General features: G+C 63.3%; 54 protein-coding genes and 2 tRNA genes (2 of these 56 only partly in view). 26 read left to right on the top strand and 30 right to left on the bottom strand.

Going from position 1 to position 55002, the window contains the following annotated elements; translation table 11 throughout:
* Positions 1–722, top strand: partial view of an aminopeptidase gene (locus JOH52_RS04870; RefSeq protein ID WP_013845013.1) — the 3' portion only. Its footprint begins 535 nt before the window's first position; only the last 722 of its 1257 coding nucleotides appear in the window; its start codon lies beyond the left edge, outside the window; it ends in the stop codon at positions 720–722.
* A gap of 238 nt (positions 723–960) precedes the next feature.
* On the opposite strand, the gene JOH52_RS04875 is transcribed toward JOH52_RS04870, so the two are convergent.
* The gene (locus tag JOH52_RS04875) at positions 961–1833 is read right to left on the bottom strand and encodes an EamA family transporter (RefSeq protein WP_010968486.1); all 873 of its coding nucleotides are present in this window, start codon (positions 1831–1833) and stop codon (positions 961–963) included.
* 113 nt (positions 1834–1946) lie between these two features.
* On the opposite strand from JOH52_RS04875, the gene JOH52_RS04880 reads away from it, so the two are divergent.
* Entirely contained in the window at positions 1947–2441 is a 495-nt protein-coding gene (locus tag JOH52_RS04880) for a MarR family winged helix-turn-helix transcriptional regulator (protein ID WP_010968485.1), read from the top strand.
* A gap of 8 nt (positions 2442–2449) precedes the next feature.
* On the opposite strand, the gene JOH52_RS04885 is transcribed toward JOH52_RS04880, so the two are convergent.
* The 3 genes from JOH52_RS04885 to JOH52_RS04895 form a co-directional block, all read right to left on the bottom strand.
* Positions 2450–3040 (bottom strand): NAD(P)H-dependent oxidoreductase, encoded by a 591-nt coding sequence (locus tag JOH52_RS04885; protein WP_010968484.1) that lies wholly within the window; start codon positions 3038–3040, stop codon positions 2450–2452.
* Positions 3040–4620, bottom strand: coding sequence for an exodeoxyribonuclease VII large subunit (gene xseA / locus JOH52_RS04890; RefSeq protein WP_010968483.1), 1581 nt, complete (start codon positions 4618–4620; stop codon positions 3040–3042). The genes JOH52_RS04885 and xseA overlap by 1 nt, the downstream gene beginning before the upstream one ends.
* Positions 4621–4738: 118 nt before the next feature.
* Positions 4739–5530 carry a helix-turn-helix domain-containing protein gene (locus JOH52_RS04895; protein WP_014527032.1) on the bottom strand — a complete coding sequence of 264 codons (792 nt, stop codon included), beginning with the start codon at positions 5528–5530 and terminating at the stop codon, positions 4739–4741.
* Between the two features lie 128 nt (positions 5531–5658).
* Between JOH52_RS04895 and JOH52_RS04900 the strand changes: the two genes are divergently transcribed.
* A complete protein-coding gene (locus JOH52_RS04900; protein ID WP_010968481.1) occupies positions 5659–6069 on the top strand; it encodes a hypothetical protein in 411 nt (136 codons plus the stop codon).
* A gap of 48 nt (positions 6070–6117) precedes the next feature.
* Here JOH52_RS04900 and JOH52_RS04905 read toward each other — a convergent pair whose 3' ends face one another.
* Positions 6118–7104, bottom strand: a complete 987-nt coding sequence (locus tag JOH52_RS04905; RefSeq protein WP_004435452.1) for a Gfo/Idh/MocA family protein — start codon at positions 7102–7104, stop codon at positions 6118–6120.
* Positions 7105–7319: 215 nt separating this feature from the next.
* Here JOH52_RS04905 and JOH52_RS04910 point away from each other — a divergent pair, with 215 nt between their 5' ends.
* Positions 7320–8270: an aldo/keto reductase gene (locus JOH52_RS04910; RefSeq protein WP_013845011.1), complete on the top strand. Its 951-nt coding sequence runs from the start codon at positions 7320–7322 to the stop codon at positions 8268–8270.
* 86 nt (positions 8271–8356) lie between these two features.
* On the opposite strand, the gene JOH52_RS04915 is transcribed toward JOH52_RS04910, so the two are convergent.
* Both JOH52_RS04915 and JOH52_RS04920 read right to left on the bottom strand, forming a co-directional pair.
* Positions 8357–9031 carry a hypothetical protein gene (locus JOH52_RS04915; protein ID WP_010968479.1) on the bottom strand — a complete coding sequence of 225 codons (675 nt, stop codon included), beginning with the start codon at positions 9029–9031 and terminating at the stop codon, positions 8357–8359.
* A 140-nt stretch (positions 9032–9171) separates the two neighbouring features.
* Positions 9172–9942 (bottom strand): SDR family oxidoreductase, encoded by a 771-nt coding sequence (locus tag JOH52_RS04920; protein ID WP_010968478.1) that lies wholly within the window; start codon positions 9940–9942, stop codon positions 9172–9174.
* 220 nt (positions 9943–10162) lie between these two features.
* On the opposite strand from JOH52_RS04920, the gene JOH52_RS04925 reads away from it, so the two are divergent.
* Entirely contained in the window at positions 10163–10654 is a 492-nt protein-coding gene (locus tag JOH52_RS04925; protein ID WP_004435461.1) for a YciE/YciF ferroxidase family protein, read from the top strand.
* Positions 10655–10687: 33 nt separating this feature from the next.
* Here JOH52_RS04925 and JOH52_RS04930 read toward each other — a convergent pair whose 3' ends face one another.
* Positions 10688–11578, bottom strand: coding sequence for a LysR family transcriptional regulator (locus JOH52_RS04930; RefSeq protein ID WP_010968477.1), 891 nt, complete (start codon positions 11576–11578; stop codon positions 10688–10690).
* A 180-nt stretch (positions 11579–11758) separates the two neighbouring features.
* On the opposite strand from JOH52_RS04930, the gene JOH52_RS04935 reads away from it, so the two are divergent.
* Positions 11759–12739, top strand: a complete 981-nt coding sequence (locus JOH52_RS04935; protein ID WP_013845010.1) for an aldo/keto reductase — start codon at positions 11759–11761, stop codon at positions 12737–12739.
* A gap of 165 nt (positions 12740–12904) precedes the next feature.
* Positions 12905–13264 carry a nuclear transport factor 2 family protein gene (locus tag JOH52_RS04940; protein ID WP_004435473.1) on the top strand — a complete coding sequence of 120 codons (360 nt, stop codon included), beginning with the start codon at positions 12905–12907 and terminating at the stop codon, positions 13262–13264.
* Positions 13265–13585: 321 nt separating this feature from the next.
* Here JOH52_RS04940 and pheT read toward each other — a convergent pair whose 3' ends face one another.
* The 5 genes from pheT to infC all read right to left on the bottom strand — a co-directional run bounded on the left by pheT (position 13586) and on the right by infC (position 18695).
* Entirely contained in the window at positions 13586–16012 is a 2427-nt protein-coding gene (gene pheT / locus JOH52_RS04945) for a phenylalanine--tRNA ligase subunit beta (protein WP_013845009.1), read from the bottom strand.
* A gap of 33 nt (positions 16013–16045) precedes the next feature.
* Entirely contained in the window at positions 16046–17128 is a 1083-nt protein-coding gene (pheS, locus tag JOH52_RS04950) for a phenylalanine--tRNA ligase subunit alpha (RefSeq protein WP_004435478.1), read from the bottom strand.
* A gap of 145 nt (positions 17129–17273) precedes the next feature.
* Positions 17274–17678 (bottom strand): 50S ribosomal protein L20, encoded by a 405-nt coding sequence (gene rplT, locus JOH52_RS04955; RefSeq protein ID WP_004435481.1) that lies wholly within the window; start codon positions 17676–17678, stop codon positions 17274–17276.
* Positions 17679–17714: 36 nt separating this feature from the next.
* Positions 17715–17918, bottom strand: a complete 204-nt coding sequence (gene rpmI / locus JOH52_RS04960; protein WP_004435490.1) for a 50S ribosomal protein L35 — start codon at positions 17916–17918, stop codon at positions 17715–17717.
* A 240-nt stretch (positions 17919–18158) separates the two neighbouring features.
* Positions 18159–18695, bottom strand: a complete 537-nt coding sequence (gene infC / locus JOH52_RS04965; protein WP_014527030.1) for a translation initiation factor IF-3 — start codon at positions 18693–18695, stop codon at positions 18159–18161.
* Positions 18696–18911: 216 nt separating this feature from the next.
* On the opposite strand from infC, the gene JOH52_RS04970 reads away from it, so the two are divergent.
* Together JOH52_RS04970 and JOH52_RS04975 are read left to right on the top strand one after the other, a co-directional pair.
* Entirely contained in the window at positions 18912–19754 is an 843-nt protein-coding gene (locus tag JOH52_RS04970) for an alpha/beta hydrolase (RefSeq protein ID WP_010968473.1), read from the top strand.
* A 283-nt stretch (positions 19755–20037) separates the two neighbouring features.
* Positions 20038–20658, top strand: coding sequence for a transglutaminase-like cysteine peptidase (locus tag JOH52_RS04975; protein ID WP_010968472.1), 621 nt, complete (start codon positions 20038–20040; stop codon positions 20656–20658).
* A gap of 231 nt (positions 20659–20889) precedes the next feature.
* Here JOH52_RS04975 and mbfA read toward each other — a convergent pair whose 3' ends face one another.
* From mbfA to efp, 3 genes are all read right to left on the bottom strand, one after another.
* Positions 20890–21873 (bottom strand): iron exporter MbfA, encoded by a 984-nt coding sequence (gene mbfA / locus JOH52_RS04980; RefSeq protein WP_010968471.1) that lies wholly within the window; start codon positions 21871–21873, stop codon positions 20890–20892.
* 274 nt (positions 21874–22147) lie between these two features.
* Complete coding sequence (cfa1, locus tag JOH52_RS04985) at positions 22148–23389, bottom strand: cyclopropane-fatty-acyl-phospholipid synthase (RefSeq protein ID WP_010968470.1); 1242 nt, start codon at positions 23387–23389, stop codon at positions 22148–22150.
* A 212-nt stretch (positions 23390–23601) separates the two neighbouring features.
* Positions 23602–24171, bottom strand: coding sequence for an elongation factor P (gene efp, locus JOH52_RS04990; RefSeq protein WP_010968469.1), 570 nt, complete (start codon positions 24169–24171; stop codon positions 23602–23604).
* Between the two features lie 161 nt (positions 24172–24332).
* Between efp and epmA the strand changes: the two genes are divergently transcribed.
* Both epmA and JOH52_RS05000 read left to right on the top strand, forming a co-directional pair.
* Complete coding sequence (gene epmA / locus JOH52_RS04995) at positions 24333–25385, top strand: EF-P lysine aminoacylase EpmA (RefSeq protein WP_010968468.1); 1053 nt, start codon at positions 24333–24335, stop codon at positions 25383–25385.
* Positions 25382–26434 carry a lysine-2,3-aminomutase-like protein gene (locus tag JOH52_RS05000; RefSeq protein ID WP_010968467.1) on the top strand — a complete coding sequence of 351 codons (1053 nt, stop codon included), beginning with the start codon at positions 25382–25384 and terminating at the stop codon, positions 26432–26434. Before epmA ends, JOH52_RS05000 begins: the two co-directional genes overlap by 4 nt.
* 317 nt (positions 26435–26751) lie before the next feature.
* Here JOH52_RS05000 and JOH52_RS05005 read toward each other — a convergent pair whose 3' ends face one another.
* Complete coding sequence (locus tag JOH52_RS05005) at positions 26752–27417, bottom strand: YiaD family glycine zipper/OmpA-like lipoprotein (protein WP_004435511.1); 666 nt, start codon at positions 27415–27417, stop codon at positions 26752–26754.
* A 260-nt stretch (positions 27418–27677) separates the two neighbouring features.
* On the opposite strand from JOH52_RS05005, the gene JOH52_RS05010 reads away from it, so the two are divergent.
* Entirely contained in the window at positions 27678–28316 is a 639-nt protein-coding gene (locus JOH52_RS05010) for an exopolysaccharide biosynthesis protein (protein ID WP_014530016.1), read from the top strand.
* Positions 28317–28351: 35 nt separating this feature from the next.
* Here the strand turns inward: JOH52_RS05010 and JOH52_RS05015 are convergent, their stop codons facing one another.
* Complete coding sequence (locus JOH52_RS05015; RefSeq protein WP_010968466.1) at positions 28352–28879, bottom strand: GNAT family N-acetyltransferase; 528 nt, start codon at positions 28877–28879, stop codon at positions 28352–28354.
* A gap of 1 nt (position 28880) precedes the next feature.
* Positions 28881–29459: a helix-turn-helix domain-containing protein gene (locus JOH52_RS05020; RefSeq protein WP_013845005.1), complete on the bottom strand. Its 579-nt coding sequence runs from the start codon at positions 29457–29459 to the stop codon at positions 28881–28883.
* Positions 29460–29649: 190 nt separating this feature from the next.
* On the opposite strand from JOH52_RS05020, the gene JOH52_RS05025 reads away from it, so the two are divergent.
* From JOH52_RS05025 to rnk, 4 genes are all read left to right on the top strand, one after another.
* Positions 29650–30915 (top strand): MFS transporter, encoded by a 1266-nt coding sequence (locus tag JOH52_RS05025; protein WP_004435524.1) that lies wholly within the window; start codon positions 29650–29652, stop codon positions 30913–30915.
* A 58-nt stretch (positions 30916–30973) separates the two neighbouring features.
* A complete protein-coding gene (lepA, locus tag JOH52_RS05030) occupies positions 30974–32800 on the top strand; it encodes a translation elongation factor 4 (RefSeq protein ID WP_010968464.1) in 1827 nt (608 codons plus the stop codon).
* A gap of 53 nt (positions 32801–32853) precedes the next feature.
* Positions 32854–33087, top strand: coding sequence for a type II toxin-antitoxin system CcdA family antitoxin (locus JOH52_RS05035; protein WP_013845004.1), 234 nt, complete (start codon positions 32854–32856; stop codon positions 33085–33087).
* Between the two features lie 398 nt (positions 33088–33485).
* Positions 33486–33893, top strand: a complete 408-nt coding sequence (rnk, locus tag JOH52_RS05040) for a nucleoside diphosphate kinase regulator (RefSeq protein ID WP_010968462.1) — start codon at positions 33486–33488, stop codon at positions 33891–33893.
* Positions 33894–33986: 93 nt separating this feature from the next.
* On the opposite strand, the gene JOH52_RS05045 is transcribed toward rnk, so the two are convergent.
* Positions 33987–34439, bottom strand: a complete 453-nt coding sequence (locus JOH52_RS05045) for a DoxX family protein (RefSeq protein ID WP_010968461.1) — start codon at positions 34437–34439, stop codon at positions 33987–33989.
* A 202-nt stretch (positions 34440–34641) separates the two neighbouring features.
* On the opposite strand from JOH52_RS05045, the gene JOH52_RS05050 reads away from it, so the two are divergent.
* Positions 34642–34923, top strand: a complete 282-nt coding sequence (locus JOH52_RS05050) for an Rdx family protein (RefSeq protein WP_004435540.1) — start codon at positions 34642–34644, stop codon at positions 34921–34923.
* A 179-nt stretch (positions 34924–35102) separates the two neighbouring features.
* On the opposite strand, the gene JOH52_RS05055 is transcribed toward JOH52_RS05050, so the two are convergent.
* From JOH52_RS05055 to JOH52_RS05065, 3 genes are all read right to left on the bottom strand, one after another.
* A complete protein-coding gene (locus JOH52_RS05055; protein WP_010968460.1) occupies positions 35103–35393 on the bottom strand; it encodes a GIY-YIG nuclease family protein in 291 nt (96 codons plus the stop codon).
* 620 nt (positions 35394–36013) lie between these two features.
* Positions 36014–37186: an IS481-like element ISRm20 family transposase gene (locus JOH52_RS05060; RefSeq protein ID WP_010968459.1), complete on the bottom strand. Its 1173-nt coding sequence runs from the start codon at positions 37184–37186 to the stop codon at positions 36014–36016.
* A 334-nt stretch (positions 37187–37520) separates the two neighbouring features.
* A complete protein-coding gene (locus tag JOH52_RS05065; RefSeq protein WP_010968458.1) occupies positions 37521–38147 on the bottom strand; it encodes a ribonuclease D in 627 nt (208 codons plus the stop codon).
* 207 nt (positions 38148–38354) lie between these two features.
* On the opposite strand from JOH52_RS05065, the gene JOH52_RS05070 reads away from it, so the two are divergent.
* The 3 genes from JOH52_RS05070 (at position 38355) to cya1 (ending at position 41907) form a co-directional block, all read left to right on the top strand.
* Positions 38355–38684 carry a hypothetical protein gene (locus JOH52_RS05070; protein ID WP_010968457.1) on the top strand — a complete coding sequence of 110 codons (330 nt, stop codon included), beginning with the start codon at positions 38355–38357 and terminating at the stop codon, positions 38682–38684.
* A gap of 85 nt (positions 38685–38769) precedes the next feature.
* The gene (locus JOH52_RS05075) at positions 38770–39816 is read left to right on the top strand and encodes a hydroxyacid dehydrogenase (RefSeq protein ID WP_010968456.1); all 1047 of its coding nucleotides are present in this window, start codon (positions 38770–38772) and stop codon (positions 39814–39816) included.
* Between the two features lie 93 nt (positions 39817–39909).
* A complete protein-coding gene (cya1, locus tag JOH52_RS05080; RefSeq protein WP_010968455.1) occupies positions 39910–41907 on the top strand; it encodes an adenylate cyclase Cya1 in 1998 nt (665 codons plus the stop codon).
* A 127-nt stretch (positions 41908–42034) separates the two neighbouring features.
* On the opposite strand, the gene JOH52_RS05085 is transcribed toward cya1, so the two are convergent.
* Positions 42035–42121: transfer RNA gene (locus tag JOH52_RS05085), tRNA-Leu, on the bottom strand.
* A gap of 391 nt (positions 42122–42512) precedes the next feature.
* Between JOH52_RS05085 and JOH52_RS05090 the strand changes: the two genes are divergently transcribed.
* Entirely contained in the window at positions 42513–43040 is a 528-nt protein-coding gene (locus JOH52_RS05090) for a BA14K family protein (protein ID WP_003534404.1), read from the top strand.
* A 63-nt stretch (positions 43041–43103) separates the two neighbouring features.
* Here JOH52_RS05090 and JOH52_RS05095 read toward each other — a convergent pair whose 3' ends face one another.
* Complete coding sequence (locus JOH52_RS05095) at positions 43104–43436, bottom strand: DUF6665 family protein (protein ID WP_003534402.1); 333 nt, start codon at positions 43434–43436, stop codon at positions 43104–43106.
* A gap of 139 nt (positions 43437–43575) precedes the next feature.
* Here JOH52_RS05095 and JOH52_RS05100 point away from each other — a divergent pair, with 139 nt between their 5' ends.
* Positions 43576–45156, top strand: a complete 1581-nt coding sequence (locus JOH52_RS05100; protein ID WP_010968454.1) for a hypothetical protein — start codon at positions 43576–43578, stop codon at positions 45154–45156.
* A gap of 45 nt (positions 45157–45201) precedes the next feature.
* Positions 45202–46416 carry an IS701-like element ISRm31 family transposase gene (locus tag JOH52_RS05105; protein ID WP_080597544.1) on the top strand — a complete coding sequence of 405 codons (1215 nt, stop codon included), beginning with the start codon at positions 45202–45204 and terminating at the stop codon, positions 46414–46416.
* Positions 46417–46987: 571 nt separating this feature from the next.
* Here the strand turns inward: JOH52_RS05105 and rpsA are convergent.
* From rpsA to aroA, 3 genes are all read right to left on the bottom strand, one after another.
* Complete coding sequence (rpsA, locus tag JOH52_RS05110; RefSeq protein ID WP_003534399.1) at positions 46988–48694, bottom strand: 30S ribosomal protein S1; 1707 nt, start codon at positions 48692–48694, stop codon at positions 46988–46990.
* Positions 48695–48857: 163 nt separating this feature from the next.
* A complete protein-coding gene (gene cmk, locus JOH52_RS05115) occupies positions 48858–49496 on the bottom strand; it encodes a (d)CMP kinase (protein WP_010968453.1) in 639 nt (212 codons plus the stop codon).
* Positions 49496–50863, bottom strand: coding sequence for a 3-phosphoshikimate 1-carboxyvinyltransferase (gene aroA / locus JOH52_RS05120; protein WP_010968452.1), 1368 nt, complete (start codon positions 50861–50863; stop codon positions 49496–49498). The genes cmk and aroA overlap by 1 nt, the downstream gene beginning before the upstream one ends.
* 284 nt (positions 50864–51147) lie before the next feature.
* Between aroA and JOH52_RS05125 the strand changes: the two genes are divergently transcribed.
* The 3 genes from JOH52_RS05125 to JOH52_RS05135 all read left to right on the top strand — a co-directional run bounded on the left by JOH52_RS05125 (position 51148) and on the right by JOH52_RS05135 (position 53127).
* Positions 51148–51537: a TIGR02300 family protein gene (locus JOH52_RS05125; RefSeq protein ID WP_003534381.1), complete on the top strand. Its 390-nt coding sequence runs from the start codon at positions 51148–51150 to the stop codon at positions 51535–51537.
* Positions 51538–51782: 245 nt separating this feature from the next.
* Positions 51783–51858 (top strand) — tRNA-Ala (locus tag JOH52_RS05130).
* Between the two features lie 513 nt (positions 51859–52371).
* On the top strand, positions 52372–53127 hold the full coding sequence (locus JOH52_RS05135) for a ParB N-terminal domain-containing protein (protein ID WP_017275418.1): 756 nt from the start codon (positions 52372–52374) through the stop codon (positions 53125–53127).
* A gap of 46 nt (positions 53128–53173) precedes the next feature.
* Here the strand turns inward: JOH52_RS05135 and istB are convergent, their stop codons facing one another.
* Both istB and istA read right to left on the bottom strand, forming a co-directional pair.
* Complete coding sequence (gene istB, locus JOH52_RS05140; protein ID WP_012477343.1) at positions 53174–53911, bottom strand: IS21-like element helper ATPase IstB; 738 nt, start codon at positions 53909–53911, stop codon at positions 53174–53176.
* Positions 53912–53923: 12 nt separating this feature from the next.
* Positions 53924–55002 carry the 3' portion of an IS21 family transposase gene (istA, locus tag JOH52_RS05145; RefSeq protein WP_209566044.1) on the bottom strand. The gene runs 451 nt beyond the window's last position, so only the last 1079 of its 1530 coding nucleotides appear in the window; its start codon lies beyond the right edge, outside the window; it ends in the stop codon at positions 53924–53926.

The following is a 55002-nucleotide window of genomic DNA, read 5'->3' on the forward strand; positions in this document are numbered from 1 at the left end:
CAAATGCCATCTTCGCCGCCTCGCGCGTCGACGTCGGCGATCCGATCGCCGCCTGGAAAGAGCACAATGCCAATCTGCACCGCCGTTCGGCCTGGCTGGACGAGGAGCGCTTCGCCGCGCTGCATTTCACCGGCCCCGGCACCGACCTCACCGTCGGGCTGGCGGACGGCCACGAATGGCATGGCGGCGCCTCGGTCGCCAAGAACGGCATCACCTGCAATCCGAACATCCCGACGGAAGAGGTCTTCACTACGCCGCATGCGCTGCGCGTCGAAGGCCATGTGTCGAGCACGAAGCCGCTCTCCCATCAGGGCACGCTGATCGACAATATCCAGGTGCGCTTCGAAGCCGGCCGCATCGTCGAGGCCAGGGCGTCACGCGGCGAGGAGGTGCTGAACAAGGTGCTCGACACCGACGAGGGCGCCCGAAGGCTGGGCGAAGTGGCGCTGGTGCCCCATTCCTCTCCGATCTCGGCCAGCGGCGTCCTCTTCTACAACACCCTCTTCGACGAGAACGCCTCCTGCCACATCGCGCTCGGCCAGTGCTATTCGAAGTGCTTCCTCGACGGGGCGAGCCTCAGCCAGGAGCAGATCCGCGCCCAGGGCGGCAATTCGAGCCTGATCCATATCGACTGGATGATCGGCTCGGGCGAGGTGGACATCGACGGGGTTCGTGCGGACGGCGCCCGTGTGCCCGTCATGCGCAAAGGCGAGTGGGCCTGACACTACGGGGCCGATGAGCCCCTCAACCGCCTGCCGGCACCTTCTCCCCGCAGGCGGGGAGAAGGGACAAGCGGCCCCAACTGAACCCCGCACTCACCGCCCGCCCGAGGGAGCGAACGGGCGCGGCATATCCCTTCTTGCTTCCTTGTGTTCGTTACGCCGGCTTGTTGCCGCCAAGCGTGGAGACGGTTCCCGCCAGAGGAGTATATGTCCCTACTAGCTCGCTCGGGGGAGAGGGTTAGGGGGCGGCTGCCGCGCGGCGAGCGGTCTGTGCGTACTGGCTCATCCACACGCTTGCGAAGACGGTTGCGATCCCAAGCACCTGCACTGCCGTCAGCTGCTGATCGAGCACGCCCCAGCCGATGAGAATCGCGACGACGGGGCTCAAGAAGCCGAGCGGCGAAACCTGGGAGGGTTCGAGCCGCGACAGCCCCCGGAACCAGAGAAGGTAGGTGAAGGCGGTGCCGATCAGGCCGAGATAGGTAAAGCCCATAATGTTTGCGGCAGTGAGCGGCGGCAAAGAGGGTTCCAGCAGGAAGGTGACCGGCACCAGAAGCAGCCCGCCGGCCGCCAATTGCCAGGCGGTGAAGGTGAGCGGCGAGACCGGCGGCGTCCAGTGTCGGCTCAGCACGGTGCCGAAAGCCATGGAGACGGCGCCTGCCAAGCCGGCCGCGACGCCCACCGGATCCAGCGCCGCTTTTGGCGTCAGCACCAGGAGCGCGACCCCCGCCATGCCGGCAATGCCGGCAACGACGCTCAACGCCCGGGCCGGCGAGCCGAGAACGATGCGCGACAGGACGATCACGATCAGCGGCTGAATGGCTCCGACGGTTGCGGCTACACCGCCGGGCAGCCGGTAGGCGGATACGAAAAGCATCGTTTGAAAGAACGAGAAGTTGAGCGCGCCGAGCACGAAACTGCGCGCCAACCACACACCCGTCGGCATCTGCCGGACGACAAGCAGCAGCAGCAGTCCTGCCGGAAGCGCCCTCAGCATTGCGACCGTGACCGGGTAACCGGCCGGCAGGAATTCCGTTGTGACCAGATAGGTACTGCCCCATATGGCCGGCGCTATGGCCGTGAGCAGAATTTCGGTGCTGCGCGTACCCATCTCTTCACCTCAAGAATCTTTAGATCAAGATAACTCTACTCCAATGTATCTTGACGTCAAGATACATGGAGGCTACGACTTCGGGAAGGTCGAAACGTTCACTCAGGCCGCTGATGCAGACGGATATGGATCACGTTGACAAAATCCTGGCGCAGTGGCGCAGAGAGCGGCCGGAGCTCGATGCGACAGCCATGGGTCTGCTCGGTCGACTGTCGCGGCTCCGGGCTCATCTCGCTCGTGAGGTGGAAAGCACCCTTGCCGATCACGGCTTGAACTCGGCGAGTTTCGACGTGCTCGCAACGCTGCGGCGCTCCGGTCCGCCCTTCCGGCTCTCGCCGGGCGATCTGCTGGGAACGACGATGGTCACCTCCGGCACGATGACCAACCGCATCGACCAGCTCGAGAAAGCCGGGCTGGTCGAACGCCTGGACAATCCGGAAGACCGGCGCGGTGTCCTCATCGCTCTGACACCGGAGGGTCTCAAGCGCGTGGACGCGGCGGTCACTGCCCATGTCGCCAACCAGCAGCGCCTCGTTGCGGGCCTCGAACCCGATGAACGGGAGGCTCTGGACGCGCTGCTCAGGAAATTCCTCGCGGTCTTCGAATAGGTCGCCGGTCAGATCCGGCTCACCAGAGCCCTCACACGCTCGATATGACGCTTCCGCTTCGCCTCCGTCACCCGATCCATGTCGTGCAGAGTGACCATGCGGAAGTCGAGCCCCTTGCCGCAGAAGGCGGCGATGCCGCGCTTCAGCAGCCGCCGCACCGGATTTCCCATGTAGAGATGCACGACCCACCAGGGGGACCCGGTACTGGTCAGCGCCCAGAATAGCCTGATGTTGCGGAGGCGGGGAACGATACGGCCGCCTGCCGCATCATGGTCGAAAGCGACCCCGGGCGCGAAGACGCGATCGAAGAAGCCCTTGAGGATCGCCGGGAAATTGAACCACCATTGCGGAAAGACGAGCACGAGTCCGTCCGCAGCCCTCAGCCGCTCGATCCAGGGGGAGACCCCGGAGGCGTCGTAATCTTTATCGAAATAACTGCCCCGCTCGGCCACGGTCAGCCGCGGATCGAAGCCTTCGCGATAAAGGTCGAGCAGATCGACCGTATGGCCCCTGGCCTCGAGCGTTTCCCGGGCAATGCGGGCGACACTCGCAGCGAAGCTCTCCTCGAGCGGATGGGCGAGCACCATCAGGATATGCATCAGAAGAGGCTGCCCTGCTTCGTCGGCTCGCCGGAGCGTGCAGGCCGCTTCTTCGGCGACTGCGGCGCAGTGCCGTCCTCGCCGGCGACCGCCGCGATGCGGCCATCGGCGAATTCCAGCGAAAGCGCCATCCCGGGATGCACGGCAGCCGCCTGTTTAACCGGCTCGCCCGCGGCATCGCGCACCAGCGCGAAGCCGCGCTGCAGGACGCTGTGATAGGAGAGCGACTGCAGCACGCGGTCCTGTGCTGCAAGCGCGCTTTTCATCCTGCGCAGATCGGCGGCGATCGCCGCATCCCCACGCCTGCCCAGGCTGGAAACGCGATCCGATGCGCGATGAATCTGGCCGATCAGCCGCGACGGCAGAACGCGGAGCGAGGCATCGGCAGACGAAATGCGCTGAGCGCCACGTTGAACCTTACGCTCGACGATGCGCTCGGCCCGGTTGACGGCATCCAAGACGCGCTGACGGCGATCGACGATCCTTGCCGTCAGGAGCTCCGGCCGGAGATGGGCCGCATTGCGTTCGAAGCTTCGCCGCTTGTTGGCGGTGTTCATCTGCAGGCCGCGGCCGAGTCCGGCGGCCGCCTCGTCGAAGCGACGCCGAGGCAAGGCGAGCAATTGGTCGAGCGAGGGTAGCGCCCGCGCAAGCGAGCGCAGCGTCTGGCGGCGATTGTCCATCTGCCGCGCCGCGGCGCCCTTGAGCCGGGCTGCGAGACTGGCGAGCTGGGCCTCGAGATCGGCCTTCACCGGCACCGCCATTTCGGCCGCACCGGTCGGCGTCGGCGCCCGCTGGTCGGCCGCATGGTCGATCAGCGTCCAGTCCGTCTCGTGACCGACGGCCGAGATCAGAGGGATGGCGGAAGCCGCCGCGGCGCGCACCATCGCCTCGTCGTTGAAGCACCAGAGATCCTCGAGGCTGCCGCCGCCGCGCGCGACGATCAGCACGTCGGGCCGGGGAATGGAGCCGCCCGGCTGCAGCGCGTTGAAACCCTCGATCGCCGCCACGATCTCCTCGCAGGCGCCGTCGCCCTGCACGCGCACCGGCCAGACGATGACATGGACCGGGAAACGGTCGGCAATGCGGTGCAGGATGTCGCGGATCACAGCTCCGGTCGGCGAGGTCACGACGCCGACGACCCTCGGCATGAAAGGCAGCGGCCGCTTGCGGCCCGCATCGAAAAGGCCCTCCGCCGCAAGCTTGCGCTTGCGTTCCTCGATAAGCGCCATCAGCGCCCCGGCACCGGCCGGCTCAAGCGAGTCGATGACGATCTGATATTTGGACGAGCCGGGGAAGGTCGTGACCCTGCCGGTCGCGATGACCTCCATCCCCTCCTCCGGCCGGAACTTCAGCCGCGCGAAGGTGGTCTTCCAGACGACCGCATCGATGCGGGCGCGATCGTCCTTCAGGGCGAAATAAGCGTGTCCCGAGGAATGCGGGCCGCGGTAGCCGGAAATCTCGCCCCGCACCCGGACATGCTCGAAGGCCTGCTCGACCGTGCGCTTGATCGAGCCGGACAATTCCGACACCGAATATTCGGCGACGTTGGAGGGAGATTCGGAATCAAAGAACGAAGTCATGCGTCACTTGTAGCCGACACCGCGGCGAAGATCAGCAGTGAGGCGTAGCTATCTGCGGATTTTCTGCATCGTTTCACTGTTTCATCGAACCAGCGAAACGATCTTCCGGACGGAAAACCTATTGGACGTCGCGCCCGCCCTGCCCGAAGAAGCGCCGGGTCGCGTCGTCGGCCGGAAAGAAGGATTCGATCAGAACGCCCTCAACAAGCGCGTCCTGAGTCGAGCCGAAGGTCGAGAGCGTCGTGATGAAGCTAAGCGCCGCGTCACCGAGGCGCAGCTCGATGGGCAGCACCGGCAAGCGGTCTGTCGCCGGGAAGTTCTCGATCGCCACCGCCACCGCCGGGTCGGCAACCAGCCTGTTCAGCCTGCGCTGCAAGGGGCTGCGCGGCCCCTGCAGCCACGCCTCCATGCGAACCCGCTGAACGAGATCGGCTGCGGCGGCTTCCCAATTGACCACGAGGCTGCGGACGCTCTCTGCACCGAGAAAGCCGTCGAGGAAGTTCTCCCCCGGCTTGAACGGAACGCCCGTGGCGTCGACGAGCGCCTGGAAAGCCGGATTGGTCAGCAGCACCGTATACTGGTGGTCGAAAACGAGGCCCGGATAGGGATCGTGCCGGTCGAGCATCAGCCGGATGGCATGGGCGACGGCCTGAGGCATTGCATCGAGGCCCGTTGCCGGCCGCGCCGCAACGCGCGGCCGGTAGCCCGCCGCGGTGAAAAGCGTGCCCTGTTCGCGCGCGGGGACGTCGAGAACCGAGGCGAGCCGCAGGATCATTCCCTCGGACGGCTTGGAGCGGCCCGTCTCCAGAAACGATAGATGGCGCGCGGAAATGCCCGCCGCCATCGCGAGATCGAGTTGGCTCATGCGGCGATGTCCTCGCCATTCCTTCAGGCGGCTGCCGAATTCCATTGATATCTTCCCTGTTGCGGGGGGGCAGCCTCGCCCGAACGCGGCACAAAATCCATTACCTCGGAGGTAATTGGTTTGATGACCGCTCTGGTCCAGCATCTGCCCATCGACAACCGATGGAGACAGACATGTTCGATCTTGCCACCCGCTCTCTTCTCAACAAGACGTTTCTCGCCGACGGCATCTTTTCGCTGATCGCCGGCTCGGCTCTCCTCGCGGCAGCGCAGCCGCTGGCGGCGGTCGTCAGCCCCGCCCTATCGCCTGCGGTGATCATGGCGCTCGGCGCCGGGCTCCTCGTCTGGGGCGCCTTCCACCTCGCCACGGCCAGAAAAGGAGGGCCGAGCGCCCTCGCAACACGGATCAGCATCACCGGAGACATCCTGTGGCAGGTCGGAAGCCTCGCCATTCTTGCGTCTGCCTATTCCGCCTTGACGGTCGCTGGAATGGCGCTGATCGTCGTTGCCATGGTCGGTGTCGCCGACTTCCTCTTCTTCAAGATGCGGGGCGCGTCTCAGGCGCGGCTGCTCCAGGCCGCATGAATGGATAGGCCCGGCGCAACGTGCGCCGGGCCTATCCTTTAGCCGGCTTCAGACGGGCTCCCAGCCGTCTTTTTCGCTGGCGCGATAGATCGCGTCGATGAACATCTGGTTCAGGCGCGAGTTTTCCAGTGTCACCACGTCCTCCGCTTCACCTTTCGCAGCACGTGCGAAGGCCTCGGCCTCGAGCTTGTACTGACGCGCATCCTGGAAGCGGAAGAGCTGCGACTGGCCGTGGTTCTGGTTGGTCAGTTCCACCTCTTCCCGGCCGTAGCGATCGGCATTGAAGGGCGACTTCACCTCGATGTAGCCCTTGTCGCCGTGGAAGACCATGACCTGGCGGGCGGCGAGCTGTGTCGAGATATAGAAGCTCAGTTCGAAATCTCCGAAGTCGGCACGAACGCTCGAATAGACGTCGGTGCCGAATTCCGGATCGCGCTCGGTATTGGCCTGCACGCGCAGCGGCTCCTTGCCGGTCGAAAACCGGGTCGTGATTGCCGGATAGACGCCGATATCCGGCAGACCTCCGCCGCCGAGCGACGGGACGTTGCGCATGTTGCCGGGATCGCGGTTGTAATAGGTGAAGGCGCCCTGGACATGCCTGAGGCGCCCGATGGCACCTTCCGCGATGAGCGAGCGCACCTTCCGCCAGACGGGGCTGTAGGTCACCATATAGGCTTCCGAGATCAGCACCTTGTTGCGCTCGCGCGCCGCGATCACGGCGTCGATCTCTTCGGCCTTCAGCGCCAGCGGCTTCTCGCAAAGTACATGCTTGCCGGCATCCGCCGCCTTGATCGCCCATTCGACATGTTGCGACGTCGGCAGCGGGATATAGACGGCGTCGACCGTGTCGGAGGCGAGCATCTCCTCATAGGAGCCGAAAGCATGCGGCACGGAGAAACGGTCGGCCATGGCCCTCGCCTTGGCGAGATCGCGGCTCGCGATCGCCGTGACAACGCAGTTCTCGGCGTCCTGGATCGCGGGTACGACGAGCTCGCGGCCGATCTTGGCCGTCGACAAAATTCCGAAACGCAGCATGAGGCAGACTCCTTTTCGTGCGCGGCGCGAAGGACGCGCGACACTCCCCTGGGCACAAGCTGCGCGAGACTATCCCCGAGGTACGTACCTAGCAAGCCGTGGCGAGGTCAGAAAAACCACGAATGCAGGTGTCATTCGATGGCGAGCTGGCCTATGTTTTTGCCGCAATCCTCCCAATCGCAGCTTGTTTTCATCCAACCACATGGAGCGAAACCATGGAAATGCGCAGACTTGGCCGTACCGGCCTCTCGATTGCCCCGCTCGTCTTCGGCGGCAACGTCTTCGGCTGGACCGCGGATGAGAAAACATCGTTCTCGCTTCTCGACGCCTTTTTCGATGCGGGTTTCAATGCCGTCGACACCGCCGACGTCTATTCCTCCTGGGCGCCGGGCAACAGAGGCGGTGAATCGGAAGCGATCATCGGTAAATGGCTGAAACAATCCGGACGCTCGCGCGATAGCGCCGTCATCGTCACCAAGGTCGGTTCGGAACTCGGACCGGACCGCAAGGGCCTCTCGCGGCGCTGGATCATGCAGGCAGTCGAGGATTCACTGAGACGCCTGCAGACCGACTATATCGACCTCTATCTCTCCCACTGGCCGGACCCCGACATACCCTATGACGAGACGCTTGCCGCCTACGATACGCTTCTCTCCCAGGGCAAGCTGCGGGCGATCGGCGCATCGAATCTCGACGCGCAGCAGATGCGCGATGCTCTCGACGTTGCGGCGGCGAAGGATCTGCCCCGCTACGACGTGCTGCAGCCCGAATACAATCTCTACGACCGCGCTTCCTATGACGGTCCGCTGCGCAATCTCTGCATCGCCGAGGAGATCGGCGTCATCACCTATTTCAGCCTTGCGAGAGGCTTTCTTTCCGGCAAGTACCGCTCGCACAAGGACCTGGAGGGCTCCGCCCGCGGCGGCGGCGTCGAAAAATATCTCGACGGACGCGGCATGCGCATCCTCGGCGTCTTGGATGAAATCGCCGAGGAGACCGGCGCGAAACAGGCGGAGATCGCGCTCGCCTGGATCATCGCCCGCGAGGGCGTCACCGCACCCATCGCCAGCGCCACCAATCCCGACCAGCTGGCAAGCCTGGTGAGATCGGCGGAACTGGACTTGCCGGAAGAGGCGATAAGGCGCCTGAACGAGGTGAGCGAATAGAGGGACGTTCTCGATTTCCCGAAGAGGAAGGCCCCTCTCCATAGGCCCCGCAGGTGGGAGGGCTAGGCCGGCGGACCGGGCGGCATCTAAGCCCCTCCCCCTTGTGGGATCCTTGTGGGGAGGGGTTGGGGAGAGGCGAGTGCCCCGAACGCAATCGTCGGAAAGCCTTCGTAAAGATGCGCATGGCTGCCTTCGTGGTTGGCCATGCCGGGCTTGGTCAGCAGCCCGCGCGGCTCGGCATAGCTGCTGATTCTGCGCCGCGGCCTCTCGTGCCACTGGATGTTGAAGGCCCAGAGCTTGGGAAAGAAGCAGAGCGAGGCGTAGGGAAGGTGGTCGTGAATCCACCACGCCAGGCTTTGCCAGCCGCCTTCGTGACGCTCCCGGTCCCAGACCCAGGGAATGGCGATGCAGGCGGTGGCCCCCATGCAGCCCTCCGCATCGCGCATGTCCCAGATATGGTCGGCTGCCGTTGCCGCATTGGTCGAGCAGTTGAGCCTGTTGGCGTTGCCGAAGGCGTTCACCGCGCGGTTTCGGTAGGCAGAGCGGATGTGCAGCCGACCGAAGGTCGCCTCGAGCGGCTCCAGAAGTTCCTCGCAAAGTTTCCGTCCGGCCTCGATCGCCAGTTCCGGATCGTCGGGGATATTCGGGATCCGGTAGAACTCCGCGATTTCGGAGTGAAGAAAATCGCGCAGGAAAAAGTTCTTCGAGAGGCGTACGCGCCCGAGGTCTTCGAGCGATTTCATCGACCCGGGTTTCTTCATGCTTCCCCCGCTTCGGAGCACTTCCAGGAAAAGTATGTAACGGTTTTCCGTCCGGAAGTGCGTTAGATCAAACGGTTAGAGCATTTCAGTGTTTCCCTGAAACAGTGAAATGCTCTAGCTCCTGTGCTCACGCTCTGCGCTCACGCCTTCGTCACCGAAGCGCCGCCGTCGGCCAGCAGCGCAGCGCCGGTCACGAAGCTAGCACCGTCCGAGGCGAGATAAAGCGCCGCTTCGGCGATTTCCTCGGGTCGCGCGATGCGTTTCAATGCATGCAGCCCTTCCACGAAACCGCGCGTCTCGGGCGCCGCTCCCGGCAGGTTCGCGAAATTGGCAGGCGTGTCGGTGCCGCCGGGCAGCAGCGCGTTCACGCGAATGCCGCGCGCGCCGAGTTCGACCGCCAGCGCCTGCACCAGTCCGATCAGCCCCGCCTTGCTCGCCGCATAGGGGGCGACCCCGGCAAAGCCGGCCGTGTGGCCGACGAAGCTCGAAGTGAAGGTGAGCGAACCGCCGCCCAGTGCCGCAATTGCCGGAACCTGATATTTCGCCGCCAGGAAGGCGCTCGTCAGATTGGTATCGAGCGTCTCGCGCCAGCCTTCTACGCTAAGCGACGAGATCTCTCCCATCGCACCGAGCGCCCCGGCATTGTTGAAGGCGGTATCGAGGCCGCCGAAGCGGCGCACCGCCAGTTCGACCAGCGCCTCATGCAGGGCTTCGTCGCCCACGTCGCCGGCAAGCGCTGCCGCCTCACCGCCCCCTCCGGCGATCTCGTCGGTAAGCTCCGCAAGTGCATTCCCGTTGCGGGCGGTAACGACGACCTTTGCCCCCTCGCGTGCAAAGAGCAGCGCCGCGGCGCGGCCGATACCTGAGCTTGCGCCGGTGACGATCGCGATTTTACCTTCCAGTCTCGACATGGTTCTTCTCCGTCCGATTGCGTTTACGGCGGGACCATTGCCGATGCGCCACGCTGCAACCACCCGATTTCCGCCTGAGGTGAAACGGACACCTATCGCGCAAGCGGCGGAATTGACCCGCGCCTCACGCGCTTTTTGCAGTCGCGAGGAACAAATCTTCGCCCTTTGCTGTTGATTGCGGGTCGAAGGCAACACGAAGCAGACGAGGAAGGAAACGGAAATGGCCAAAGAAAAGACGCTGGACGACCTCTTCCACGATACGCTCAAGGACATCTATTATGCCGAGCGGAAAATCCTGAAGGCTTTGCCGAAGATGGCACGCGCCGCCCAGGCCCCTGAGCTCAAGGCCGCGTTCGAGAAGCACAAGGAGCAGACCGAGACCCATGTGGAGCGGCTGCAGCAGGTATTCGAAATGATCGGCAAGCGCGCGCAGGGCAAGACCTGCGAGGCGATCGAGGGCATCGTCGCCGAGGGCGAGGAGATCATGGACGAATTCAAGGGCACCGCCGCGCTCGATGCGGGCCTCATCTCCGCCGCGCAAGCGGTCGAGCATTATGAAATCTCCCGCTACGGCACCCTGAAGACCTGGGCAAAGACCATCGGTCTCAAGGATGCAGTATCGCTGCTCGACGCGACTTTGAAGGAAGAAGTCGTCACCGACGAGGACCTGACGAAACTCGCGATGGCCCAAGTGAACAAGAAGGCCGCGTAAGCTGCCACGACGGCCGGCGCTCCCCGCCGGCCGTCAGCCGCTGTGCCGGAAGAAATCGATGAAGGCCCGGAGCGCCGGACGCATCAGCCGGCGGGTCGGATAATAGAGGAAAGGCCCCGCATAGGGCGCGCACCAGTCCTCGAGCACCCGGACCAACTTGCCCTCAGCCACATATCCGCTGACGCGCGGCTCGAAGAGATAGGCGAGCCCCGCACCGCCGGTGGCGGCCTCGATGATCGGCCGGTCCTCGCCCAGAATGAGCGGGCCGTTCACCGAAACGGTCAGTTCCTCCCCCTCTTTCTCGAACTCCCAGCGATATATGGTGCCGTTGGAGAAGCGGCGGCGGATGCAGCGATGGCCCGCCAGATCGCGCGGGTGCCGCGGCCGCTGGAAGCGCTCGAAATAGGAAGGTGCGGCGACGACCGCGCTTTTCAGTTCCGGCCCGACCTTCACCGCCACCATGTCGGCCTCCAGGCTTTCGCCGAGCCTTATGCCTGCGTCGTATCCCTCCTCTACGATATTGGTGAAGCCGTCTTCATTGGCGATTTCGAGGACGGTGTCCGGATAGCGCCCGAGAAAGTCGCCAAGGCGCGGCGCCAGAATGAGGTCGGCGGCAAAACGAGGGGCGGTAATGCGCAGTTTCCCGGCGGGGCGATCGCGCGCCTCCGCCGCCCGCTGCAGCGCCTCGGCAATGTCGTCGAGCGCCGGACGCAGCCGCTCCAGCAGGCGCTTTCCCTCCTCCGTGGCGGCGACGCTGCGCGTCGTGCGCGCGAGGAGACGAACGCCGAGGCTCGCTTCCAGACTGCCCACGGCGTGGCTGACGGCCGATGGCGCGATGCCGAGTTCCTTCGCCGCGCCGCGGAAGCTGCCATGGGCGGCGACGGCGGAAAGGACGGCCAGTTGGGAGAGCTGTGTGCGGTTCATTGATCGAAATAATAGAACAGCCCGTGAGAATTGACAGAGATTTTCAACCGGCCGTGAGGCACCTATCTTCGCCTTGTCGTTGGGCCCGTGGCGAAAGCTTCGGCCCGACAGGCTACTCCATCTTCTTCGCTAACGCCGCAGGCGACCCTAAGCCGCGCGTTCAGCCCGAAAGGAAATCCAATGAAGACCCGCAAGCTCGGTAACGAACTCACCGTTTCGGCCGTCGGCCTCGGCTGCATGGGCATGAGCTTCGCCTATGGCGAAGCCGACGAGAGCCAGTCGATCCGCACGCTCCACCGCGCCATCGAACTCGGCGTCGACTTCTTCGATACGGCGGAAGTTTATGGGCCTTATGAAAACGAGAAGCTCCTCGGTAAGGCGCTGAAGGGCCGGCGAGACCGGGTGGTGATCGCCACCAAGTTCGGTTTCCGCATCGACCCGGGCAAGCCCGCCGCCGAGGCGATCAAAGGCGTCGACGGCCGGCCGGAAAATGCGAAAACCGTCGCCGAGGCCTCCCTCAAGCGACTCGGGACGGACGTCATCGACCTCTATTACCAGCACCGCGTCGATCCCGCCGTGCCGATCGAGGAAACCGTCGGCGCGATGGCGGAACTGGTGAAGGAGGGCAAGGTGCGCGCAATCGGGCTTTCCGAGGCAAGCGCCGCCACCATCCGCCGCGCCCATGCCGTGCATCCGATCGCAGCGATACAGAGCGAGTATTCGCTCTGGTCGCGCGACCCGGAACAGGAGGTGCTCGACACCTGCCGCGAACTCGGCATCGGCTTCGTGCCCTACAGTCCGCTCGGGCGCGGCATGCTGACAGGCACCATCCGCAAGGTCGAAGACCTCGCTGCCGACGATTTTCGCCGGTCGCTGCCGCGCTTCCAAGAGGAGAACTTCGAGGCCAACGCCGCGCTGGTCGCGACGCTCGAAAGGCTCGCCATGGAGAGAGGCGTTACAGCCGCCCAGCTCGCGCTCGCCTGGGTCGTCAACCAGGGCGAGGACATCGTTCCTATCCCCGGCGCGCGCAGGATCGAGCACCTCGAACAGAACGTCGCCGCCGCCGGGATCGTCCTCACCGGCAGCGAACGCGCCGAACTCGGCGAAGCGCTCTCGCCAACGCTGGTCGCCGGCAATCGCTACACCGATGCATCGCGCTGACGAACAGGTGAACCGATGAACCGGTGGCTCTAACGGTTGGATGGGGCATCGCAATTTCGTTGCGATGTCCTACCTATGAGGGTGTCCGCCTTCATCGGGATTGGAACGGCCTGGGGGCGGATAGTCACCACAGGCGTCTACCGTTCCGGAAAGGAGGGATCATCCATGTCCGAAGAGCAGGCCATCAGCGCGGTTGTCCATCTTTATGTCGACGGCATGGCCTTCGCCAATGAGGGAGCGTTGCGCAAGGCTTTCCATCCGAGCGCATCGATCGTCGGCAATTCAGGCGATGCCGTCGAGTGGCTGACACGCGACGCCTTCATCGCCTCCATCGTCAGGGAAGGCGCGGCGCCGCCGGATGCGCAGCCGCTCATGGAAGTGGAGATGGTCCACATCACCGGCGACGTCGCCAGCGTGAAGGTGATCGATGAATTCGCCGGCGCGCGCTATTCGGACTATCTGTCGCTCTTGAAGGTCGACGGGCGGTGGCTGATCGTCAACAAGGTCTGGCACCGGCACGGCTAGAGCTGGATGAGGAAAAGTGTGCGCGGTGAACTCCGCCCCTCATCCGCCTGCCGGCACCTTCTCCCCGCAAGCGGGGCGAAGGGACTCGCGGGACCCTCCTGCTCCTCCATCGGCTACCGGATAGCTGCTGGCGCGCCGCTTGCCCCTTCTCCCCGTCAGAACGGGGAGAAGGTCGCGGCAGCGGGATGAGGGGCCGCACACGACGTAAACCGCACGCCGCGTCTGTCGAAGGGAACTCCGTCACCCTGCCGGCACCTTCTTCCCGCAAGCGGGGCGAAGGGAAATCGTGGCAGCCTTGGCACCATCACCATTGCCCATCCATCAGGCGCGCAGCACGCCGCCTGTGCTCTTCGCCACATTGGCGACGATCCGGGCGGTCAGGGCCTCGAAGTCCTCGTCCGTCAGCGTGCGCTCGACCGGCTGGATCGTTACCTCGATCGCTACCGACTTCCTGCCCTCGCCGAGAGATGCGCCTTCGAAGACGTCGAAGACGTTGACTGCCGTTATCAGTTTCCGGTCGGCGCCGGAGGCGGCCCTGACGATCGCGGCGGCCTCGACCCCCTTGTCTACGACGAAGGCGAAGTCGCGTTTGACTGCCTGGAACGGCGAAAGCTCCAGCGCCGGCTTGGTGCGGGTCGCCTTCTTCTTCGGCTCCGGCATGGCATCGATATAGATCTCGAAGCCTGCAAGCGGTCCGGAGACATCGAGCGCGTCGAGGGTCTTCGGGTGGAACTCCCCGAAAGCGCCGAGGACGATCTTCGGACCGAGCTTGATCGTCCCCGAGCGGCCGGGATGATACCAGGCCGGGCCGCCGGCTTCGAACTGGACATTGGCCATCGGTACGCCACAGGCCTCGAGCACGGCGATGGCATCGGCCTTCGCGTCGAAGACATCGACCGGCTTGCCGCCGCCCTTTACGGCGTTCGACCAAAGGCGGCCGGTGCCGTTGAGCGACGCTGTGCCGCGGCGCACGCCGCCGGCGACACGCCGCTGCGCCTCGGGCGTATCACCCTCATAGGTGCCGGAAACCTCGAAAATGGCGACATCGCCATAGCCCTTGTCGGCATTGCGCTGCGCCGCGGCCAGAAGACCCGGCAGAAGCGACGGACGCATGTCGGACATGTCGGCGGCGATCGGATTGGCGAGCTTGAGTTCCGGCTGGCCGCCACCGAAGAGCTTCGCATGCCCTTCCGGGATGAAGGACCAGGTGACGGCTTCGAGCATGCCGCGGGTTGCAAGCGCGCGCCTGGCCTGGCGCGTGCGGATCTGCAGGGTCGTCAGGATCTTGCCGTTGACGGCATTGTGGCTTGCAAGCGGCGCGGCGACGATGTTGTCGACGCCATGGATGCGCATGACCTCCTCTACGAGGTCCGCCTTGCCGTCGATGTCCGGCCGCCAGGAGGGAACGGTTACCGTCAGGCGTTCGCCGGAGCCCTCGACGCCGAAGCCGAGCTTCCTGAGGATGGAAACGCTCTCCTCGGAGGAGACCTCGAGGCCGGTCAGGCGCCTGACCTCCGAGACCGGGAAATCGACGGACCTGGGCTCGTGGCCGTCATAGCCGACGACGTCCATCTTGGCCGCGGTGCCGCCGCAGAGCTCCAGCACCAGCTCGGTCGCCCGTTCGAGGCCGGGCGCCATGTATTCCGGATCGACGCCGCGCTCGAAGCGGTAGCGCGCATCGGTGATGATGCCAAGCGTGCGGCCGGTCTTGGCGATATTCATCGGATCCCAGAGCGCCGATTCGATCAGCACGTCGGTGGTGTTCTCGTCACAGCCGGAATGCTCGCCGCCCATGATGCCGCCGATCGACTCGACGCCTTCTTCGTCGGCGATCACCACATTGGCCGGCGACAGCGTATATTCGCGCGTGTCGAGCGCCAGTACCTTTTCGCCTTCCCTCGCACGGCGGACCGTCAGGTTGCCCGCGACCTTCGCTGCGTCGAAGACGTGCAGCGGCCGGCCCTGGTCGAAGGTCAGATAGTTGGTGATATCGACCAGCGCGTTGATCGGGCGGAGGCCGATGGCCGTCAGCCGTTGGCGCATCCAGGCGGGGCTCGGGCCATTCTTCACGCCGCGCACGAGGCGAAGCGCGAAGCCGGGGCAGAGATGCCTGTCCTCGCCCAGATCGAGACGGACCTTGACGGGCGTCTCGCCTTCCACGGCGAAGGACGGCGCCGGGCGCGTCTTCAAGGTGCCGAGGCCGGATGCCGCGAGATCGCGGGCGATGCCGTGGACGCTGGTGCAATCCGGCCGGTTCGGCGTCAGGTTGATCTCGATGACCGGATCGTCGAGGCCGGCATAGTCCGCATAGCTGGTGCCCAGAGGCGCATCCTCGGGCAGGTCGATGATGCCGGTGTGATCGTCGGAGATCTCCAGTTCCTTTTCCGAGCACATCATGCCGCGGCTCTCGACACCGCGGATGTTGCCGACGGAGAGCGTCACGCCGATGCCGGGCACGTAGGTGCCGGGCGCGGCGAAGGCGCCGACGAGGCCCTTGCGCGCGTTCGGCGCGCCGCAGACGACCTGCACCGGCTCGCCGGAGCCGGTATCGACCATCAGCACTCTGAGCTTGTCGGCATTCGGGTGCTGCTCGGCGGAGATCACCCTGGCGATGACGAAGGGCTTGAAGGCCGCCTTGTCGTCGACATCCTCGACTTCCAGCCCGATCATCGTCAGGCGGGCGCAGATTTCCTCGAGCGAGGCGTCGGTTTCCAGATGGTCTTTCAGCCAGGAGAGCGTGAACTTCATGATGTCACCTGTGTCCTTGATTTTCTGCGCGGGTCACGCCGAGAGGCCGCCGAAGAGCGTCGGCATGTCGAGCGGGCGGAAGCCGTAATGGGTCATCCAGCGGACATCGGCATTGAAGAAATCGCGCAGGTCGGGCATGCCGTATTTCAGCATGGCGATGCGGTCGAGGCCCATGCCCCAGGCGAAGCCCTGATATTCGTCCGGATCGAGGCCGCCGGCCCTGAGCACGTTCGGATGCACCATGCCGCAGCCGAGGATCTCCATCCAGTCCTTGCCCTCGCCGAACTTGACGATCGGGCCGGAGCGGTCGCACTGGATGTCGACCTCGAAGGAGGGTTCCGTGAACGGGAAGAAGGACGGGCGGAAGCGCATCGTCACCTGATCGACCTCGAAGAAGGCCTTGCAGAATTCCTCAAGCACCCAGCGCATGTTGGCGACATTCGCCGTCCTGTCGATGACAAGGCCTTCCACCTGGTGGAACATCGGCGAGTGGGTCGCGTCGGAATCCTGGCGATAGGTCTTGCCGGGAATGATGATTCGGATTGGCGGCTGCCCGGCCTCCATCGTGCGTATCTGCACCGGCGAGGTGTGCGTGCGCAGCACCTTGCGCTCACCCTTCTCGTCGGGCGCGAAGAAGAAGGTGTCGTGCATCTCGCGGGCCGGATGCCCTTCGGGGAAGTTCAGCGCGGTGAAGTTGTAGTAGTCGGTCTCGATATCCGGTCCCTCGGCAATCGAGAAACCCATGTCGCCGAAGATCGCGGTGATCTCGTCGACGATCTGGCTGATCGGATGGATGCGGCCGCGCTCGGCCGGCGAGGACCGGACGGGCAGGCTGATGTCCACCGTCTCGCGCGCCAGCCGTTCGGCGATCGCCGCATCCTTGAGCGCCGTCTTGCGGGCGGAGATCGCCTCCGTCACCGTGTTCTTCAGCGCATTGATGCGCGCGCCGCGGGTCTGGCGTTCCTCCGGGCTCATCGAACCGAGCGTCTTCAGCAATTCCGAGATCGATCCCTTCTTGCCGAGCGCGCCGACGCGCACCGCCTCGATCGCGCCCTCGTCGGCGGCAGCGTCGATTTCCGCCAGCAAGGTCCGTTCCAATGTTTCCAGTTCGCTCATTCTGTCCTGCCTCGATGCGGTTCGTGTATCGGTTCGACCCTTCGGCGATAGGATCGCGCCGCGAGCCGAACAAGAAAAACCCGCGCCAGCCCTGCCAGCGCGGGTTTCCCAACAATTTCAGAAACGGTCTTGGGAAAACGCTGGCTTAACGGACAGCGCTTTCAAACTCGTTTGCCGTGCCGGCTTCCTTGAGATAGGCGAGCGCCTTCTTGGAAGCTTCGACCAGGGCGCCGAATGCTGCCGGCTCATGGATCGCCATGTCGGACAGAACCTTGCGGTCGACTTCGATGCCGGCCTTGTTCAGACCGTCGATGAAGCGGCCGTAGGTCAGGCCGAACTCGCGGACGGCAGCGTTGATGCGCTGGATCCAGAGTGCGCGGAAATTGCGCTTGTTGACCTTGCGGTCGCGGTAAGCAAACTGCTTGGAACGATCCACCGCTGCCTTGGCGGCGCGGATGGTGTTCTTGCGGCGGCCGTAGAAGCCCTTGGCGGCCTTGAGCGTCTTCTTGTGCTTGGCGTGGGAGGTTACGCCGCGTTTTACACGTGCCATGTCATGATCTCCTTAAAATCCAAATCGCCAGACGTCTTAAAGACCGTTAGGCAGGTAGTTCTTGACGACCTTCTTGCCATCAGGCTCAGCGAGAACCATGGTTCCGCGCGCGTCGCGAATGAACTTGTTGGACCGCTTGATCATGCCGTGGCGCTTGCCAGCAGCAGCAGCTCTAACCTTGCCGGTTGCGGTGATTTTGAACCGCTTTTTGGCAGACGATTTCGTCTTCATCTTGGGCATTTTGCTACTCCATTGTTCTTGATATGCGAAACAGGCAGACGAAGCCCATTTCCAGCGTTAAGAACGGCCACGGCATGCCCTGCCGGACCGTTCGGACGGGGGCTTATAACCGCACATCCCGGAAAAGGCAAGCGGTCCGGAGGCCGCTCGCGCGTAAGCCTTGCCAAAAAGGAAAGCCGCCCCACGAACTCCTCCCGGGGCGGCTTCACCAAGCGTGTCTGGTCTATCAGGCTCCGCCGATCACTTCGGCGCAAGCACCATCATCATCTGGCGGCCTTCGAGCTTGGGTTCGGCTTCCACCTTGGCGATTTCCTGGGTGTCGTCCTTGACCTGCATCAGAAGTTTCATGCCGAGTTCCTGGTGGGCCATTTCGCGGCCGCGGAACTTCAGCGTCACCTTGACCTTGTCGCCTTCCTCGAAGAAGCGGTTCATGGCCTTCATCTTCACCTCATAATCATGGGTGTCGATGTTGGGGCGCATCTTGATTTCCTTGATCTCGACGATCTTCTGCTTCTTGCGCGCCTCGGCGGCTTTCTTCTGGTTCGCGTATTTCAGCTTGCCGAGGTCGAGGATCTTGCACACCGGCGGATCGGAGTTCGGTGCGATCTCTACGAGGTCGAGACCGGCCTCGTCCGCCATGCGGAGCGCCTGGTCGATCGGAATGCTGCCCAAGTTCTGGCCTTCGGCATCGATAAGCTGAACCCGGGGGACCCGGATTTCCTTGTTTGCGCGCGGTCCTTCCTTGACTGGAGCGTCCGCTTTGAAGGGTCTGCGAATGGTCGTACTCTCCTCGAGCTATTGATAGTAAATATTCGGTCAAACGGTAAGCGCGATCTCAAACAGAAGCGCTTGAAACAGTCACTGACGGCAATGTGTGAATTGCGGCTCCAGAGTCAATAGCATGGCCCGCAATGAAAATCATCCTCTGTCGATACCCGAAAGAATCTGTTTTAGAAGGAAATCCGTCATTACCAGGCCTTCAGGAGTTACTCGATGTCGACGACGCCGGCTGAAACCGAGATCACGCGGATCGAAGTAGGAACGGGCGCTGCGGCGAGAAGCATCGCCATGCGTATCTTCCGCACGGGAAATCCGCCGGATATGAAAGACGGGGATCCGCGGCGTCCGGCGCTGGTCTGGCTCGGCGGCTACCGATCGGACATGACCGGGACGAAGGCGGTGGAGGTCGAGCGGCACGCGCGCGAGGCCGGCACCGACTGCATTCGCTTCGACTATTCCGGCCACGGCGCGTCGGACGGCGACTACAGGGACGGCACGATCTCGCGCTGGGTCGAGGAGAGTCTCGCCGTGATCGATCACGCCGCGACGGGGCGCATGATCCTGATCGGTTCCTCCATGGGCGCCTGGGTCGCGCTGCGCCTTGCCGAGAAGCTCAAAGGCGGCGCCCATCATGGAGAAGGTGGGGTCGGCCGCCTCTGCGGCCTCGTGCTGATCGCCCCGGCCCCGGACTTCACCGCCGAGCTCATCGAGCCCAATCTTACCGAGGCCGAAAGGACCTCGCTCGCCGAACGGGGTTATTTCGAAGAGCCATCGGAATACAGCCCCGAGCCCAATGTCTTCACCCGCGCGCTGATCGAGGATGGCCGCAACAACCTCGTCATGAAAGGGCCGATCGAAACCGGCTGCCCGGTGCATATCCTCCAGGGCATGCGCGATCCGGACGTCCCCTACACGCATGCCCTCAAGCTGATGGAGCACATGCCGGCCGACGACGTCGTCATGACCCTGATCCGCGACGGCGACCACCGGTTGTCCCGCGAGGAGGACATTGCCAAATTGAAACAGGCGATCGACGCCATGCTGACCAAAGCCTGAGCGCTCGGTTAATCCATCCGGCCTAATCAAAGTTCCCTGAGATCGCTTCGCAAGGCACAGCCAAGCCCTTGCGCTGGCGGGCTTCTGCGTCCGCCTGCCGCGAACCTTAACCATAAAACGGACTAGTCCGAATCAGGCGATTGACTCCGACAAGCGGAGTATATTAACTCTTTATTAACGATTAGAGCAGCGCAGGGGAAATTCCTAATAAAGCTGTCGACAACTTTTGATTGCGCGGATCGATCCGGAAGGTACGGATGCGGGCGCGTTGCAGGGGATCTGTATGGCGTCTTGGACCGGGGTTAAGGCAAGTTTCGCAGCGCTGTGTGCGCTTTTCATTTCAACGAACACGGCAATTCCCGCACAGGCGGGAGCTACTCCCTGGATGCAGACCGGCGCGGTGACCTCGCAGCCGATCGGGCATTACGAGTTCTGTCAGAAGTACAGGGGCGAGTGCAACGTCCGTTCGAAGGCTAAGGTGCCGCCGCGTGTCACCGCCGGCGGCTGGGCCGCCATTCGGCAGGTCAACGCCTCCGTCAACCGGCAGATCGCGCCGGTAACCGACATCGAGCTTACCGGCCGGGACGAGGTGTGGTCCTATCCGGGGAGACAGGGCGATTGCGAGGACTTCGCGCTCGAAAAGCGCAGACGCCTCATGCAGAAGGGCTTCTCCGCCGGCAACCTGCTGATGACTGTCGTGCGCAAGCCCGATGGCGAGGGCCATGCGGTGCTGACGGTCCGCACAGCTCAGGGCGACTTCATTCTCGACAATCTCGACGATGGGGTGAGGCTGTGGACGCACACGCCCTACCGCTTCCTCAAGCGCCAGGCGACGAACCACAGCGGCCGTTGGGTCACCATCGACAATAGCGGGGAAGTGCTCGTCGGTTCCGTCGGAAACTGATCCTGCCGAAACAGCTCCTTTCAAAAAGGCCGCATCCTGCGGCCTTTTTTGTTGCGTGTCGGTGAAATCGCTCGGATACCCACAAGCGGACGCTGGCGTAACGCGCACGCCTCCACAAAGCTCCTCATTCCTGTGCTCCTTGGGCTGACAGAACGCTTGCCGCGTCACGGACGTGGCGCTGCCGGATCTCTGTGACAAGCACAGAGAATGAGGGAGGAGCGGTTGCGGTCTCTAAGCATTCCCTATGACGATGCCGGCGGCAAGAACCAGCCCGCCACCGAGCACCACCTGGAAGGCGGCCCTCAGGAAGGGCGTTTCCATGTAGCGGTTCTGAATGAAGGCGATTGCCCACAGTTCGAAGAAGACGATTGCCGCCGCCGTCATTGTCGCGGTCCAGAAATGCGGAATGAGATAGGGCAGAGCGTGGCCGAGACCGCCGAGTGCCGTCATGATGCCCGAGGCAAGCCCGCGCTTGACCGGCGAGCCGCGGCCGGAAAGCTTGCCGTCATCATGCGCCGCCTCGGTGAAACCCATCGAGATGCCCGCGCCGACGGAGGCCGACAGGCCGACGAGAAAGGTCTGCCATGTATCCTGCGTGGCGAAGGCTGCGGCGAAGATCGGCGCGAGCGTCGAAACGGAGCCATCCATCAGGCCCGCGAGGCCCGGCTGCACATAGGTGAGTATGAACTGGCGGCGTGAGGTCTCATCTTCCTCGTGGCGCACGTCGACCGGCGTATGCTTTTCGCCGAGCCGGCGGGCGAGCGATTCATGCGACTTCTCGGCAATCGCCAGATCGCCCAAGAGCTTGCGCGTCGCCGCGTCCCGCGTGCGCGCCGCGGCCTCGACGTAAAACCGGTGCGCCGCCTCCTCCATCGCCTCGGCTTCCGCGCGCGCCTTCTCGATCGGCATCTCGGCGATCAGCCAATCGGGCTTGCGCTCCGGGAAATCACGCACGTGCTCGCGCCTAACGAGCGGGATGCGGTTGCCGAAACGGGCGACATGCAGGTCGATCAAGGCCTGACGGTGATGGCTCTCCTCCTCCGCCATTTCCTCGAAGACCCTTGCGGAATGGGGATATTTTGCGCGCAGAGCGTCGGCATAGGCGAGATAGATGCGTCCATCGTCCTCTTCCGAGGATATGGCGAGTGCAAGGATTTCCTGTTCGCTCAAGGACAGGAACGGGCGTTTGTAACGGGAGAAAAGTCGGGAGAGCATCACGAAGCCTTCTTTAGAATAATTCTAATTAGGCGCCGATTCATGACGCGTCAAGGCGGCGGATCGGCGGCACCGCGTCTTCTTCGACGGTGCCCGAACTATATGATCTGCGTCCGCAACCCCTCCCCAACCCCTCCCCACAAGGGCCACAAGGGGGAGGGGCTTCCCCGCGGCACTCTCCGCGCCAAAACGATGGCGACGCGGTGACGGTAAGGCAAGTTAAGCCCCTCCCCCTTGTGGGGAGGGGTTGGGGAGGGGTAAGCCTGGGGTTGAGTTAAACCGCCAGATCGAGCGCCTTTTCCTTTTCGATATAGGTGCGCTGCAGATCGGTGACGTAGTCGCGAACGATCGGCGCCGCGTCTCGTGAACGCGACAGCTGCATATGGAAGACGAGCTGGCTGCCGGTGCGGAACATCATTTCCGCGCTGATCAGGTAGAACTCCCACATGCGGGCGAAGCGCTCGTCGTACATCGCCACCACCTTGTCGCGATTCTCATCGAAGCGCGCGCCCCAATGGGCGAGCGTCGTCGCATAGTGCACGCGCAGGAATTCGAGATCGGTCACCCACAGGCTGTTGCGTTCGACCACCTCGAAGACCTCCGACAGTGCCGGGGAATAGGCGCCGGGGAAGATATATTTCCGCAGCCAGGCGCTTGCCATGCCGGGCGGGCTCATATGGCCGATCGAATGGAGCACGGCCAGCCCGTCATCCGGCATCAGCGCATTCAGTTTCTTGAAGAACTCGTCGTAGTGATGGACGCCGACATGCTCGAACATGCCGACCGAAACGATCCGGTCGAACGGCCCCTCGACATCGCGATAGTCCTTGAGCTCAAAGCGCACGCGGTCGGCCATTCCGGCCGCACGTGCCCGCTCGGAGGCGAGCGCCTGCTGTTCCCTGGAAAGCGTGACACCCAGAACCTCGACGTCTTCGAGCGCGGCCAGATAGAGGGCGAGATCGCCCCAGCCGCAGCCGATGTCGAGCACCCTCATGCCCGGCTTCAGACAGAGCTTTGCCGCAAGCAGCCGCAGCTTGTTGCGCTGCGCAGCCTCCAGCGTCTCGTCCGGCTCGCGGAAATAGGCGCAGGAATAGAGCATGTTCTCGTCGAGGAACAGCTTGTAGAAATCATTGCCCAGATCGTAATGATGCGCGACGTTCTGCTGCGCCTTGCCCTTGGGATTGGCCTGCTGGCGCTTGCGGAAACGCATTTTCACCGCCCGCAACAGCTTCTGGATCGGATAGGAGCCGAGCGACAGGCGGTTGATCGAAAAGAGCGTCAGGAAGTCCCGCAGCGTCGAGCCTTCCTCGAACTGCATGGTCCCGTCCATATAGGCTTCACCGGCGGCCAGCTCGGCATTGAAGACGAGGCTGCGATAGAGTCGCTTGTCGGTCAGCCGCATCGTCACGCTCGGCCCCGGCTCGCCGGCAAAGACGTGCCTCTTGCCGTCGGCATCGATTACCGTAAGCGTCCCCTTGCGAATGAACGACTTCATCATATGCGATAGTGGAAACATGCAGTGCCGCACCTCTCATCCCGATCCAGAGGGCGGCATCCTAAAGCACATCCAGGAAAAATGTGTAGCGGTTTTCCGTGCGGACGTGCGTCGTTTCAACGTGCTGGAGCGTTTATGAAATGCGGGCCGGATTTGCGGCTACGCACGGGAAACGAAAACGGGGACGGCAGTCAAAGACTGCCGTCCCCGTTTCGACTTCTGCCCGGACCAGATCAGTCCTTGGCGCGCTCGACATAGGAGCCGTCTTCCGTCGCAATGACGACGCGGGTGCCAGCCTGGATGTGCGGCGGCACCAGGGTACGAACCCCGTTCGAAAGCACGGCCGGCTTGTAGGAGGAGGAGGCCGTCTGGCCCTTGACGACCGGCTCGGTCTCGGTGATTTCGAGAGTGACGTGGCGCGGCAGGTCGATGGCGATGGCAATGCCTTCGTGGATCGACAGCATCACGGCCATGCCTTCCTGAAGATAGGCCTTCAGGTCGCCGATGTCTTCGGAGCTCATGACGAGCTGGTCGTAGGTTTCCGGGTTCATGAAGTGGAAGCCTTCGCCATCTTCATAAAGGAAGGTGTGCTCGCGGTCTTCGACGAAGGCGCGCTCGACCTGCTCGGTCGTGCGGTAGCGCTCGGAGACCTTCACGCCGTCGGAGATGCGGCGCATGTCGACCTGCGTGACCGGCGTGCCCTTGCCCGGATGGAAGTTCTGCGCGGTGAGCACGACATAGAGTTTGCCGTCGACGTCGAGAACGTTGCCCTTGCGGACCGAAGAAGCGATGACCTTGACCATTAGTCTTCCTTGTAACAGAGGTATCAGCGACACGAGCGGGCCGGAGATCGGCCCGGAAGGGACGCGAAAATTCAGTTTTCGCGCCGCCACTATCCTAATTTCGCGCAAATAGCCAGCCTGAGCGGGCATTCGCGCGGAAGAAAGCCTGGACCGAACCGACCATGCCGCATGCTTCTCCCTGGTGGACTCCCGACGTCCATGCCGACCGGCGCCCCTTCCTGATCGGGCGCAACCGCATCCAGTCGGCGCTCCGCCGGTTCTTCGACGAACGCGACTTCATCGAGGTCGACACGGCAGCGCTGCAGGTGTCGCCGGGCAACGAGGCGCATCTGCATGCCTTTGCGACCGAGGCGCTTGGGCTCGACGGCTCCGTCCAGCCGCTCTATCTCCACACCTCGCCCGAATTCGCCTGCAAGAAGCTCATCGCCGCCGGCGAGCGGCGCATCGCCTGTTTCGCCCATGTCTACCGCAACCGCGAGCGGGGCCCGCTGCATCATCCGGAATTCACCATGCTCGAATGGTACCGCGCCGAGGAGGGCTACGAGACGCTGATGCACGACTGCGGCGAGATTCTCGCGCTCGCCGCCGAGACAGTCGCCGCTCGGTCCCTCGTCTATCAGGGGCATGAATGCGATCCTTTCGCCGAGCCGGAGCGGCTCTCCGTCGCCGAGGCCTTCGCGCGCTTCGCGGGGCTCGACCTCCTCGCCTCGGTCCAGGAAGACGGCTCCACCGACCGCGAGAGCCTGGCGGCGGCCATGCGGGAGGCGGGCTTGCGTGTCGCCGGAGACGATAGCTGGGCCGATCTCTTCAGCCGTGTGCTCGTCGAAAGGATCGAGCCCAATCTCGGCTTCGGGCGCGCCACGATCCTCGACGAATATCCGGTTGCCGAGGCAGCGCTTGCCCGGCCTGCAGCCGCAGACCCTCGCGTGGCAGAGCGTTTCGAGCTCTATGCCTGCGGCGTCGAACTCGCAAATGCCTTCGGTGAATTGACCGATGCCGCCGAGCAGCGCCGCCGGTTCGAACTGGAAATGGCGGAGAAGGCGCGGGTCTACGGCGAGACCTACCCGATAGACGAGGATTTCCTCGCGGCGCTCGCCGGCATGCCCGAGGCGAGCGGCATCGCACTCGGCTTCGACCGGCTGGTCATGCTGGCAACGGGCGCATCCCGCATCGATCAGGTCCTTTGGGCCCCGGTCGCGGAGGCCACGCCATGACCGCGGAACGCGCCATCAGAACAGCGCGTGAGCTCGCCGACGCCGGTCTGGTCGGTCGAGAGCAGGAAGAGGCGATCTCCCGGGTCGCGTCCCGCTACGCCGTCGCCATCAGCCCGACGATCGCGCGCCTGGTCGACCGGGACGATCCGAACGACCCGATTGCGCGGCAGTTCGTGCCCGACATGGCCGAACTCACGCTCATGCCTGAAGAGCGTGCCGATCCGATCGGCGACGGAGCGCACAGCCCGGTTGCCGGTATCGTCCACCGCTATCCGGACCGGGTGCTCCTGAAGGCGGTTCATGTCTGCCCGGTTTACTGCCGCTTCTGTTTCCGCCGCGAAATGGTCGGCCCCGAGGGTCTCGGCACGCTCACGCCCGCGGAACTCGATGCGGCGCTCGCCTATATCGCCGGGCGCCCGGAAATCTGGGAAGTGATCCTGACCGGCGGCGATCCGCTGGTGCTCTCGCCCCGGCGGCTCGGCGATATCATGGTGCGGCTCGCAGAAATCGACCATGTCAAGGTCGTGCGCTTCCACACGCGCGTGCCGGTGGTCGAGCCGGACCGGGTGGATGCGGGGCTGATCGCCGCTTTGAAGAGCAGCGGCAAGGCGACCTATGTGGCGCTTCATGCCAACCATCCGCGGGAACTCACCGCCGAGGCCCGCGCCGCCGCCGCGCGGCTGATCGATGCGGGCATCGTCATGGTGAGCCAGTCGGTGCTGCTGAAAGGCGTCAATGACGATCCGGACGTGCTCGCCGCACTGATGCGCGCCTTCGTCGAGACACGGATCAAGCCCTATTACCTGCACCATCCGGATCTTGCGCCCGGCACCGGCCATTTCCGGCTGTCCATCGAGGAGGGCCAGGCGCTCGTCGCCTCGCTGCGCGGACGTGTGTCCGGCCTCTGCCAGCCCGCCTACATCCTCGACATTCCCGGGGGCCACGGCAAGGCCGTCGTCAGCGCCGGCGCGATCGAGGCGGAGGGCGGCGGCTGCTACACGGTCACCGACTTCCGCGGAAACAGGCACGACTATCCGCCGAAGGGGTGACGCAGCATCGCCCCTCATCCGGCTGCCGCCACCTTCTCCCCGCAAGCGGGGAGAAGGGACAAGGGGCACCACCTTCGCCTCCTAGACTGAGACCAGATCACGAGGCTTTTAGGTCGGGCCGCCCTATGCGGGCGGAAAACCGCGCACACTTTTCCTCATCCCCTCTAGGTCGATCGAGGGACGGAGACGGCGCCGCGAGTCACCTTCTCCCCGTCAGCGGGGAGAAGGTGGCCGGCAGGCCGGATGAGGGGCATTTCGGAAATTGAAAAGGCCGCCCGGAAAATCCGCGCGGCCTTTCGCCATCACGTTGAAGCCGTTCAGCCCTGTTTGATCGGCGCGATCGAGATTTCGACGCGGCGGTTCTGGGCACGGCCGACCTCGGTGGCGTTCGACGCAATCGGCCGCTCCAGGCCGTAGCCTACTGCCGACATGCGCCGCTGGTCGACGCCGCGGCTGGCGAGATAGTTGGCGACCGAGGCCGCGCGCCGCTCCGAAAGTCCCTGGTTGTAGGAGGCGCTGCCGGTCGAGTCGGTGTGACCGTCGACGTCGATCAGCGTCTTGTTGAACTTGCGCAGCACGATCGCAACCGAGTCGAGCGTCGAGTAGAAGGCCGGAATCACCTGGTCGCGGTCGGTCGCGAAGGTGATGTTCGACGGCATGTTCAGGATGATGCGATCGCCGGCGCGGGTGACCGAAACGCCGGTGCCCTGCAACTGCGCCCGCAGTTCGGATTCCTGCTGATCCATGTAGTTTCCGACCAGGCCGCCGCCGAGAGCGCCGATGCCTGCGCCGACAAGAGCGGCATCACGCCGGCCCGCCGCACTGCCGCCCACCAGAAGACCGGTCGCAGCGCCGAGACCCGCGCCGATCAAAGCGCCTCCGGCCGTGTTCGACATCTTCTGTTCTCCCGTATAGGGATCGGTGGTGGTGCATCCGGAAAGATAGACGGCCACGACAGCCAGGATGGCGCATTTCTTGATCATCGAATCAATTGTCCCCATTGGTGCTCAGGATCGGTTCATACTATCGATTGCGGCAGGAAGATGAAGGGGCCTTCTACTTTCCTCTATCGGGAGTATTGCGGTGCACCATTTCTGCCGGACCTCGCCACATTGCTGACCAGAGGGCCCGCTAACCGGAGGTTCATGCGCCTGGCGCTATGGTCTGCCAGGCCCGGTTCGGCGTAAAGAATGCGAGCCGCGGGCACCGCATGGAGCGCCCGCAAACCGTGAAGGGAAAAATTATGGCGGTCGAGTTCGGCGATTCGCAACGCAGCCTCAGCGACACGCTCACCGGCATGATCGCGTCGATCAGAGGCAACACGATCACGCTGCGCGAGCTGATGATCGAGATCGGCGAGCAGGGCTTCCTCCTTCTCTGCGCGCTGCTGACCCTGCCGTTCCTGATCCCGGTTTCCATTCCGGGCGTCAGCACCGTCTTCGGGGCGGCCATCATTCTCATTTCGCTCGCGATCACCCTCAATCGCATGCCCTGGCTGCCGAAGCGCATCCTCGACCGGGAGATCGCCACGGAAAAGCTCGTGCCTACGCTCCGAAAAGGTGCGGCACTGGTCTCGAAGCTCGACCGCTATGTGCGCCCGCGGCTCAATTTCCTGACCGAAGGCGCCCTGATGAACCGTTTCAACGGCCTGATGATCATGGCCGGCGGCGTGCTTCTCATGTTTCCGCTCGGGCTGATTCCGCTGTCGAACACGCTGCCCGGCATCGCCATCCTGCTCCTGTCGCTCGGCATCATCCAGCGCGACGGGCTGATGGTGGCCGGCGGCTATTTCTTCCTGGTCGCGACCACCGTCTATTTCGCAGTTCTCGGCTATGCCGCTTTCGCCGCCGGCCAGGGCCTCTCGCACTTCTTCGTTTCGTGATCGCGGCGGCACCGGATGAGGCCATCCGAGCCGCCCTATGTGGCAAGGTGCTTGTAGAAGAACGTCGTTGCGCAATAGCGGCCGTCCGGCATCAACGCATAGTCGGGAACGATACCGGCGCGCGTCCAGCCAAATCGCTCGTAGATCGCTTCCGCCGGCTCTCCGGTGGCCGTGTCGAGGACCAGCACTCTTCTGCCGCGCCTGACGGCTTCCGCCTCGGCTGCATCCATCAGGCGACGCGACAGGCCGAGACCGCGGGCGTCGCGGTGGACGAGCAGCTTCCTGACGTCGGCGCGATGCGGCTGGTTCGGCATGGTGCTGACGCCGAGCTGCACGGTGCCGACCATCCGGCCGTCGACTTCGGCCGCGAGGAGCACCGTTTCGCTGCGCCCGACGGCCGCGGCGACGCCCTCCCAGAAGTGAACGGCGTCATTCGGCGAAAACGGTTGCATGAAGCCGACCGAAGCGCCGCCTTCGACGCAATCGGAGAGAATTTCGGCCAGAGCCGGCAGGGCGGCCAGGGTGTCTCCTGCGGTGAGCACGCGGATATCGACGTCGGGCATGTCAGACCTTGTTGCGGCAGAGGATGACGGCGTAATGCGCCGGCTCTTCGTGGGGATTGTGAAAGATGTGGGCCTCTTCAAGCCCCATGAACAGGCAGTCGCCCGGCTCCAGGAGCTGCCGTCCGCTTTCCATCGTCAATTCGAGGCGGCCGGAGAAAAGCCAGAGGTGCTGGGTGATGCCGCGGTCCATGGGCTGTCGCTCGAAGACGACACGAGCACCGGGCGGAAACTCGACCTCGACGATGTCGACCGGCGAACCGACGCCTTCGGGTGAAACCGAACGGCGCAGATAGCCGCTTTCGGGATCGCGCCACAGCCGCTGCTCCGCGTGCCGGGCCAAGGGCGAGGCCTCGCTCCTTTCGGAAGCAAAAAGCGCCGAAAGCGTCGTGCCCAACGCGCTGCAGAGCTTCGCCAGAAGCTGCGCCGTCGGGCTCGCCTCGCCGCGCTCGATGCGCGAAATCATGGCGCGGCTGACGCCGGAGCGGCCGGCCAGGTCGTCAAGCGTCAGGTCCCTCGCCATGCGCAGCTCGCGCAGGCGCATGGCCATGGTCTCTTCGAGAGGGGCAATCGCGTTTTCCATTATCAGAGATTGCATTTCTCGTATAGTGGAGTCAAGACGATCGGAGCGAGAAATAAGTTTTGCGCATGCCGCTTTGACGACAGCCCCGGGCCGCGTCCTGCTTTATCGTCCGGATTCTGCGCCGGTTCTGAAAAACATTCAACTTCAATAATTTAGATCAGCTTCATACGATCGGCAGGAGGACAGGCAGATGCATCGATCTCCTTCGTCGCTGCTGTCGATCGCGAGCATAGTCGCCTCGATGACATCTGTCGCGGTCGGCAACGGCATGATGCTCGCCTATGTGCCCTTCGTGCTGACGCGCTCGGCGGCGCCGGATTGGGTCCCGGGAGCCGCCGTGACGGCGATTGCCTTCGGCGGGCTGATCGGCTGCCTCATGGGCGGCTCGCTCATTCGCCGCGTAGGCCACGCCCGCGCCTTTTCCTGCTCGATGGCGCTGGTCATTCTCGCGGCGCTGATGATCAGCCTCGGCGTCCACCCGCTGCTTTGGGTCGTCGCACGCGGCCTCTACGGCATTGCGGCCAACATGAATTTCATCATCACGCAGAGCTGGCTCAATCATGCCAGCGAGAACCACTGGCGCGGCCGGGCGATGGCGCTCTTCTACATGGCCTATGTCATCGGGCTTGGCGCCGGCGCCTGGCTCTTCGGGCAAATCCCGGTCGAGGGCAATCTCGCCCCGATCGTCACGATCTTCTTCACCGCGGTCGCCATCCTGCCGATCGGCCTCACGCGGCTGCCGACGCCGCCCGCCCCTGCCAGGGTCAGCATCGACATTCCCATGGTCTGGCGGATTTCTCCGGTCGCCTTCATCGGCGTGCTTGCCTCCGGCGGCCTTTCCATGCTGGTGCAAGGCTTTACGCCGATCTATGCCGCCGCCAATTCCGTCAGTCAGAAGGAAGTAGCGGCATTGATGTTCGTCATGCAGTTCGGCCTGCTCTTCATCCAATATCCGATGGGCGCCCTTTCAGACCGCACCGACCGCCGGATCGTCCTCATCGCCACCTGTACGCTCGTCATCGCGGCGGGCATCGCTGCGCTCGCCGTCTCCTTCGACAACCTTCTCCTGCTCATGCTGGTTTTCGCGATGTTCGCGGGGGCGGTCGAGACGGTCTATTCGATCGCCAATGCGCATGCCAACGATCGCACCGATCCGGCAGATTTCGTGCCGCTCGCCAGCACCATGCTGGTCGCCTGGTCGGCGTCGGCGACCCTCGTGCCGATGCTCGTGACCTTGCTGACGCCGGCCTTCGGCCAACGGACCTTCATCTATGCGACGATGACGGTGGCGCTCCTCTACGCCCTTTTCGTGCTCGTTCGCCTCCGCTCGCGCGAACGCGTCCCGCCCGAGCTCTGCGACAGCTTCGAATTCAAAAGCGCCCAGGTGCCGAATGCCGTGGCACTCGCCGAGACGGAAGCGCGAGCGGAACGGCCGGTCAGGCGCCCGGATTTATAGTGCACGAAGCCTTCATTTCCCGCTTTGCGCCGCCTGATCGCGCTGCTATATGCGGCCCATGAACACACCATCTTCCAAGACGCCCCTGTCGCATATCCGCAACTTCTCGATCGTGGCGCATATCGATCACGGCAAATCGACGCTCGCCGACCGGCTGATCCAGTCGACCGGCGGCCTTGCCGAGCGCGAAATGTCCGAGCAGGTCCTGGACAGCATGGATATCGAGCGCGAGCGCGGCATCACCATCAAGGCCCAGACCGTTCGCCTGCACTACAAGGCGAACGACGGCGAAACCTATGTGCTGAACCTCATCGACACGCCCGGCCACGTCGACTTCGCCTACGAGGTCTCGCGCTCGCTTTCGGCCTGCGAAGGCTCGCTGCTCGTCGTCGACGCCAGCCAGGGCGTCGAAGCCCAGACGCTCGCCAATGTCTACCAGGCGATCGACAACAATCACGAGCTCGTCACCGTTCTGAACAAGATCGACCTGCCTGCGGCCGAGCCGGAGCGGATCAAGGAGCAGATCGAGGAAGTGATCGGCATCGACGCCTCCGACGCCGTGCTGATCTCTGCCAAGACCGGTCTCGGCATTCCGGACGTGCTGGAGGCGATCGTCCATAAGCTGCCCGCCCCGAAGAGCGAGGGCGGCGACACCGCGCCCCTGAAGGCGCTGCTCGTCGACAGCTGGTACGACGCTTATCTCGGCGTCATGGTTCTGGTGCGCGTCATCGACGGAACGCTGAAGAAGGGCATGACCATCCGCATGATGGGGACGGATGCGAAGTACCAGGTGGAGCGCGTCGGCGTGCTGACGCCGAAGATGGTTGCCATGGAGGCGCTCGGCCCCGGCGAGATCGGTTTCATCACAGCTTCCATCAAGGAAGTGGCCGACACCCGCGTCGGCGATACGATCACCGAGGACAAGCGGCCGACGGCCAAGGCGCTGCCCGGCTTCAAGCCCGCCCAGCCGGTCGTGTTCTGCGGCCTCTTCCCGGTCGACGCCGCCGACTTCGAGGACTTGCGCTCGGCCATGGGCAAGCTGCGCCTCAACGACGCCTCCTTCTCCTTTGAAATGGAGTCCTCCGCCGCACTCGGCTTCGGCTTCCGCTGCGGCTTCCTCGGCCTTCTGCATCTCGAAATCATCCAGGAACGTCTGGAGCGCGAATTCGATCTCGATCTGATCGCGACGGCACCCTCGGTCGTCTACAAGCTGTTCATGACCGATGGCTCGGAGCGCGAGCTTCACAACCCCGCCGACATGCCGGACGTGGTCAAGATCGCCGAAATCCACGAACCGTGGATCCGCGCGACGATCCTTACGCCCGACGAATATCTCGGCGGCATCCTGAAGCTCTGTCAGGATCGTCGCGGCATCCAGATCGAGCTGACCTATGTCGGCACCCGCGCGATGCTCACCTATGACCTGCCGCTCAACGAAGTCGTGTTCGATTTCTACGACCGGCTGAAGTCGATCTCCAAGGGATACGCCTCCTTCGACTACCAGATCACCGAGCACAAGGAAGGCAACCTCGTGAAGATGTCGATCCTCGTCAACGGCGAGCCGGTGGACGCGCTGTCGATGATGGTGCACCGGATGGCGGCGGAAAAGCGCGGCCGTGAAATGTGCGAGAAGCTGAAGGAACTGATCCCGAAGCACATGTTCAAGATCCCGATCCAGGCCGCCATCGGCGGCAACGTGATCGCCCGCGAAACCATCTCGGCGCTGCGCAAGGACGTGACCGCCAAGTGCTACGGCGGCGACGCCACCCGAAAGCGCAAGCTTCTGGAGAAGCAGAAGGCCGGCAAGAAGCGGATGCGCCAGTTCGGCAAGGTGGAAATCCCGCAGGAAGCCTTCATCGCCGCGCTGAAGATGAGCGACGAGTGATTGCTGGTCCGGTGTCGATGCGCGTACAATATGCGCATCGACCTGGAGCAAACATGTCGCGATCGACTGCAAGACGCCCGGCAAATCTCACCCTCGATGGCGATCTGCTTGCGCAGGCGCGCGATCTCAAGATCAATGTTTCACGCGCCGCCGAAGAGGGAATCGCCCGGGCCAACAGAGCTGAACAGGAAAGACTCTGGCAGATCGAGAACGCCGAGGCGATCGCCGATGCAAATGCCTTTGTCGATAAACGCGGACTGACGCTGGCGAAACGCCGGCAGTTCTAAAGAGCTCGGCACCTTGGTCACCGACTTGTCAGATCAGCGTGACGAAATCGTCGCCGCCACGGACTTTGCGTTTCAAGGCTTCTGATCTTCTTGAGCGATCCGCAATGAATGACCACGGGCGACACGGCGTTTCAAGTGGCGGCGGGCTTGACTTCGCGGGTGAAGTTTCCGACCTTCAGCTCATGCCTGTGCTCGCTATCCATTTCCGCTGTTCTTTCCGGGTCTGCCCCATCGCAGGAACCTGACCCCGGCCCGGATGCGTGCGCTCTCCGGGTAAGGGGGCCTACGTATCGGCGAGCGGATGGCCAAGCCTCCACCCCCGAGCGGCGAGCGTAAATCATCCTCGACATTTCACTTTCGGCGCAAGCACAGCGGTGCGCCCAAGCACAGGTATCATCATGGCGGACAAGACAACCCGCAAGAAGCTTCCCTCGATCGTCATCAATGCCGAAGACCATGCACGTCTGACGGCGATCGCCTCCTCGGCGCTCGACCGTGTCCCGGACGTCGCGGAGGCGCTGCTTTCCGAACTCGACCGCGCGCGAATCGCCGCTCCCGGCAAGCTGCCCAAGGACAGCGTACAGATGGGCTCGACCGTCGCCTTCGACGCCGACAACGGTTTTGCTAAGGAAGTGAGGCTCGTCTATCCGGGGGAGGCTGACATCGAAGCCGGCAAGATTTCCGTGCTGACGCCGATCGGAGCGGCGCTGATCGGCCTTTCCGTCGGACAGTCGATCGACTGGGTCGACAGGGCCGGCAAGGTACACCGTATGACGATCCGCAGCGTGATGCCGCAGGCGGACTGAGCATCGAAGCGGCCGGATCGAACCGGCCGCTTTCAGAGCGCTTTCGGGAAAAGTGTGTCGCCGCCCGGAAGAGCTTTAATTCAAAGCGTGAGATCAGAATTGACGGCCGAGCTTGGCGTCGACGGACTGGCTGTTGGCGCCGCGAATGGCAAAGAAGAGCGTGATCGCCGCCCAGAGGATGGATTTCTCCGCCCCGCCAAGACCCTGCCCCTGGACGATGCCGTGGAAATAGACGGTGACGAGCAGCACGATCGTCGCCGCGAAGGCAGCAGGCCGCGTCAGGAAGCCGATGGCAATGAATATGCCGCCGAAGAACTCGGTCGCCGAAAGCAGGGGCGACCAGAAAACGCCCGGATAGAACCCAAGCCCCTCCACCATGCCGGCCGCGCCGAAGGGGTTGAGAATCTTGCCGTAGCCGTGAGTGACCAGCAGCAGGCCTGCGACGACGCGCAGCAACGTCTCGGCGAAAGTATCGAGCGGCAGATAAATCTTTTCGAGCGCCGGCAGGATCGCGCGCGGTCGATTGTTGGCAGCGGTATCGGTCATGAAATCCCTTTCGCATCCATTGCAAATCAGGGGTTTCTCTTGCCTCTGGCCCTTTGGAAAACAAGGGCCCGGCGTCAAAAACTTGACGGCTGAAGCTGACATTTATGTGAGACACCCGTGAAGGCATCGATCGCGGCGCTTGCGCGACGACGCAGCTCGATGTTTCCTGTGGCGCGAAAGCCAAGTGAACAGGACATGCGAGATGAGCGAAAAGCCACGCGTCACCATCCTCTACTGCACCCAGTGCAACTGGCTGCTGCGCGCCGGATGGATGGCGCAGGAATTGCTGTCGACCTTCGCCGATACGCTCGGGGAAGTGGCGCTCATCCCCGGGACCGGCGGCAATTTCGAGATTCGCGTCGATGGCGCGTTGATCTGGGAACGCAAGCGCGACGGCGGCTTTCCCGGACCTAAGGAGCTGAAACAACGCATTCGCGACGTGATCGAGCCCGAGCGCGATCTCGGCCACACGGACAGGAGCTAGAGTCCCGCCCAAGGCGCAGCTGACGCGCAGCGCGCAAGACTCACCTTCGATCCTCAGGAATCCAGCCAGACCAAGTCCTTGGGCTGGAAAGACTCTTCCGCGCCGCAGACGCGGCGCTGCTGGATCCCTGTGACGAGCACAGGGATGAGGGTAGAGAGGGTGCGGTCCCTCGGCGCGTTTCATAAGCCGTGAAGATGGTGAGAGATGTCTTCCCATTCGGGGTTCAATTCCTCTATCAAATTAAGTTTCCACTTCCTCGGCCATTTCTTCATCGTCTTCTCCCGCGTGATGGCGGAAGTCAGTAGGTCGAACTCCTCGAACCACACCAAGGTCTTCACGCCGTATCTTGACGTGAATCCAGGCGTCAGATCGTTCTGATGCTCGAGGAGGCGGCGAGGCAGGTCACGGGTCACGCCCGTATACAGTGTTCCGTTTCGCTTCGATGCGAGAATGTAGACGTAACCTTTCATTGCGTAACAGGTTGAACATTCCCTCGCGTATTCGCAAGCGAAAGTTGCAGAGGCCGTGCATCCCCGCCTCCCTCATTCCTGTGCCTGTCACAGGAATCCAGCCAGACCAAGTCATTGGGCTGGAAGAACTCTTTCCCGCGCCGCAGACGCGGCGCTGCTGGATCCCTGTGACGAGCACAGGGATGAGGGTGGAGCGGGTGCGGTCCCTCGGAATACTTCTCGTAGGCCGTGCGGAAGGAGATGGCGCGCAGTCCCCAAACGAGGTTGCGGCAGCGCCCGTGCATCCCCGCCTCCCTCATTCCTGTGCTCGTCACAGGAATCCAGCCAGGCCAAGTCATTGGGCTGAAAAGACTCTCCCGCGCCGCAGACGCAGCGCTGCTGGATCCCTGTGACGAGCACAGGGATGAGGGTGGAGAGGGTGCGGTCCCTCGGAATACTTCTCGTAGGCCGTGCGGAAGGAGATGGCGCGCAGTCCCCAAACGAGGTTGCGGCAGCGCCCGTGCATCCCCGCCTCCCTCATTCCTGTGCTCGTCACAGGAATCCAGCCAGGCCAAGTCATTGGGCTGAAAAGACTCTCCCGCGCCGCAGACGCAGCGCTGCTGGATCCCTGTGACGAGTGTTTAGCCCGGGGACATGGCGGACACCTGTTCGGATACATCACTGACGGATTGCTTGTTGGTCAAGTTGATTGTTGCGATGTGATGGGCACCGAAGAAAGCGCCATAGTGGCCGTCGCGGTCGAGCGGGCGGATGGCGAGGCGTTCTCCGCAGAAAGCTTTGGGAACTTTCCATAGCCGGCCTTTGAAGCTGACATAGGCTTTGGTGGCGGAAACCTTGCGCACGATCTCGCCCTCGTCATAGACGGGCTCGGGCAGGCGATCCGGCATGGCGCGCGGACTGGGGTGGTAGCGGCTGGCCGGCACGTCATGATCGAGTGCCCCATGCGGGCGCTCGAAATTGTAAAGCTCGCGCCAGGCATCGAAGGCGCGCTGAACGGCAGCAAGATCCCTGAAACGGTCAAAGGCGAACACCTCGGCCTTGAGTGTGCGATGGAAGCGTTCATTCTTGCCACGGCTCTGCGGATGGTAGGGGCGACTGTGCAGTAGGGCGACGCCGAGCTTCAGAAGCCATACGCCGAGGCCGGTCCAGCCCTCGCCTGACGGATCGCCCCATGGCGCGCCATTATCCACGAACATGGCGTCCGGCAGCCCGTAGCGCCGGAATGTCCGCTCCAGATGGCCGCGTACGGTCGCGCCTCGCTGATCGGCGCAGGCCATGAGACAAGGCACGAAGCGGGAATGGTCATCGATCACCGTCAACGGGTGGCAGAGCGTGGCGTCGGCCAATTGCACCCAGCCCTTGAAATCCATTTGCCAGAGCTGGTTCGGCGCCTCCTTCTCGAAGCGCTGCAACGCCGGCGCGCCGCCCGGCGGTGCTACGATCCGATCATGGCGCTTGAGGATGGCATGAACGGTCGAAACCGCCGGCGGGTGGGTTCCCTGCCGTTCCAGATAGCCCACAATTTTGCGCGCCCCCCATGCCGGATGCGCATCGCGCACCCCAAGCACCTCGGTCTCTACCGCTTCGTTGCAACGCATCGGACTTATATGCGGGCGCCGTGAGCGATCCGCCAACTCGCGGTCGCCGGCTTCCCACCGCGCCAGCCATTTATAACCGATATCCGGGCTGATCCCGAACCGCCGGCACAATTCCCGCCGGTTCACACCCTCCTCAAGCGCAAGTCGCACAAACTCCCGCCGCTCTCCCATCGTCGATACCTCTCGCCACGGCATGGAATACCCCCTTCGAAGCCAAATCCATGCCAGTATGACGTGTCAGCCATCTCCCCGAACACCCGTCAGTTATGTCCCCGGGCTAAACAACGAGCACAGGGATGAGGGTGGAGAGGGTGCGGTCCCTCAGAATACTTCTCATGGGTGCGCGGATGTCGAGGACCCAGTCCCCAAGCGAAGGTGCCGTAACGCCCGTGCCCTGCCTCCCTCATTCCTGTGCTCGTCACAGGAATCCAGCCAGGCCAAGTCATTGGGCTGAAAAGACTCTTCCGCGCCGCAGATGCGGCGCTGCCGGATCCCTGTGACGAGCACATGAGGAAGAGGGCAACATGCCTCAGCTATGCGCGAAGATGTCCGCCTCTTCCCAGCCGAGCAGATCGAGCTTGGCACGCGTGGGGAGAAACGAGAAGCAGGCCTCGGCGAGTTCCATCCGGCCATCGCGCAGGAGCCGCGCCGTCAGCTTGTCGCGCAGCGCATGCAGGTGGAGCACGTCGGAGGCGGCATATTCGAGCTGCGCCGGCGAAAGAATGTCGGCGGCCCAATCGGAAGACTGCTGCTGCTTGGAAATGTCGATGTCGAGCAGTTCCTTGAGATTGTCCTTGAGACCGTGCCGGTCCGTATAGGTGCGGGCGAGGCGCGAGGCGATCTTGGTGCAGAAGACCGGCGACGCGGTGACGCCGAAGGTATGGAACAGCACGGCGATGTCGAAGCGGCCGAAATGGAAGATCTTCTGGCGCGTCGGATCGGCGAGCATCGAGACGAGGTTCGGCGCCTGCTTCTGGCCGGCGGAGATGCGGATCACATCGGCAGTCCCGTCGCCGGACGAGAGCTGCACGACGCAAAGGCGGTCGCGACGCGGGACCAGGCCGAGCGTTTCCGTATCGATCGCGATCGCGCCCGTATAGCGGGCGGCGTCGGTCTCGGAAATGTCGCCCTCGTGGAACCTTATTGTATTCGCCATCGAAAATCCCCAGATCGTTACTTGCATGTTTCCCTGAGAACGGCTCAGGAAGCCTGCTGAGATTCAAGTGCTGCAGCGATCCCGGCCTGTCTGATCAGGCTCGCGGGCGCTGTGGAGCGTAGCTGGCCTATAGCGCATGTTGGCCGGCCGCGATACCTTGTCCTTCGGCGGACGTTCCGTTTGCCGGCACCCCGAGAAAGTTCGTATATGACCTGGTTCCGTTTCGCCTTGGCGCCTTCCGTCATCGCCCTGATATTGACCCTCTCGCCCGGTGCCGGCCTCGCCGGCGAGGCGACATTCGAGCTGGCGCAGGCCTTCCACGACCTGCCGGGCGTGCGGCCGGTGGACCCGCTGCGCGACGATAAGAACATCGTTTGCCAGCAGGTTTTCATCGACCGCTACGGTCCTTTCGAGTCGTCTCACGGCCGCCCGCGTTACGATACGACCTATCGCTGCCGCGAGGGCAGCGGACCGATCTTCCAAAGCGGCGAACTGCCGCCGTCGCTGGAACGGCAGAAGCGCGGCCTCAACTATTGAGGTCGAGCCAAGAAAAAAGCACGCTTGCATTGCACGCTCGGGAAAGACGAAACTACGCCCGGGACGGCACTGACTGGAGGAAACCATGCCCGAAACCGACAGGCCGCGAACCGACAGGCCACTTGTCATCAGCGCGCCCGCGCCGCGTACGCTCGATCTGATCTTCACGCCCGACGCGCTCGAGCGTCTTCACCGGCGCTACCGCGTGATCGAAGCCGATCCGGAGAACATCGCCGGGCTCGGCTCCGCCGTCCTCTCCGAGGCCCGCTATATCGTCGGACAGCCGCCGCTTTCCGCGGACACGCTCGAGCGCATGCCGCGGCTGCGGGCCGTTCTCAACGTCGAAAGCAATCTCATCGACAACATGCCCTACGACGTGGTTTTCCGGCGCGGCATCCACGTGCTCACCACCGGCCAGGTCTTCGCCGAACCGGTGGCGGAGATGGGGCTCGCCATGGCGCTCAACCTCGCCCGCGGCATCGTCGATGCGGATGTGGATTTCCGAGAGGGGCGCGAGCGTTGGGGCGGTGAGGGCAACAAGTCCGCCCGGCTCCTCTCGGGCTCGGAGATCGGCATCATCGGCTTCGGCGATCTCGGCAAGGCGCTCAACCGCGTCCTTTCGGGATTTCGTGCGAAGATCCGCGTCCATGATCCCTGGCTGCCGGCCTCCGTTCTTCTCGACGCCGGCGTCGAACCGGCGTCGCTCGAGACGGTCCTCGCCGAGAGCGACTTCCTGTTTGTCGTCGCAGCGGTAACCAGCGACAATGAGGGCTTCCTCGGCGCCAAGGCCTTCGCGGCCATGCGTCCGGGCGCCGCCTTCATTCTCCTGAGCCGCGCCGGAGTCGTGGATTTCGATGCATTGATCGCAGCCGTCGAAAGCGGCCATATCCGCGCGGCAAGCGACGTCTTCCCGGAGGAGCCCCTGCCCCTCGGACATCCTGTCCGCCGGCTACCCGGCTTCCTGCGCTCGGCGCACCGGGCCGGTGCGCTCGACATCGCCTTCAAGAGGATGGGCGAGATGGTGCTCGAGGATATGGAACTGATGGACCGCAGCCTGCCGCCGATGCGCTGCAAGCGGGCGGAGCGGGAGACGGTGGCCCGAATGCGCTCAAAGCCCGTCACCGTCAACTGAAGAGTGATGGGCAGCACAACTGCCTTTATCCTGGCCGCGCGGCGCTGTAGCGCAGCTCGTACACGGCCGGTGGTGCTATGAAAATCCGGTGCAATGCTGCAAAGATCGGAATCCGGATTCAAGGACATCGAAAGCATGCAAGATTCCAACGCGGACAAGCCTTCCCGGACCTGGACCAGCTCACTGCGGTCGCTGCTCGGTCTCGTGATGGTTGCTATGCTCATCGTCGTGTCCGCGACGCTGGTGGGGCTTGACTACCGCCGCGCACGCAGCGCTGCGATCGCCGGTGCCGAAGACAATATGGATGCCTTCGTCGGCCGCCTGGTCGATCGGCTCGGCGCCCTCTCCGGGGACACCTCCGCGCTCGTCAGCCTCGTCGCATCCGTCGCCAATTCCTTTCTCGTGCCTCCGCCGGAGCGCATGAACGACAAGGTGGCAGTGCTGCGCGAGGGCATCGCCCGCTCGCCGCACATCGACGGCGTCTATGTCGGTTATCCGAGCGGCGCATTCTTTCATGTGGTCGATCTGGATTCGGCCGCCTGGCGCATGGCCCTGGACGCACCGCGGGGGGCGGCGATCGCCGTGCGCTCGATGGAGAGGAACGACCAGGGCAAGCCGTTCGACCGGATCCTGTTCCTGGACGCGAGCGGCCTGCAGTTTGCCGAACGTCACGCTGCCTCCAACGGCTTCGATCCGAGGACGCGGCCCTGGTACCGCGCGGCCGTCAACGGCAAGGCGCCGGTGGCCATCGGTCCCTATGAGATGGCCACCACAGGCAATCTCGGGATGACCATATCGCAAGCGCACCGCGGCAACCCCCAAATCGTCATCGGCGCCGATGTCGTTCTCGATACGATCACGGATTTTCTGTCCCGCGAGCGGCTGACCGACGACTCGGTTTCCTTCGTGCTCGATGCGGTGGGACGACCGATCATCCACTCCGACTCCACCATGATGCGGCGCATCATGGCATCGAAGGGCCGGGACCGGCCGGTGGCCACGCCGCAGGAGGATGGACTGATCGAGAGCATCCGGCGCAACCCGCCACCGGCCGGAAAGGCAACTCTCGTCGAAGTCGGAAACCGCACCTATCTCGTCACGGTGGCGCCGCTCGAATCGGCATTGCTTCTGTCCGGGCACCGGGTGGTCGTCGCCGCCCCTCTCGACGAGCTGCTGGCGGCCGCAAACGAGACGCTCGTTCAGGGACTTGCCGTCTCGGGCGCCGTGGTGGTGGTCGCCGTTCTCCTGGCCCTCGTGCTTGCGCATCTGATCACGAAGTCGCTCAACCAGCTCACCGACAGCGCCAACCGCCTGCAGGACCTGGATTTCGCCACTCCTATCGACGTTTCGTCGCATGTGGCGGAAATCTCGACGCTCAACGGCGCAATGAACAGGGCTCGCGACGCGATCTTCACCTTCGCGCTCTATGTTCCGAAGGAGCTGGTGCGCAAGGGCATCGAATCCGGCCATTTCGGCGGCCGCGCCGCATGGCGGCAGGAGGTGACGGCGATGTTCACCGACATCTACGACTTCACCACCATCAGCGAGGGCCGGTCGCCGGAAGAAGTGGTCGCGATGCTCTCGGAGTATTTCGACCTGTTCAGCGAGGTCGTCGCCGCCCACGACGGAACCATCATCCAATTCCATGGAGACTCGGTCTTTGCCATGTGGAACGCGCCGGTCGCCGATACCAGGCATGCCGAGCATGCCTGTCGATGCGCACTCGCGGTCGAGGAGAGGCTCGAGGCCTTCAATTCTGCGCAACGCGCCAGCGGATTGCCGGAGTTCCGCACCCGCTTCGGCATCCACACCGGAACGGCCGTCGTCGGCAGCGTCGGCGCCAAGGAACGGCTGCAATATACGGCGATGGGCGACACGGTGAACGTCGCCTCGCGGCTCGAGGGCATGAACAAGGATTACGGCACGAGCGTTCTTGCAAGCGGCGCGGTGGTCGCCCAATGCAAAGACATGGTGAAGTTCCGCCCGCTCGGCACCGCCAAGGCAAAGGGCCGTTCGACGGCGCTCGACATTTACGAAGTCGTGGGCGTCGTCCGCGCGGTGAACACTACCGAAGCCGGAACGGCCGCCTGAGGAAAGGCAGATGCCGCGGCGAACGGCGGCCCCGCTGAATTCGCTTCGAAACTCTGAAAGCAAAAAAGCCCGGAAACCCGGGCTTTTTTTGACTTCCGAACCGCAAAAGCGGTTCCTGAAAATGGAATGGTGCCCAGAAGAGGACTCGAACCTCCACACCCTTTCGAGTACCAGCACCTGAAGCTGGCGCGTCTACCAATTCCGCCATCTGGGCGACGGACCGGCATGTAAAAGGCCGTGACCGAAGTGTCAACAGGCATTTTGAAGTTTTCGTCTCGCATCGCGAAAAAGCGCGGTAAAGCGCGGCCGGGTCCACGATGATAGGGCAAGAATTCCAGTGACATGAGAGCCGGAGAGGCGCATTCTAGAGCAACGGCGAATGGGCGGAATCCGGAACGCCCGCGTCGATACGTGGAGCACGCGCCCACGAATAGGCATGCGACACCAAACGTCTGCTGCATGTTTCGTTGGTCGGCCGATCACCGCCAAAAAATGCAGCAACTTGAAGAGTTACAGCGGCCTTTGCGCGTCTGATAAGTCGCGCGGCGCTGAAAGGAGCAGGGACAAAAACCGGAAAGCAACGGCTTTCGGAAAGTGAGGAGAAAATGACGAAATTTCGGAATTTCGTTGTCAGCTGCGCACTCGCCGCCGCCTCCGCGGTTCCCCCTGTAACGTCCGTTCAGGCCATGCCGCGCCCGGCGCTCGACATTGCGATCAAAGCGCCGGCCGGCGTCGAGAATGCCACGCATCGCGGCCGTTACGGGTGGCGCGGCGGCTATTCTCGCCGCGGCTATTATGGAGGATCCGGCTTCTATCCGGGCTGGAGCCCCTATTACAGGCGGTCCGGGATCAGCTTCTATTTCGGACCCAGCTACCGTTACCGCCCGTATTACGGGAACCGCTATTATTACGGACCGCGCTTTTATGGCCCCGGCTATTACAGCTATCCCGGGCCCGCATATTACGGTTATCGCTCCTATAGGCCACGCTACTATGGCGGCGGCTACGTCCGGAGCGGCGGCAACAGCCATGTCAGCTGGTGCCTGTCGCGCTATCGGTCCTATAACCCTGCCTCCAACCGCTACCTGACCTATGGCGGGGTCTACCGGGTCTGCTACTCGCCCTATCGTTAGGGGAGCGTACCCTTGGATTCATCGAGTCCGCGCGTTCCCTCAAACGCGCGGCGCTCCCGTCAGTCAGCGCTTCCTGACGATCCCGACGCGCGCCATGACTTCCTTCGGAATGCCGTAGCGGCGCACGGCATCGCGGCTGTCGCGAAGGCCGCAGATCTCGCGCTGGATGAGGAAGGCCCAAACCGCGTCGGCCGCCTCGTCGAGCAGTCGCTCGCGTTCGGAAGGCGGGTGCCTGTTGCTGTTGAAGGCATTCAGGGCGGCAATTGCCTTCTCGACCTTCAGGCCGTTGCGCCCCAGCGCGTCGGCGCGCTCGGCCATCAGCTCGTATTCGAGGACGTTCACCCCGTTACCGGTGAGACCGAAACTGCGCAGCGATTGCGGCGGGCGAAATGTCATCGGCGGCTCCATCAAGCTCATGCCAGGATGGGCCGTGAATGAGCTTCCCGCAAGGGGGCGGCGCGACGACTGCCGCGTGGCGCAAAGTCGTCGTCATGGTTAACACTCCCTAAACCCGTTTGACCTAAGCTTGCGGATCATGCCCGATCTGCCCGCCTTCATCGCCATCAGGACAGCCGTCGGATCTGCTGAGGAGACGACGCAGGGCCTGCGCCGCTCGCTGCCGGCGGCGGAGCGTAGCGAGGCGATCCGGAAGATCGTCGATGCGCTGTCCCGCCATCTCTCCGGCAAGGAGGTCCTATCCAAGGACGCACTGGTGAAGCTGGTAGAAGACCTGGCGCTCATCCTCAAATTTCCACCCCTGCCGCAGGAGACCGGACGCGCCTTCATTCGGCGGTTGACCGGCTTCATCGAGGCATTGCCAATGCCGGAACGCCTGCTTCTGGAGAAGCAATTGGCCACCCGCAGCCTCGTGCAGCGCGTCGCCGTTGCGGCGACGATCGCGGGAGACCGCCGGGGCGCGGTGCCGCCTGATCGAACCCCGCTCCGCAGCCTGCCCCTGCCGGCACAGGTCCCGCCAGTGCTCCCGGGCGCCAAAAGACCCGTGCCGAGCGATCTCGCGCTGCTTCAAGCGATGCTCAAGAAGACCTACGGCGCCGATATGGAGGACGTGCGGATCGAGACGACACCCAAGGGCGCGGCAATCGAAGCGGCGCAGGAGGAGGCTCCAGCCGGGCCGCAACGTTCGCCGAAGGCGCCCACGAACGCTCCTGCAGCGCCGCGAGGTGCGGAGATTGCAGCGAGAGATGCTTCGGCAAGCCCGCTTGAGGGGGAAATGGCGGAGATGGCGGATACGGCGGCGATGACGCCGGAAGGCTCCGATGAGCAGCTCCCGGATAGCGAAGCGGATTTGGCGGAACCATCGGCGCCGCGCCGCAGTCAGGCGGCGGGCCTGAACGGGAGTGCGCTCGCCCTGCCGAAAGATGCAAAACCTGCGACAGCCGAGGGCAAAGCTGCAGTCGCGGAAGCCGGCGCTGAAAGCCTCCCTGACGGCGAAGGCCCGGAGGGCACCGACGGCCCCTCGCGCTCCGCGAGGGAGGACGATAGACCACGAGTGCGGACGCAAAGTGCCGCGCGCATGGCGCAACCGCCGGCGGAGGCCTTGAGAGCGGTCATACGCGACAGTCTTGCGCTGCCGGGGACGAGCAAGAGCTGGCAACCTCGCGACATGGAAGACGCAGGACCGGCCGCGCCCCTGCTGCCGCCGGAGAACGAGGCGCCGGCGCGGCCACGGGAGACCGCCGGCGCGGTCAGAAGCGCAGCCGCCGCCAGCGAACCGCCGGTGGACGCCGCGTCCGACACAGGAACCGATGCATCTCTCCCCGACCTGCCCCCTCCTCAGGCAGAGCGCCGGACCGGCGAGGACGCGATGGCGTCGCAGGGCCTCGCGCGGGTGCCGGAAAGCGGACTTCCGCGGGAAATGTTTCCCTTCGCGCTGGTTCCCTACCCGCCGGCAGAAGAAAGCGATGCCGACGAGGTGGACCGGCGTAAGCGGGAAAGCGAGGGCGAGCCGGAAAAAGACGCCAGGGATGACGAGGGAGAACGGGAAAGCGACGACCAGCAGCAGGGACATGCGGCCGGCGGCGAACAGGATCGGGCCGAAGATCGACCGGCAGCCGACGCCTATGACCTCTACCGAAAGCTCGGTGGCCTGGCCTAGCACTACAGTTGCATATTTATCTATGATCTGAATCTATGGGTCTCCATGATTCGGAGGTCATGGATGGCAGGTGCATCAATCGAGACGACGCTTGAGCTTTGGGCATCATCGTTGCGCGACGTGAAGGCTCGCATGCGCGGACTGTTTACGCAGGAGCGAGTTGCAGCCTCTGCGAACCTTTTCCTGGACGGCTTGCTGGGTGACGAGCGGCGTAAGACAGGTTGGATGCGTGCTGAGGCGGCCGGTGATCCCGGCCCGTGGCGGCAACAAGCCATTCTGGGGCGCGGGCGCTGGGACGCGGACGCACTTCGCGACATCGTGCGAGAGTATGTCGTAGAAAACCTCGCCACGGATGATGCGGTCCTGGTCATCGATGAGACGGGCTTCCTCAAGCAGGGCAAGACATCGTGCGGTGTTGCACGTCAATATACAGGTTCGGCTGGCAAGATAACGAACTGCCAGATCGGTGTGTTCGCCGCCTATGTGTCCGATCGCGGCCATGCCTTTATCGATCGAGCCCTGTACTTGCCCAAGAGCTGGACTGGCGATCCGGCAAGGCTTGCAGCAGCTCATGTTCCTCAGGCTACAGCCTTCGCTACCAAGCCAGGCCTGGCTGTCGAGATGATACGGCGTGCGCTGGCAGCCAATGTGCCGTTTTCATGGGTGGCCGCAGATGCGGTCTATGGCGTCGGGGACATCGAAGGAACCCTGCGCCGAGCCTGCAAAGGCTACGTTCTTGGGGTTAAATCGGACCACCATTTCGGCTCGTGGTCGGGAAAGCCTCCGGTCGCCGGCACAGCGCAGGAGATCGCCCGTGATCTCGATCCAAGTGCATGGCAGCGTCTTTCCGCCGGTGAGGGCACCAAAGGCGCTCGGCTTCATGACTGGGCCTATTGCGAACTCGCCGACCTCGATGCCGACGAATACAACGAGACGAAATCTGGGCTTTGGACCCGTGGCCTCCTGATCCGGCGCAATATCAGCGACGGTGATCTCGCATTCTTCACCACATGGTGCCCGGCCGGGACGGGCATCCAGACGCTCGTTTCCGTTGAAGGCCATCGCTGGGCGATCGAAGACAGCTTCGAGACCGCCAAGAACGAGCTCGGACTCGATCACAACGAAACCCGGTCATGGCATGGCTGGCATCGCCACGTCTCCCTCGTCATGCTCGCCTTCGCCATGATGGCGGTGATCCGATACCGCGCCAATGACGCGACGCCCCAAAAAAGACTGCGGATGCCGACCATCAGGATTTAATCCGCTGGTCTATCCAGGAAGTCCGACGCATCGCCATAAGACTCGCTCAGCGTCGCATAAGCCCCGCCTACGTCATCGCATGGTCATGCTGGAGGCGCGCCCATCAGGCGGCCGCTCGACGAGCTCACCTCAAAACTAAAATGCAACTGTAGTGCTAGTCTGGGGTTTATGACGGCTGCTGCGAGATGGATGATGGCGTTGAAGCTCCGGTCGGTTTTGCCGGCACGCATGGCTCGATACGCTTGAATTCCTTGAGTACCGACTGCGCGGCCTAGGAACGTATTGGAGGACTGCAATCTCTCCTCCTCCTCATCTCTGTGCTTGTCACAGAGATCCAGCAGCGCCGCGTCTGCGGCGCGGAGAAATGTTCTTTCAGACCAAGGACTTGGTCTGGCTGGATCCCTGTGACGAGCACAGGGATGAGGAGATCAAGCCAGCCGCGGCGGCTATCCCGAATCTCGACAGGCCTTGGAGCACTTTCAGGAAAAGTGCGGAACGGTTTTCGCCCTGCCCACGAAAAAGCCCGCGGAGATCGCTCTCCGCGGGCTTATCATTTCAAGTCCGTCAACGATTACTCGTTGTTCTGGCGGTTCTTGAGCGCAGCGCCCAGAATGTCGCCGAGCGAAGCACCCGAGTCGGAAGAGCCGAACTGAGCGACGGCTTCCTTCTCTTCCGCGATTTCCAGAGCCTTGATCGACAGCTGGATCTTGCGGTCCTTCTTGGAGAAGTTGGTGACCCGCGCATCGACGGTCTGGCCGACCGAGAAACGCTCCGGACGCTGTTCGTCGCGATCGCGCGAGAGGTCGGCGCGACGGATGAAGGCGGTGACGTCCTCGTGGTTGACGAGCCGCACTTCGATGCCGCCATCGTTGACGCCGATGACTTCAGCCGAAACGACGGCGTTCTTGCGCAGTTCGCCGGAAGCGGCAGCTTCACCGACCGCATCACGGCCGAGCTGCTTGATGCCGAGCGAGATGCGCTCCTTGTCGACGTCCACATCGAGAACGACAGCACGGACGACGTCGCCCTTGTTGAATTCTTCGATGACCTGCTCGCCCGGGCGGTTCCAGTCGAGGTCGGAGAGGTGGACCATGCCGTCGACATCGCCATCGAGGCCGATGAACAGACCGAATTCGGTCTTGTTCTTGACTTCGCCTTCGACTTCCGTGCCAGCCGGATGGCTATGCGCGAAGGCCTGCCACGGGTTCTCGAGCGTCTGCTTGAGGCCGAGCGAGATGCGGCGCTTGGTCGGGTCGACTTCGAGAACGACCACGTCGACTTCCTGGCTCGTGGACAGGATCTTGCCGGGGTGAACGTTCTTCTTCGTCCAGGACATTTCGGAGATGTGTATCAGGCCTTCGATGCCCGGCTCCAGCTCGACGAACGCACCGTAGTCGGTGATGTTCGTGACGGTACCGGAGATCTTCTTGCCGACCGGATACTTCGCACCGATGCCATCCCACGGATCGGACTCGAGCTGCTTCATGCCGAGCGAGATGCGGTGGGTTTCCTGGTTGATGCGGATGATCTGAACCTTGACCTGCTGGCCGATGTTCAGGATCTCCGACGGATGGTTGACGCGGCGCCATGCCATGTCGGTGACGTGCAGCAGGCCGTCGATGCCGCCGAGGTCGACGAACGCACCGTAATCGGTGATGTTCTTGACGACACCCTCGACAACCTGGCCTTCCTCGAGGTTCTGAACGATTTCAGAACGCTGCTCGGCGCGGGACTCTTCGAGAACCGTGCGGCGCGAAACGACGATGTTGCCGCGGCGCTTGTCCATCTTGAGGATTTCGAAGGGCTGCGGGTTGTGCATCAGCGGCGTCACGTCGCGGATCGGACGGATGTCGACCTGCGAACGCGGCAGGAAGGCTACGGCGCCGTCGAGATCGACGGTGAAGCCGCCCTTGACCTGGTTGAAGATGATGCCTTCGACGCGTTCGCCGGCTTCGAACTTGACTTCCAGGCGCTGCCAGCTCTCTTCGCGGCGGGCCTTCTCGCGCGAGAGGACTGCTTCGCCGAGTGCGTTTTCAATGCGCTCGACATAGACTTCGACTTCGTCGCCGACCTTCAGCGTGCCGTCCTTGGCCTTGGCGCCGAATTCCTTCAGCGGTACGCGGCCTTCGACCTTCAGGCCGACGTCGACGATTGCGACGTCTTTTTCGATCGCCGTGACGATGCCCTTGGCGACATAGCCTTCGGCGAGGTCCGTCTTGGCGAAGGACTCTTCCAGAAGCGCTGCGAAATCATCACGGGTGGGGTTGGTTGCAGACATATAATCTCCTGCTGCATCTCCTGCCGGAGACGCATATGCGCCGGGGGTTGGTGTTAGACAGGCCTGAACCCAGTCCGCTCCTGTCATGGAGCAATCCGGCGCGTGGACGGAATTTCAGGCTATTTTCAAGAAGGAGACCGGCTGGGCCGGGATCAGGCCTTCTTCAAATTTTCTCTTTCAGGGCGGCGTCGACCAGCGTCTTCGCCGCCTGGAATGCCGCCTCTATACTCATTTCGGAAGTATCAAGCAAGTGCGCGTCCTCGGCAGGTCTCAAAGGACTGTCGGCACGCCCCATGTCGCGCCCGTCGCGCTTCTTCACGTCCTCGAAAATCGCGGTGTAGTCAGCCTTTCCGCCGCCGGCGACGATCTCGTCATGGCGCCGCTTCGCCCGCACTTCGGGGGAAGCGGTCACATAGAGCTTCACCGCCGCATCAGGGCAGACGACCGTGCCGATGTCGCGCCCGTCGAGGACGGTACCCGGCTCCTTGCGCGCGAAGGCTCGCTGCGCCTCGACCAGCGCCCGGCGCACGGCCGGCATGACGGCGATCTTCGACGCCGCCTCGCCGATCGAATGCTCGGAAAGCACGGCGCGATCGAGCCCGGAAAGGTCCACCTCGCGCGCCGTCTTCTCGGCCACCGCCTCGTCGTCGAGCGGCAATCCGGCATCCATGAGTGCCTTTGCGGTCGCGCGATAGGTCAGCCCCGTGTCGAGATGGTGGAAGCCGTATTGCTCGGCGATCCGGCGCGAGAGCGTTCCCTTGCCGGCGGCCGCAGGTCCATCGATGGCGATTACGAAGGTCATCAGGCTGCCTTGTTCTCTGCCTCTTCGATCTTCGCGCCCAGTCCCGTCATCAGGCCCATGAATTCGGGGAAGGACGTCGCGATCATCGTCGCATCGTCGACCGTTACCGGATGCTCCGAGGCAAGTCCCATGACAAGGAAGCTCATGGCGATGCGGTGGTCGAGATGGGTCTTCACCTGGCCGCCCGAGATTTTGCCCAGGCCCTTGCCGCCCGGGCGGCCGCGTACGACCAGCGAGGCCTCGCCCTCGTCGCAATCCACCCCGTTGAGCTTCAGGCCGTCCGCCACGGCGGACAGGCGGTCGGACTCCTTGACCCGGAGCTCCTCCAGTCCGTTCATCACGGTCGTGCCCTCGGCGAAGGCAGCGGCGACGGCGAGCACCGGATATTCGTCGATCATCGACGGCGCGCGGTCCTCCGGCACCGTCACGCCCTTGAGCTCCGAATGGCGCACGCGCAGATCGGCGACATCCTCGCCGCCGGCAAGCCGCTTGTTCATGACTTCGATATTGGCGCCCATTTCCTGCAGGGTCAGGATGAGGCCGGTACGGGTCGGGTTCATCAGCACGTTGAGGATGGTGATGTCCGAGCCCGGAACGATGAGCCCCGCCACCAGCGGAAAGGCTGTGGAGGACGGATCGCCCGGCACGTCGATCACCTGGCCAGTCAGCTTGCCGCGGCCCTCGAGGCGTATGGTGCGCACGCCCTCGGCATCGGTCTCGACCGTCAGATTGGCGCCGAAGCCCTGCAGCATCTTTTCCGTATGGTCGCGGGTCATCACCGGCTCGACGACGGTCGTGATGCCGGGCGTATTGAGGCCGGCGAGCAGCACGGCGGATTTCACCTGGGCAGACGCCATCGGCACGCGATAGGTGATCGGGTTCGGCGTCTTCGGCCCGCGCAGCGTCACCGGCAGCCGGTCGCCCTCGGCCGACTTCACCTGAACGCCCATTTCGCGGAGCGGATCGAGCACGCGGCCCATCGGGCGCTTGGTCAGCGAGGCGTCGCCGATGAACGTGGAATCGAAATCATAGACGCCGACAAGGCCCATCGTCAGCCGGCAGCCGGTGCCGGCATTGCCGAAGTCGAGCGGTGCCTCGGGCGCGAGCAGCGCGCCGTTCCCGACACCGTCGATGATCCAGGTGTCGCCCTCCTTGCGGATCCTGGCGCCCATCGCCTGCATGGCCTTGCCGGTATTGATCACGTCTTCGCCTTCGAGGAGACCGGTGATGCGCGTCTCGCCCGCGGCAAGACCGCCGAACATGAAGGAGCGGTGCGAGATCGACTTGTCGCCCGGAATGCGCAAGGTGCCCTTGAGGTCGGAAGACTTGCGTGCGGTGGCGGGCCGCGGGTTCGAGCCGTGAGACATCGTGGTTTTCCTCTGACAATCCGGCTGACGGCTGGCGCGGAAGGTGGTGCTTTCCGGCGCGTTGTTGGCGGACCGCCGGTCTCGCCGGCTCCCTAACACAATGCGCGAAAAGGGTCATCCTCCTGCTACGAAGAAAATGACGGCCGGAGCTCGCGGAAGTTTATCTTTGACAGAACTCGCCAAGATGATTATGGGGACCGGCTAATCATCATAAGCTTGATACTTTTCTAACCGCCGGCTTTCCGGCAAGAGCCGGCTCGCCGGCCATTCAAGAGGCTTTGACTGTGGCAAAACCGGAACTTGGAACAAAGCGCATCGACCCGGAAACGGGGCGCAAATTCTACGATCTGAACCGTGATCCGATCGTCTCCCCCTACACGGGCAAGTCCTATCCGCTGTCCTTCTTCGAAGAGACCTCCGTCGCCAAGGTGCTCGAGAAGGAAGAAGAGGAAGACGTCAAGGAAGTCGATACCGAGAACACGGAAGTCGAACTCGTCTCGCTCGAGGAAGCGGATGACGAGGCCTCGGGCGGCGACGATCTGCCGGATCTCGGCGACGACGATGTCGAGATCGAGGGCGACGACGACGACACCTTCCTCCAGACCGACGACGAAGACGATGACGACGACATGAGCGACATCATCGGCGTTTCCGACGAGGACGACGACGTCTGAACAGACCGGCGACGCGGGCGGATCAGCGCCCGCATGCCTGTCCGCAAGCGTTTCGAAAGGCGCACGAAACCGCCCCATCCATCGAGCGCGATCGGCATCGAAGCATCCGGCCGGAACCGAAAAATAAATCGTCCCGGCCCTCACTTTTCGGCTTGCCATCTGCACCTAGCAGAAGTAATAAGCCGCCACTCGCCGGGCACAACGCGCCTCGCGATCTTCCCGGACCGGCAAAGCCGGACCCTGATGGGGCTATAGCTCAGCTGGGAGAGCGCTTGCATGGCATGCAAGAGGTCAGCGGTTCGATCCCGCTTAGCTCCACCAAACTCCCCACCCAACAAATTTGATGTTTATTTTCAGTGGCTTAGCCTTGGTCAATCAACTCATTCTGACCAACCATTCTGACCAAGCGCCCTATACGTACTACCGGATGTAGTCAGACCTACCGCTACGCAGGTACGATCTCGCTTCATGTTGCGACTGGACGATGTGCGCCGCGCGACCTCTACAGCTATGGCTGCCTGTAGAAGGGCCTTGTAAGAACCACTGCTCCAGCCTCCTCCACGCCCCCCCTGCGACCGTCCTGTCCCTTCTCCCCATTGCCGATTGCCCCTCGGTTAAGGGAAGAACCGTGCTTTGGCTTCTGCGCTCTCAACGTCGCAGGCTGATTACCCCCCACTTAGGGAGAAGAACTGCGTCACACTCGCCCCGACAGTCGTGTTCGGTTCGTCTCGCTCACGTTCTCTCCTCCTTCCCTCAGTTGCTGTCACCGCAGTCGAGACTTCTCTTGAGGACAGGGGAAGAGAGAGATCAGGCCAATGTCATAAGAGAGAATGAATGTCAGAACTTACCCCCGATCTGGAGGCGCTCAAGCAAGCCTCTACGGCCGATTTATTGGATGCCATCGAGGCCCTCTTAAAGATCTCCGTCCGGCCATGTACTACCGCTCACGAGCCTGCCCGTCTGCCCTGGAGCAGCATCATTGAAATCCCCTCTGTCTTCCAGGTTAGAGGGGAACACACAGACGAGCGACACGCGACTGCTCTCTTCGATGTCCTCAAGCGCGAGAACGACCTGAGGCCGGTTACCGTCTGGCGGTGCGGCGAGGGAGCAGTGTTACTTGATGGTCATCATCGCCTCCATGCTTACAAGCGGATGCAAGGGCGTTCTCGGGTAGCCGAGGGGGTGCCTGTTGTTTGGTTCAGGGGCAATTTGGACGACGCGATCAAGGCGGCGGCCGAAGCCAACAATGAGGTCAAACTGCCGCTTAACACCCATCAGCGGATGAACCTGGGGTGGAGGCTAGTCGTCCTTGATAGGTACTCGAAGAAGGAGACAGCGAAGATGGCTGGCATCAGCGAACGCACAGTGGCTAACATGCGTACCGTCAGGAAGACCTTGGAGTTGTCAGGAGTCGGTCGTGATGAGCTACCGCTGAACTGGTGGAGAGCATCGAAAGAGGCCCGAAGGTTGGATGCTCGCGAGGAGCGACTGGACTATGAGGATTTCAAGTTGCCGATTCCGATGAAGCCGCCCCTTTGTTCCGAGATGATTGCGCCCCCGGTTTCCGGGATGATCTCGCCCCCTGTTTAGTGGGGTCTGCAGGCGATGATTGTTGTCAGTTCATTCAGGCGAGGTGTCAAGCTTTGCGCGGTAGATTTCGGCGCAGACTATCGCCGCTCAATTCGATGCGGTGGGCATTGTGGACCAACCTGTCGAGTATGGCATCGGCGTAGGTTGGGTCGCCAATGACGCCGTGCCATGCGGACACGGGAAGTTGGCTGGTAATGATCGTTGATTTGCGTCCATAGCGATCTTCGAGGATTTCCAGCAGGTCGTGGCGGGCCTGTTCGTTGAGCGGCTCGAGCCCCCAATCATCCAGTATCAGGAGCTGAACATGGCCCAAGGTCCGTTGCAGGCGGGCGTAGCGGCCATCACCGCGCGCGAGCGCAAGCTGGGCAAACAGCCTTGGGACACGCTGATAGAGAACTGAGCGATCGTCTCGGCAAGCCTTGTGGCCGAGAGCGCAAGCCAACCAACTCTTTCCGACACCCGAGGGGCCGCAAATGGCCAGATTGTCATGGGCGTTGATCCAGTCGCCACCGAGCAGCTTCATGAAGAGAGCACGGTCGAGGCCGCGGTCGGCGCGATAGTCGACATCTTCTGGGGTGGCCTGGTGGCGAAGCTTGGCAAACCTGAGGCGTGCCGCAAGCTTCCGATCGTAACGGGAGCTCCATTCCCGTTCGAGCAGCAGTCCGAGCCATTCGGCGTGCGAGAGATGTTCGGCTTCGCCGTTGGCAACAAGTTCGCCAAAGGCCTTTGCCATGCCGGCCAGGCCCATGGCATTCAATTTATCCAGTGTTGGATGGGCAAGCATCTTTCGTTCTCCTTAGTGGTAATAGCGAGGTCCGCGGATGTTGGCGTGATGGATCTGTTCATGCGGCGCCGCTCCATTTGAGGCAGCCGTCCGGTCAAGGTGATTGTCGAGGATGGATCGCACCGAGCCATAGGTTCGTGCGCCAATCTCCAACGCACGGCCGCAAGCGGCATTGACCCTGTCGCGGCCGAAGCTCTTGTTGAGGCGGATGATGCCGAGGCAAGCTCGAAAGCCCTGCTCGGGATGAGGCCTGTCGGCAAGAATGCGCTCGCACAACAGCGCAACATCCGGCCCCATCGCAGAGGCTTCGCGTTGAATCCGTTCAATCGTCCAGTCGGCAAAGCGGCGATGCGCAGAGGGCATATGATCGGGGATCGTCGTGTGCTTGCCGTTGCCGCTGGAGCGCCGGTGAGCGGCAATTCGCTCGCCCTTGTGGAAGATCTCGATCGTATTGGCGGTGATACGAGCCTCGACCTGCTCGCGGGCAAAGCGATAGGGAACGGAATAATAGTGCCGCTCGATCTCGACGTGATAATCCAGCCCGGCGCGCCGGATACGCCATTCGGCAAAGACATAACGTTCGACAGGCAGCGGTCGCAAAGCCGGACGATCAAGCTCCTCGAACAATTGGCGGCGCGTGGCGCCGACACGGCGCAGAACGCGCTTATCATTGAGATCATGGAGCAATTGGCCAATCGCCGCATTGACCTCGGCCAAACTATAGAATGTGCGATGGCGCAGCCGGCCCAACAGCCAACGTTCGACGATACGAACCGCAGCTTCCACTTTCGCCTTGTCCCGCGGGCGTCGCGGCCGCGTCGGCAAGACGGCGCTGCCATAATGGGCCGCCATCCCGCAATACGTCCGGTTGACCTGGGGATCGAAGTGGCAGGCCTTGATGATCGCTACCTTGGCATTGTCGGGAACCAGCAAGGCTGGCGCACCGCCAAAGAACTCCAGCGCCAGGATATGGCATTCAATCCAGTCGGGAAGCGTCTCGCTCCAACGTGCCTGCGCATATGAAAGGCTGGATGCTCCCAGAACCGCCACGAACAGGTGCGCCTGCCGTGTCTTGCCGGACAGCCGATCAA

Source organism: Sinorhizobium meliloti (assembly GCF_017876815.1).
Taxonomy (GTDB): domain Bacteria; phylum Pseudomonadota; class Alphaproteobacteria; order Rhizobiales; family Rhizobiaceae; genus Sinorhizobium; species Sinorhizobium meliloti.

Bases quoted from the DNA above. Each gene is read 5' to 3' on its own strand.
- JOH52_RS04875 (WP_010968486.1), bottom strand. From the start codon at position 1,833: ATGGGTACGCGCAGCACCGAAATTCTGCTCACGGCCATAGCGCCGGCC.
- JOH52_RS05045 (WP_010968461.1), bottom strand. From the start codon at position 34,439: ATGACCGATACCGCTGCCAACAATCGACCGCGCGCGATCCTGCCGGCG.
- JOH52_RS04885 (WP_010968484.1), bottom strand. From the start codon at position 3,040: ATGCATATCCTGATGGTGCTCGCCCATCCGCTCGAGGAGAGCTTCGCT.
- JOH52_RS05020 (WP_013845005.1), bottom strand. From the start codon at position 29,459: ATGGAAAACGCGATTGCCCCTCTCGAAGAGACCATGGCCATGCGCCTG.
- JOH52_RS05060 (WP_010968459.1), bottom strand. From the start codon at position 37,186: ATGCCGTGGCGAGAGGTATCGACGATGGGAGAGCGGCGGGAGTTTGTG.
- JOH52_RS05070 (WP_010968457.1), top strand. From the start codon at position 38,355: ATGACCTGGTTCCGTTTCGCCTTGGCGCCTTCCGTCATCGCCCTGATA.
- JOH52_RS05135 (WP_017275418.1), top strand. From the start codon at position 52,372: ATGTCAGAACTTACCCCCGATCTGGAGGCGCTCAAGCAAGCCTCTACG.
- rplT (WP_004435481.1), bottom strand. From the start codon at position 17,678: ATGGCACGTGTAAAACGCGGCGTAACCTCCCACGCCAAGCACAAGAAG.
- rpmI (WP_004435490.1), bottom strand. From the start codon at position 17,918: ATGCCCAAGATGAAGACGAAATCGTCTGCCAAAAAGCGGTTCAAAATC.
- JOH52_RS04935 (WP_013845010.1), top strand. From the start codon at position 11,759: ATGAAGACCCGCAAGCTCGGTAACGAACTCACCGTTTCGGCCGTCGGC.
- JOH52_RS05100 (WP_010968454.1), top strand. From the start codon at position 43,576: ATGCCCGATCTGCCCGCCTTCATCGCCATCAGGACAGCCGTCGGATCT.
- pheT (WP_013845009.1), bottom strand. From the start codon at position 16,012: ATGAAGTTCACGCTCTCCTGGCTGAAAGACCATCTGGAAACCGACGCC.
- cya1 (WP_010968455.1), top strand. From the start codon at position 39,910: ATGCTGCAAAGATCGGAATCCGGATTCAAGGACATCGAAAGCATGCAA.
- rnk (WP_010968462.1), top strand. From the start codon at position 33,486: ATGGCGGACAAGACAACCCGCAAGAAGCTTCCCTCGATCGTCATCAAT.
- xseA (WP_010968483.1), bottom strand. From the start codon at position 4,620: ATGACTTCGTTCTTTGATTCCGAATCTCCCTCCAACGTCGCCGAATAT.
- cmk (WP_010968453.1), bottom strand. From the start codon at position 49,496: ATGACCTTCGTAATCGCCATCGATGGACCTGCGGCCGCCGGCAAGGGA.
- JOH52_RS05035 (WP_013845004.1), top strand. From the start codon at position 32,854: ATGTCGCGATCGACTGCAAGACGCCCGGCAAATCTCACCCTCGATGGC.
- JOH52_RS05050 (WP_004435540.1), top strand. From the start codon at position 34,642: ATGAGCGAAAAGCCACGCGTCACCATCCTCTACTGCACCCAGTGCAAC.
- JOH52_RS05095 (WP_003534402.1), bottom strand. From the start codon at position 43,436: ATGACATTTCGCCCGCCGCAATCGCTGCGCAGTTTCGGTCTCACCGGT.
- JOH52_RS05000 (WP_010968467.1), top strand. From the start codon at position 25,382: ATGACCGCGGAACGCGCCATCAGAACAGCGCGTGAGCTCGCCGACGCC.
- JOH52_RS04915 (WP_010968479.1), bottom strand. From the start codon at position 9,031: ATGAAGAAACCCGGGTCGATGAAATCGCTCGAAGACCTCGGGCGCGTA.
- rpsA (WP_003534399.1), bottom strand. From the start codon at position 48,694: ATGTCTGCAACCAACCCCACCCGTGATGATTTCGCAGCGCTTCTGGAA.
- JOH52_RS04975 (WP_010968472.1), top strand. From the start codon at position 20,038: ATGGCGTCTTGGACCGGGGTTAAGGCAAGTTTCGCAGCGCTGTGTGCG.
- pheS (WP_004435478.1), bottom strand. From the start codon at position 17,128: ATGAGCGAACTGGAAACATTGGAACGGACCTTGCTGGCGGAAATCGAC.
- JOH52_RS05105 (WP_080597544.1), top strand. From the start codon at position 45,202: ATGATTCGGAGGTCATGGATGGCAGGTGCATCAATCGAGACGACGCTT.
- cfa1 (WP_010968470.1), bottom strand. From the start codon at position 23,389: ATGTTTCCACTATCGCATATGATGAAGTCGTTCATTCGCAAGGGGACG.
- efp (WP_010968469.1), bottom strand. From the start codon at position 24,171: ATGGTCAAGGTCATCGCTTCTTCGGTCCGCAAGGGCAACGTTCTCGAC.
- epmA (WP_010968468.1), top strand. From the start codon at position 24,333: ATGCCGCATGCTTCTCCCTGGTGGACTCCCGACGTCCATGCCGACCGG.
- JOH52_RS04940 (WP_004435473.1), top strand. From the start codon at position 12,905: ATGTCCGAAGAGCAGGCCATCAGCGCGGTTGTCCATCTTTATGTCGAC.
- JOH52_RS04910 (WP_013845011.1), top strand. From the start codon at position 7,320: ATGGAAATGCGCAGACTTGGCCGTACCGGCCTCTCGATTGCCCCGCTC.
- JOH52_RS05010 (WP_014530016.1), top strand. From the start codon at position 27,678: ATGGCGGTCGAGTTCGGCGATTCGCAACGCAGCCTCAGCGACACGCTC.
- aroA (WP_010968452.1), bottom strand. From the start codon at position 50,863: ATGTCTCACGGCTCGAACCCGCGGCCCGCCACCGCACGCAAGTCTTCC.
- lepA (WP_010968464.1), top strand. From the start codon at position 30,974: ATGAACACACCATCTTCCAAGACGCCCCTGTCGCATATCCGCAACTTC.
- JOH52_RS05090 (WP_003534404.1), top strand. From the start codon at position 42,513: ATGACGAAATTTCGGAATTTCGTTGTCAGCTGCGCACTCGCCGCCGCC.
- mbfA (WP_010968471.1), bottom strand. From the start codon at position 21,873: ATGCTCTCCCGACTTTTCTCCCGTTACAAACGCCCGTTCCTGTCCTTG.
- JOH52_RS05075 (WP_010968456.1), top strand. From the start codon at position 38,770: ATGCCCGAAACCGACAGGCCGCGAACCGACAGGCCACTTGTCATCAGC.
- JOH52_RS04925 (WP_004435461.1), top strand. From the start codon at position 10,163: ATGGCCAAAGAAAAGACGCTGGACGACCTCTTCCACGATACGCTCAAG.
- JOH52_RS04880 (WP_010968485.1), top strand. From the start codon at position 1,947: ATGCAGACGGATATGGATCACGTTGACAAAATCCTGGCGCAGTGGCGC.
- istB (WP_012477343.1), bottom strand. From the start codon at position 53,911: ATGCTTGCCCATCCAACACTGGATAAATTGAATGCCATGGGCCTGGCC.
- JOH52_RS05015 (WP_010968466.1), bottom strand. From the start codon at position 28,879: ATGCCCGACGTCGATATCCGCGTGCTCACCGCAGGAGACACCCTGGCC.
- JOH52_RS05065 (WP_010968458.1), bottom strand. From the start codon at position 38,147: ATGGCGAATACAATAAGGTTCCACGAGGGCGACATTTCCGAGACCGAC.
- JOH52_RS04895 (WP_014527032.1), bottom strand. From the start codon at position 5,530: ATGGAATTCGGCAGCCGCCTGAAGGAATGGCGAGGACATCGCCGCATG.
- JOH52_RS04900 (WP_010968481.1), top strand. From the start codon at position 5,659: ATGTTCGATCTTGCCACCCGCTCTCTTCTCAACAAGACGTTTCTCGCC.
- JOH52_RS05005 (WP_004435511.1), bottom strand. From the start codon at position 27,417: ATGATCAAGAAATGCGCCATCCTGGCTGTCGTGGCCGTCTATCTTTCC.
- JOH52_RS05025 (WP_004435524.1), top strand. From the start codon at position 29,650: ATGCATCGATCTCCTTCGTCGCTGCTGTCGATCGCGAGCATAGTCGCC.
- JOH52_RS04920 (WP_010968478.1), bottom strand. From the start codon at position 9,942: ATGTCGAGACTGGAAGGTAAAATCGCGATCGTCACCGGCGCAAGCTCA.
- JOH52_RS04970 (WP_010968473.1), top strand. From the start codon at position 18,912: ATGTCGACGACGCCGGCTGAAACCGAGATCACGCGGATCGAAGTAGGA.
- JOH52_RS04905 (WP_004435452.1), bottom strand. From the start codon at position 7,104: ATGCTGCGTTTCGGAATTTTGTCGACGGCCAAGATCGGCCGCGAGCTC.
- JOH52_RS04930 (WP_010968477.1), bottom strand. From the start codon at position 11,578: ATGAACCGCACACAGCTCTCCCAACTGGCCGTCCTTTCCGCCGTCGCC.
- JOH52_RS05055 (WP_010968460.1), bottom strand. From the start codon at position 35,393: ATGAAAGGTTACGTCTACATTCTCGCATCGAAGCGAAACGGAACACTG.